Consider the following 49,812-nt stretch of genomic DNA (forward strand, 5'->3'; position numbering starts at 1 on the left):
CGGGTTGTTCCGCCAGCCCACCTCCCCGAAGCCGTGGGTCTCCAGGTCGCATTCGTCGATCACCCAGAGGCCCAGCTCGTCGCAGAGGTCCAGGAAGGCGGGGTGCGGCGGATAGTGGCTGGTGCGTACGGCGTTGACGTTGTGCCGCTTCATCAGGACCAGGTCGCGCCGCATGGTCTCCGCGTCGACCGTCCGGCCCGTCCCGGGATGGAACTCGTGCCGGTTCACGCCCCGGAACAGCACCCGCCGGCCGTTGACCGTGAGGACGCCGTCCGCCACGGCGACCGTCCGGAAGCCGAAGCGCAGCGGGACGCGCTCGCCGGGCGTCACCAGCTCCCCGTCGTACAGCCGGGGCGTCTCGGCGGTCCACGGCTCGACCGGCAGCGTCACCGTCTCGCCCGCCGCGATGTCCAGCCCGAGCCCGGGGACCAGGACCCGCCCCTCCACGCCCTCGCACTCCACGCGCAGGGTCCCCGCGCCGGTGCGGTGGTCGTAACCGGCGTGCACGAAGAAGTCGCCGGGCGCCCCCGCCGGGCGGTGCAGCAGCGTCACGTCCCGGAAGATCCCGGGCAGCCACCACTGGTCCTGGTCCTCCAGATAGCTTCCGGACGACCAGGCGTGCACCCGTACCGCGAGGACGTTGGCCCCCGGCCGCAGCAGCTCGCCCACGGCGAACTCGTGCGGCAGCCGCGAGCCCTTGAAGTCGCCCAGCTCCACCCCGTTCAGCCACACCCGGGCGGCCGACTCCACCCCGTCGAACCGCAGCACGCTCCCGCCCCCGCCCGGCCAGTCGCCGGGCAGCCCGAAGACCCGCAGATGGTCGCCGGTCGGATTTTCCGACGGCACCCTCGGCGGATCGACCGGGAAGGGATAGACGACATTGGTGTACGCGGGCGCCCCGCCCGCACCCTGGAGCACCCAGTGCCCCGGTACGGCCACCGTCGCCCAGTCCGCGGCGTCGAATTCCGGCCGTACGAACGAGGTGTCGGCACTGTCCGCGCGCGGCGAGAGGCGGAAGGCCCAGCGGCCGTTCAGCGACAGCCGCCGGGCGTCGGACTCCGCGTACCAGGAACGCGGCGGCAGACAGCCCGTGCCGGGGGACGGACTCTCGTACCAGGTGAGCGAGTCGGTGTCGGTGCGGCGCATGCGTCTCCTCGGTCGGCGGGACCCTCCGCGATCACGCTAATGAGCGAAGAACCGGTTCACCATGGGGCGTTCGGCGAGATGATCGGGTCCATCCGTCCGAACCCTGACCTTCGCACCCGCCGTTGTGTCACCATGACGCCCCGGAGCCGAGCGCTTGTGGTCAGTGACCGTGCGCGGAGGTGAGCGACGGGCTACGAGGGGAGCCGGGGTGTGGCGAGGGGAACCGGTGCGGTGTGTCCCGTGTGCGCGACACCGGACACGGGCGGCCAGGACTGCGCCGGGTGTTCCTGGCGCATGTGGGACGACCCGGTCCTCGGCGCCCTGACCGACGAGGACACCGAGGCCGCCCGGACCGCGCTGCACAGCGCCCAGCACGCCTGGGACTTACGGGCCGCGACGCTCTCGACGGACGGTGCGGAGGGCTTACGGCGGCTCGCGCCACTGCTCAGGGCCGGACCGGCGGAGCCCGCACCGCCGCCCGTGCCGGAGGGCTCCTTACCGCCGCACGACTCCGCCCGCTGGCAGCAGATCCTCACCGACCTGGTCGCCGGACGCATCCCCGACGTCGTGTTCGCCGAATTCACGCCCGACCGCCTGCACGTGATCCGGGCCGCAGCCGACCGCAGCGGCATACCCCGCCAGACCGACGCCGGAAGCACCGACTGGGCCTCGCTCCTGCCCCTGCTCGACGGCGAAGCCGAACCGCGCCGCTTCCGCCTCGCCGGAGGCATCGGCACCCAGGAGCCCCTGGACCGCGCGGAGTTCGACGCGGCGCTCACCCGGTGGCTGCGCACCCACCCCGCGCTCTCCCGGGCCCGCACGCTCGTGGTCCTCGGCCGCCGCACCGGCTGGGTCCTCCTCGACCGGGCCGCCGGCCTGCTGCGAGCCGTACACCGGCCGAGCGCCGAGATCGGCCCCGGGCCCGGCGAAGCCGCCTCCGGCACCGACACCGCCGACGCGGTGCGCGCGGCGCTGCGGACCGCACCGCTGGCCGTCGACCACTCCCTGCTCCTCGCCCGGGTGGACCGCCGCACCGGTGAGGTGCACGCCCACACCCAGGTCCTCTTCCCGGCCGGCTCGCGGCTGCGGCGCGGCGAGACCGCCACCGCCGAGATCACCGTCTACGGCGGACTCGCCGCCCGCGCCCCGGTGCTGCTTCCCGTACTCGCCGGCACCCCGGGGGCCGACGGCAGCGGGGCGGTGACCCTCTCCGCGCGGCGGACCGCGCTCGCCGCCTTCGCACCGGCGCGCCTCGCGTTCGTCCTGCACGGCCCCGGTGAGGTCACCGCGCACGAGGGCGGCTCGCCCGCCGAGGGCCGGGGCGAGCTGCCCGACATCCCCGCCCTGGTGGGCAGCCTGCCCCGGCGGGTCATCCACCCGCCCGCCCTCGACGTGTTCCTCACCGTCGACATGAGCGGTGCCGACGCGGGCGAGACCGGCGAGCGGCTCGGCTTCGCCCGGGACGTCATCGCCACCCTGGCCCGGCGGCACGGGCCCGGCCTGCGCGTCGGCGTCGTCGGCCACTACGACCACGCGGTCCACGAGAACCGCTACGGCCCCCGCCCCCTGCTCCTGCTGCGCGTCCCGGCCGGGCCCGCCCGGGCCGCCCTCGCCGCGCTGACCGGATGGCGGCCCGCGCGGCGCGAACAGGACACCGCTTCCTCGCTGGAGGACGCCCTCAAGGAGGTGGGCCGGCTCGTCCGGGCCCGGCCCCGCACCGCGCGCGCCCCGGACACCCAGCGCGTCCTGCTCGTCGTCGGCCGCCGCCCGCCCGGACTGCCCGAACAGCACGAGGTGGTGCCCGCCTGCCCCCTCGGCGCCGACTGGCGCGCCGAACTCGACGCCCTGCGCGCCCGAGGCGTCCGGGTCCTCGCCCGCGCGGACCCGGACGGCGGCCCGAAGGGCGCGGTACACCACACCGCTTACGCCTGGGACGCGCTCGGCGCCGGGGGCTCCTTCCGCCCCGGCGCCGACACGGCGGACGACGTGGCCGACGCCCTCGCCCCTCCCTGGCGGTGGGACGGCCTGCCCTGCCCCCTGGCCCTCGCGACCCCGCTGCTGTGACCGACCGCTCCGGTACGAGGAGAGACACATGACCGATCCCTACTACGACCCCAACGAGCCCCCCGAGGACGCGGTGGGGCGCTCCGAACCGCCGGGTCACACCGCCTCGTCCTCCGATCCCGACGCCACGACCGCCCCCTGGAACAGCCTGCCGCCGCAGCCCGGCACCCCCGCGTACGGGCCGGAGCCGTCCTCGTACCCCTCCGTCGACGGGCATCTCGAACCCCTGCCGATCCCGGTCGCCCCCACCGGTGTGGAGAACCCGGCAGCCGACCGCGTCCGCATCGGGCTGTGGGGGGCGCCCCGCTCCGGCAAGACGACCTACCTCGCGTCGATGGCCATCGCGGCGATGCAGCAGCAGCGCCACAGCCGCTCCAACTGGGTCATCGGCGGGATGAACCCCGAGTCCATCGAGTTCCTCAACGACGGCGTCACCCAGCTGGCGATCCAGCGCCGGTTCCCGGACGCGACCGTGGGCCTCCAGCCCCTCTCCTGGTCCTTCCAGGGCGACCAGCAGGCCGCCGGACCGTTCCGGAGGAACAGGGAGACCGGCTTCATCCTGGAGGTCCAGGACGTCACCGGCGAGGCGTACCGGGGCGACGAGGCCAACGCCCTGCGGCCCCGGGTCCTCGACCAGCTGGCCCGCTCCCAGGGGCTGATCTACCTCTTCGACCCGCTGCTCGACAGCCAGCGGGCCGGGGAGGGGCTCAACTTCCTCTACTCGATGCTCACCGAGCTCAACGCCCGGGTCCGGGACGCCGGGAAGCTCCACCGCAACCGGCTGCCCCACCACGTCTCGGTCTGCATCACCAAGTTCGACGACCCCGAGGTGTTCCGCCCGGCCGTGGAGGCGGGCTGGGTGACGCAGAGCCTGGAGGGCAACCGGCTGCCGCGCGTCCCCGACGAGCAGGCGGCCCGCTTCTTCCAGTGGATGTGCGACGACGTGCGCGGCGCCAGCGCCCGGCTGGTGCGCGACGGCCTGTCCAACTTCTTCCACCCGTCGCGCATCTCGTACTACGCGACCTCCGCCATCGGCTTCCGGCTCAACCCGCAGAACATCTTCGACTACCGCAACTACCTGAACGTCGAGGTCGTGGACGGCACCCCGCGCATCTGCACCTCTCCCGTGCCCATCAACGTGCTGGAACCGCTGATCGACCTCGAAAAGCGCATCCGGTCCGGCGGCTCGAAGCTGTGGCAGCGGTGAACGAGGGCCCGGGCGCGGTCCCGCTGCCCGCCGACTGGGCCGTCCTCGGCAAGCGGGCGGGCCGCTCCATGGGATACGAGGTGCTGGACGGCAGCCTCCCCGGGGACCGGGCCCAGCGCTATCTGTGGACCGCCACCACCGGCACCCCGGACGGCCGCGACCCGGACGGCGAACTGCCCTGGCGGGTCTTCCTCAGCACCGCCGACGGCGAGGACCGGCCGGTCTGCGCGGTGGTCGACACCACCTGGGACGGCTCCAAGGACGGCACCGGCACGCCCAGTTACACCTGGCGGCTACTGCTCACCGAATGGCGTCCGGCCGCCCGGGCCGGGCTGACCTGGACCTCCCTCGACCGGGCCGCCGCCCGCACCGAGACCCCGCCCGGCGCGGAAGTCGTCCTGCACGCCGAGCGCACCCCCGCCACCGAACTCGCCGACACCATCGACCGCCTGGGCTTCGACTGGGTCGCCGGAACGGCGGCCCTCCTCCTCGACGGCCGGCACCTCGTCCTCACCGCCCCGCGCGGCTCCGCCCTCCCCGGCATCGACGAGCGGGTCCGGGTCCTGGACGCGGTCTGCGCCCTGCTGCCGTACGGCTGCCGCACCTGGCTCAGCGGCGCCACCTGGGCCGGGAAGACCGAGCACGCGCTGCGGCTGGTGTTCGCCGGGTCCGCGCGCAGCGGGCAGCTGGAGATCCCGCTCGCCACCGGCCGGGCCCCGTCCCCGGGCGGCGACACCGCCCGCGCCTACCTCGCCGAGCTCTCCCGGGTACGCGCCAAGCGGGAGTCCACCGCCGACGTCGTCGCCCACCTCCTCGCCGCCACCACCCCCCTCCCGCTGCGCGAAGGCGCCGACGCCGTCCGCGTCCTGCGCGAACTGGACCTCCTCGACTCCGTCCTCGAAGCCGTCCGGCAGGGCAGGGGCCAGACCGAGGAGGTGGGGCGGCTGCTCGCCCTGCACACCCTGGACACCCTGGACGAGCGATGGCAGCGGGAGCTGGTCTCCTTCCTCGCCCGCACCGCCGTGCGCCCCGACGACGGAGCCGCCTCCGCGCTCCTGGCCCGGCACTGGACCCCGCGGGTCCCGGACCTGCTCGCCGCCGACGTCCTCGCGCAGCCGGCGTCCAAGGAGACCTTCGCCCTGGCCAGGAAGTACCTGAGCCTCACGCACTCCCTGGAAGGGAGCAGCCGCCCCGGCGCGTTCGGCCGCCTCTTCACCGCGCTGGCGACCGCCCCCGGCTACGACCCCGTCTGGGCCGGACAGCTCGCCTACATGGTGGAACGGGAGTACGGCTACGCCACCGAGGCCACCGACCAGGTCCTGCTGGCCGCACCGGAGGCCGGACTCGCCTGGGTGCGCGGCCTGTTCACCAACCACGCCCGCGATCTGCGTCCCCTGGACCGGCTGCTGACCCTCGCCGCCGCCCCCGGCACGGGACCGGTCCCCGGCTGGCTGCGCTTCGCCGGCGCGCTCACCGGCCACCACGCGGGCGGCGGCGCGACCGAGGCCGACGCCACCGCGTTCGTCGGGGACAACGAGGAAGCCTGGCGCATCGCCCTGGAGACCGCCCGCGACCACGGGCAGCCGGGTGTCATCGGCCCGCTCTGGCCCGTCCTGCGGGGAGTCCTGCGCGCCGGGCGGCAGGCCGAACTCCTCGCGCTCCTCGACGACCTGGCCCGCCCCGGAGCGCCGGGGCTGCCGCCGGGCGCCGCCGCCGACGCGGACCTGCTCCGGCTCACCGGCCGGGCGGCGGACCCCGGCTTCCGCCCGGAGGGCGGCCTGCCCCGGCTGCGCGGCATCACCGACGGGCCCCCCGCCCTCGAACGGTACGCCGACACGCTCGTCGCCCGCACCGACGGCGACCCCGCGCTGCGCGACGACGTCATCGCGGCCCTCCTCGGGGACCGGCCGGACCCCGTGCACGGCTGGCCCGTCCTCACCCGGTGGATGAGACAGCGGCCCAGCATCGAAACCACCGTGGGCGAGGGCCTGGCCCGGCGGCTGATGGCCGCGGACTACGCCCACTGGCTCGACCTCGACCTCCCCACCGAGCTCGTCGAGGGCCTGGAACGCTCCGGGCTCGGCTGGCTCCGGGCGGTCCGGCGGCTCCGGCTGGCCGTCAACGCCCAGGTGGAGCTGGACGAACTGGCCGGGATCATCATCAGCGGCTGCCCGCACCGGTCGGTCACCGGCCGCCTGCTGGACGAGATCGCCCACCTCATCGGGGACCGCGGCTCCGCCTTCGGATACGCGCTCACCACGGAACTCGACCGGCGGCAGCCCGGCATCGGCCTCGCCGTGTACGAGGCACTGGGCCGCGACGCCCGCTACGGCGAACTGTGCGCCCGGCTCGTCCGCTACAGCAACCACGAGGAGGTGCGCCACCGCAGGATCATCGGCGCCCTCACCGCCCCCGCGCGCACCGCCCAGCCCCCCGGCCCCTACCACCACCGCCCCTTCCCGCCCACGGCCCCGCCCTCGGCCGCCCCGCCGCAGGCCCCGGTCCCCGGCGGCCACCAGGGTGCCCCGCCCCGGACCCCCGACGGCCACCCCGCCTACCCGCCCGCCTCCTCGTACGAGGAGGAGCGCTCACCCCGGTGGGGGTTCCGGTTCAAGAAACGGGGGGACGGATGACGGCACTCGCGATCGACGCCGGATCGCGGTACGCCCGCCTCGCCCGCGTCGCACCCGGCGGCGGCCCCGAACCGGTCGACCTGCCGGGCGCGGTGCCCGGCGAGGGCCTGCCCGTGCCCGAGGCGGCGCGCGGCGACCGGGCCGCCGCCCTGCGCGCCGCTTACGACGCCTACCTCCGGCACCACGACGCCCCGGCCCGGCTGCTCGTCGTCGTCCCGCAGCACGACCGGGCCGGTCACGCGCGCCGCGCCGCCGACGCCCTCACGATTCCGCACACCCGGGGACCGGCCCCCGACGTACGCACCCTCGCCACCCCGCACGCGGTGCTCGCGCTGCTCCGGCACACCGGCCCCCTCACGCCCGGCCGGTACGCGGTGTGCGACCTCGGCGCGGCGGCCGCCGAGGTGTCCGTGTGCACCGTGACCCCCGGCGCGGTGGCCGTCGTCGCCGCCGCCCGGCACGCCCCCGACGACGGCTACGGCGCGGCCTTCGACGCGGCCCTCCTCACCCGGTCCGGGCTCACCCCCGACGACGACACCCGCCGCGCCCTGGCCGCGGTCAGGGCCGAGCCGGGCGCCGGCCGCCGCCTCGCCCTCGTCCTGGACCGGGCCGACCGCGACCCCGCACGCTACGAGACCACCGCCGTCCACCACGTCGCGGGCCGCCCCGTCACCGCCCACACCGTCCGCGCCGCGCTGCCGCTGCTCACCGACGGCCTGGACCGGGCGCTCGCCGAGGCGCTGGGCGGCCCGGGCCGGACCGCCCAGCTCGCCCCGACCGGCGGCGTCGCCCGCTTCGGCCCCCTGCGGACGCGCCTGGACGCCGCCGGCCACCCGCTCACCGCACTCCCGGACGGCACCGACCCGGCCCACGCGGCGGTCCTCGGCGCCGCCCTCGTCGCCGCCGGCCGCGTCGACCCGGCCGACCGCTACCCGTACGAGCTGTGGATCGGTGCCCACCGCACCGAGGCCGGCCGGCCCACGGCCCGGGAGCTGCTGATCAGCGCCGCCGGGACGCTCGAACCCGGCGGACCGCCCGTCTACGCCGAGGCCGACGGGCGGCGCGTCGGAGTCCGCACCGCGCCGGGCCGCCCGGTGCGGGTGCGGGTCACCGACCCCGCGAGCGGCGCCGGGGCACCGCTCGGCCCCCTCACCCTGCCCGGCGGCGGCGAGACGGACCGCTTCCACGTGGGCGTCCGGCTCGCCGTCGACGGGACCGCGGCGCTGGTCCTGCACCCCCTCGGCGCCGGACCGCCCGGAGCGTTCCCGCTGGGCACCCTGCCGGCCGACATCGGCACCGACACCAAGGAAGTGGGCCCGTGAACCACACCGCCCCCGCGCGCTCGCTCCGGCGCTGCGCCGCGCTGCTCACCGCCGCGCTCCTCGCCGCGCTCCCGGCCGCCGCCGAGGCCGCCCCCGCCGCCCCGGACCCCACCCGCGCCGGGATATACCGGGCACTCGAACTGGACCGGGAACCGGCCGACTACGCGATCCTCGTGGACACCTCCGGCTCCATGGCCAAGGAGGGCCGGTACGACACCGTCCGCGCGACGCTGCGCCCCTTCCTGGACGGGCTCACCCGCGAGGACCACGTCGCGCTCTTCACGTTCGACTCCCGCACCGAGGCGCGGTACGTCGGCCCGGCCGGCGACACCTCGAAGATCATCGCCTCGCTCCCGGGCGCGCCCACCAAGGACGGCGACACCGACATCGGTGCCGCACTGGACGCCGCCCTGAAGGAGGTGGCCCGCGACGACGCGTCCCCGGTGGCCTCGGTCGTCCTGCTCACCGACGGCGAGCACCGCCCCGCCGCACACTCCCGCTACCCCAAGGCGTCCGGCCCCGCCTGGGACGCCCTCGCGAAGCGGGCGAAGGGAGTCGCCGGACGCACCGAACTCGCCGGATACGCCATCCCCCTCGGCGGCGGCGCGACCGGCGCCGGCCTCCTCGCGAACGTCGTCCCCGACACCACCGTCCTGCGCCCGGACGGCATCCAGGACCTCGGCGCCTACCTGGCCCGGGCCGGCGACCGCACCCGGGCCCGCAAGGCCGCGCGCCTCCTCGCCCCCGACACCGGCAAGGGCGTCACCGCCACCTGGCAGGACGGCGACGCGCTCGACCTCGGCGACGGCTCCGCCACCAAGAAGCTCACCCTGCGCTCGGCCACCACCCACGTCCCCCTGACCGTCACCGGGCTGCGCGCCTCCGTCACCGGCCCGGGCCTGGCCGTCGGCGGACTGCCCGCCCGGCTCACCCTGGAACCGGGCGAGTCGAAGACGTACACCCTCCGGCTGCGCGGCCGGCTCTCCGGCGGCGCCCTGCCCTACCGCCACACCGAGAACGCCCGCGCCACCTTCCACCTGGCGGGCAAGGTCACCTCCACCTGGCAGCGGCCCCTCGCCCCCGACATCCAGCTCAGGACCCCGACGGCGATACGCCTCCCGCGCACGGACCTGCCGCTGCGGGCCGACGTCGGCTCCACCGCGTTCCTGCCCGCCCTGGCCGCCGGGCTCGTCGTCCTCGTCCTCGCCGGATGGCTGGGCTGGCGGCGCGTCAACCGGCCACCGCTGCGGGGCGTGCTCCTGCTGGCCACCCCCTTCGGCGGGCCGCTGCCCGAGCGCATCGAACTGCGCGGCCGCCGGATGACGCTGCGCCCCGCCTCCGCCGGCGGCCGGGGCACCGTGCACGGCAGGCGCAGATCCACCCGCGAGGGCCCCCGCACCGATCTGCGCATCCGGTTCTCGCCCGACGGCACCGCCGCCCGCGAGAGCGGCGCGGTCTGCGCGCCCGGCGCCGAAGTCGTCGTCAGCGGGGTCTCCTTCACCTACCTGGAAGCGCCCGGCCACGCCCCCGCCCCCGGATGGCCCGGATGACCGGCCCCCGCCTCAACGTGGCCGCCACGCGCGTCGGCACCGAGGCGCTCGGGCCCGGCGTGCGCTCCGCGCTCTGGGTCCAGGGCTGCCCGTTCAGCTGCGCCGGCTGCATGGCCCCCGACTGGATCCCCTTCCGGCCCGCCCGGCAGGCCGCACCGGCGGAGCTGGCCGGGGAACTGCTGGCCGACGCCCGGGTGACCGGACTGACCTTCTCCGGCGGCGAGCCCATGGCCCAGGCGGCCGGCCTCGCCGAAGTGGCCCGGCTCGCCCGGGAGATCCGCGACGTGACGCTGATCTGCTTCACCGGACACCGGCTCGAACGGCTCCGCGCCCGGCCGCCCGGCCCCGGCGTCGCCGCGCTCCTGGCCGAGGTGGACGTCCTGGTCGACGGCGTGTACGTGGCCGCCCTCGACGACGGACGCGGTCTGCGCGGCAGCACCAACCAGCGCGTCCACCACCTCACCGGACGCCTCGCGGACACGGGTTACGACTTCGAGCACCGCACCCGGTCCGCCGAGATCGCCGTCAACGGCCCGGAGGCCCTGCTCATCGGCGTACCGCCGCCCGGCCTGCTCGACGCCTTCGACCTCGCGGTCGACGCGGTCCGCACCCGCACCACGACCCCCGTGAGAGGACAGGAACACGATGAGCGGTAGGAAGCGCATCCAGGTCGACGAGTCCGAGTGGTACCGCATCCAGCGCAAGGCCCAGCAGCTCAAGGACGTCCAGCGCAACATCCCCGACCTCATCGAGGAGGTCCGCCGGAAGACCGGCGAGGATCTGGACCGGGTCTTCGCGCGCGTCGAGGAACGCCGGGAGCGCCACGAAGCGGTCGTCCAGGGCCTCAGCGAGCAGACCCGCCGCCTGGAGGCCGACACCGCGCGCCGGCTCCGCGACCAGGCCGCAGAGGTGCGCGGGGCGCTCGCCGCCTCCGCGGGGCAGATCCGCGAGGAGACCCGCCAGCGTCTCGCCGAACAGCAGGAACGGACCCGCCGGGCCATCGCCGAGGAACGCGCCGAACGCCGCGCCGAGACCGCCCGGCTGGCCCAGGAGATCGGCGAACTCACCGAGGACCGCACCCGCGCGGCCCGTACCGTACGCAGCTGGCTCGCCGACGCCCGCGCCCTGGCCGCCGACCTCACCGAGGCCGGGCTCCACGAGCGCTACGCACCCGGCGAGCTGGACCGCCTCACCGGCCGGCTCGCCACCGCCGAACAGAACGCCGCCGAGGGCAGGTTCGACGCCGCCCTCGCCCTCGTCCAGGAGACCTGCCACTCCCTGAGCGAGCTGCGCGCCGACACCGAACAGCGCGAACTGGAGCGCTGCACCGCCCAGATGGCGGCCATCGACGCCCTGGCCACCGTGGCCGGAGCGATCGAGGGCTGCCGCGAACAACCCGTCACCGGACCCGACGGGGCGGTCCTGCCGGACTACACCGTGGACGTCGACTACTGGTCGGAGGGCGACTGGGACCGGCTGCGCACCGAGGCGGCCGAGACCCTGGCCCGCGCCCGCGACGACGCCACGGGCACCGACGAACTCCTCGGCCTGCGCGACCGCGAGGCACCCCGCCTGGAGGACGAGCTCGGCGACACCGTGGGCCGCGCGACCATGCGCCACCTCGCCTCGCAGCTCCGGGTGAACCTGGCCGACACCGTGGCCCACAGCCTGAGCCGGCTCGCCTACTACGACTTCGTGGACGGCGAGTACGAGAACGCCGACCCCCGCGGCTCGTACTACGCCAAGCTGCGCCACGAGAACGGCAACGAGATCGTCCTCGACATCTCCCAGGCCGCCCCCGACTCCGGCGAACAGGTCGTCCGGGTCCTCTCCTACGACTACGACACCACCTCCGAGGACCAGCTGCGCGACCGCGCCGAGGCCGTCCGCCAGGCCCTCGCCGCGGACGGCCGGGCCGCCCCGGCCGCCCCCGAGGCCGAACCCGGCACCCCCGACCGCGCCTTCCTGGACATCGAGGGCCACCGGCAGCGCGGGGAGCAGACCCGGCGGAGGGGGACGGGGAGCGGCGGATGAGCCGGTTGAACAAACCGCCCCGGCCCGCCGCGGCGCCGGTCGTCGAACGCCTCGACCCCGCGGCCCTGCGCGGCGGCGAACCGTTCACCATCCTCTACGGCCCGGGCGCCGGCGACGTCTTCGTGGACACCGCCCACCAGGTCTGCCGGCTGGAGGAGGCGCTGTGGCGGCTGCTGCGGGCCGAGGGCTACGAGCGCATCGTCTTCAGCTCCACCGACCACCCCGTCTACTTCCGGGACACCGCGTCGCGCGACCTGTCCCGCCCCGGCGCCCGCGCGCCCGGCCCCCGCACGGGGCTCCCCGTCATGCGTACGCCGGGCATGCGCGGGCCGATGGGCAGCCTCCGGGTCACCGGCCGCGCTCCTGTCCCCGCGCCCCGCGAGGACAGCACGCCGCTGCCCGCGCCCGCCCCCGCTCCCGGGGTCAGCGACCCGTTCGCCGTGATGACCCTGAAGCGCTACCTGACGCAGAGCCAACACCGTACGGCCGTCGTCTTCGCGCACGCCGAGGGCACCCTGCTCCACTACCGCGCCCAGCGCGAACTGGCCGGCGCCATGGACGCCTGGACCGACGACCACGGCAACGGCAACCTGTGGCTGATGGTCTTCCGCCGGTCCGGCCTGGACGAGGTGGCGCGGTTCGTGGAGTCCTGCCACGCCTACCCGGTCCTGGAAGCCCTGACCCGGCAGCAGGCCGCCGCCCCGGGCCGCCCCGGCACCGCCAGGATCGGCCACCCGCCCGCCGCCGAGGTCGAACGCCTCATCCATGCCGTACGGCTGCGCACCGGACTGCGCGTCGGGGACTGGCGGGAACTGGACGCCGTCGTCAAGGCCATGGGCAGCCACCCCCGCACCGCACGCGCCTGGCAGGCGTGGCTGGAACAGCTGGCCGGCACCCCGGGCGCCGTACTCGGCCCGGCGGCCGTGCGCGACTCCTTCCCCGGGGCCGCGCCGGCCGACCCCCGCAGCCCCTGGGACCGGCTGGCGGCCATGCCGGGGCTCGACGTGGTGCGGGACCGCTTCGAGCAGCTGCGGGCCGAGGTCGAGACGGCGGAGGCGCTGCGCGCGGGCGGCCGGGCCGGTGTCTTCGAACCGCCCTCCCTGCACCTCGCGTTCACCGGCAACCCGGGCACCGGCAAGACCACGGTGGCCCGGCTCGTCGGCGAGATCTACCGCGACCTCGGACTCCTGGAGCGGGGCCATCTGGTCGAGGCGAAGATGAGCGACCTGGTCTCCGGCTACATCGGCCAGACGGCCGGGCTCACCGACGCCACCGTCGACCGGGCCCTGGACGGGGTGCTGTTCATCGACGAGGCGTACGGACTGAGCGACCAGCGCGACGGATTCGGCAACGAGGCCATCCAGACCCTCCTCACCCGCATGGAGAACGACCGCGGCCGGCTGGTCCTGATCGTCGCCGGATACCCGGACAAGATGACCGAGTTCCTGGAGGCCAACCCCGGCCTGCGGAGCAGGGTCGCCGAGGACAACATCCTGCGCTTCCCCGACTACCCGCCGACCGCGCTGCACGCCATCGCCCTCGGCAGGCTCCGCGAGCGCGGGGCGCGGCCGTCCCCCGAGACGGAGTCCCGGATCCTGCGGATCGTCACCGAGATGCACCGCACCCGCGACGAGTCCTTCGGCAACGCCCGCGAGATGCGCACCCTCGCCGACGCCGTCTTCACCCGCTGGTCCCACCGGGTCCGCAGCCGGGTGGAGGAACCCGTCGTCCCCGACGACCTCCCCGAGCGCTACCGGGACTACCTGCAACGCCCCGCGCCCGATCCCGCGCGGCTCCTCGCCGAGCTGGACTCGTACGTGGGACTGGGCCCGGTCCGCGAGGTGCTGACCGGCCTCGCCAACCGGCAGCGACTGCGCCAGGCCCACGGCACCGGCGAGCTGACACCCCCGCACCTGGTGTTCACCGGGCCGCCCGGGACCGGGAAGACCTCCGTCGCCCGGCTCGTCGGCACCCTCTTCCGCGACCTCGGCCTGCTGCGCAAGGGGCACGTGGTGCAGGCGAGCCGGGCCACCCTGGTCGGCGCCTACCTCGGCGAGACCGCCCGGCTGGTCCGCCAGGCCGTGCAGGACGCCCTGGACGGGGTGCTGTTCATCGACGAGGCGTACAGCCTGGCCCACGACGTGCGCGGCGGCTACGGGCAGGAGGCGATCGACACCCTGGTCCTGGAGATGGAGCAGTGGCGCGGCCGCCTCTCCGTGATCGTCGCCGGCTACCCCCGCGAGATGGACACCTTCCTCAACGCCAACTCCGGCCTGCCGTCCCGCTTCACCGAGCGCGTCCCCTTCCCGCACTACGGCCCGGACGACCTTCTGGAGATCCTGCGCCGGATGGCCGCGGCCGAGGGCTACACCCTGCACCCCGAGGTGCCCCGCCACGCGGGGGAGTGGCTGGCCGCGACCCGCCGCGCCGACCCGGCGGGCTTCGGCAACGCGCGTACGGTCCGCAAGCTCCTGGAACTCATGGAATCCCGCCTGGCCGCCCGCTTCGCCCGGGCCGGCGAGGGCTCCGAGCCCGGGGCCTTCACCCAGTTCCTGCCGCAGGACGTACCGGCTGCGCCGTTGTGAGGAGGGCGGGCCTCCCTCACGGCGTCCGGTGCACCACCGACTTCCCGCCCCGGTCCCGGGCGTCCCGCTCCGCCAGGACGCGGCCCAGCGCCTCGTCCGCCGCGCCCAGCCGCCGCTCCATCTCCTCCGTCGCCGCGGCCACCTCGGCCAGCGTCACCCGGTGCTCCGGCGCCACCACGCCCTCCGGCGCGCCGCCGGGCGCCGCCAGCGCGCCCGCCAGGTCGCGGTCGACCGCCGCGTACCGCCGCAGCGAGGCGACCCGGTCGCCCTGCGCCTCGCGGATGCGCTCAAGACGGGCCTGCCGCTCCGCCAGGTCGGCCGCCGCGTCGCCGTGCACCCGCTCCTCCTCGGCCAGCGCGCGCTGCGCCGCCTCGGCCCGCTCCAGGACCTCACGGGTGCGCGGGGCCAGGGCCGCGAGCCGGTCCTCCGAGAGCCGGACCAGCGCGTCGCTGCTGGTGCGCAGCGTCCCCTCGACCCCCGCGTCCCGCCCGCGCAACGCGGCCAGCCGCTCCGCGATGACCTCCTGCTGCTCCTGGAGCGCGTCCAGGGCGAGCACCAGCCGCTCCAGCCTGCGCAGCTCGTCCACCTGGCGGCGCAGCGCCTCGTGCTCGGCGAGCCGGTCCCGCAGCGCCTCCTCGGCGGCCGCCAGCTTCTCCAGCGCGGCGTGCGCGAGGTCGGTCCGCTCCCGCTCCTCCCGGACCCGTTCGCGTACGGCGGCGAGCCGCCGCATCAGCTCCTCCGTACCGCCGCCGAACGCCTCGCCCGGCATCGCCGCCTCCAGCAGCCCCGGAAGCGCACCGGCCAGCGCCCCGGACTCCACGAGCGCGTCCTCCAGCGCGAACAGCGCCGAGAGGGCCGGCGTACCGCTCTCACCGCCGTCGACCCGGCCCAGCGCCGCCCCCGCCCACCGGAACGCCAGGCCGAGGACGCGCAGCGCCACCTCGGCCTCCGGCTCGTCCGCCCCGGCACCCGACAGCGCGGCGGTGATCTCCTCCGTGGCCTCGTACACGACCCTCTCCGTCCCCCGGGTGCACATCCGCACCATCATCACATCACCCGAAACCCCCGCGCGGGGCCCGTCCCGGCCGATACGATCGCCCCACAACCCACCCGAAAGCAGGGGGACTTCATGCCGGAAGTGGTGTCCTTCGAGGGGCCGGACGGCGCCTCGCTCCAGGTCGAGGTACCCGACGACGCCCCCGGACTCGAACGCATCTCGCGCGACTCCGGCGAGGTCGTGCGCGCCGGCCGGCGGCTGGAGGACGCCCTCGCCCAGACCCGCCCCGCGCTCCGCTCCGTGATGGAGTCCGTGCGGGCGCTCGGCCCCGACGCGTACGAGATCGAGTTCGGCATGAAGTTCAACGCCGAGTCCGGCGTGGTGATCGCCAAGACCGCGATCGAGGGGCACTTCGCGGTCAAGGTCTCCTGGAACCGCCCCCAGGCGGACTGACACCCGGTGGCGCCGGACTGGGAACGCCCGCCCTGGCTGGTCAGCGTGCGCAGGACCGAGCACGGCGACCCGGTGGGCGCCGGATTCCTCGTCACCCCGCGCCACATCGTGACCTGCGCCCACGTCGTGGGCCCGGGACGCGCCCCCGAGCCGCCCGCCCGGCCCGTCCACGTGAAGTTCCAGCACGCCGCCCCGCACGACCCCCTGCCCGCGACGGTCGTCCCCGGCGGCTGGCACCCGGACACCGGCGACGGCACGGGCGACGTCGCCGTCCTCGAACTCGCCGCCCCCGCACCCCCCGAGGCCCTGCCCGCCCCGCTGCGCACCACCGACCCCGGCACATGGGACCACCGCTTCCGCGCCTACGGCTACCCCGAGGAGCACAAGCGCCGGGGCGTCCCGGTCCGCGGCGAGATCATCGGCCACGCCGGGACCGAGTGGATCCAGGTGGAGGCGGGCCCGCACACCGGCTGGGGCCTGGAGAAGGGGTTCTCGGGCGGCCCCGTCTGGGACGTCGACCGCCAGGGCGTCGTCGGCATGCTCGTCGCCCGCGACTCCGTGACCTCCGTCGACCGGCGCACCGCCTACGCGATCAAGGCGGAGGCCCTGGCCCGCTACTGGCCCGGACTCGGCCCCCTCGTCCGCGACATGACGACGACCGAGGTGCGCGACCGCCTTGAGGCCCTGCTCTGGACCCCGCTCACCGAGGACGGCCGCATCCCGAGGGTGGACGAGGTGGACCCGTACGACATCGGCGTCTGCCGCTCCAAGTACAGCGACCCGGACCGGGGCGGCTCAGCCCGCGCCCCCTACGTCCGGCGCAGCCCCCAGGACGACCGGCTCGCCGGACTCCTCACCACCCGCCGGTTCGTGCTGCTCGCCGGGCGCTCCAAGGCGGGCAAGTCCCGCACCCTGTACGAGGCGCTGGTCCGGGCCGTGCCGGACGCCCGGCTCGTGGTGCCGCGCCCCGGCGACTCGGCCCGCCGGACGCTGGACGACCTCAGCCGGCTCAGCCTGCCCACCGGCTCCGACCGTGTGGTGCTCTGGCTCGACGACCTGCACCGCTACCTCCACCCCGGCGGCCTCGACCTCCAGATCCTGGACCGGCTGGCCCGCAGGCGGCCCGCCGTGACGATCGTCGCGACCATCCCCGCCAAGCAGCGGGCCGCGCTGACCGCCATGGAGAACGACGTCGGCCGCATCGCCCGCACCGTCATCGACAAGGCGAGCACCGTCGAACTGCCCACCCTGCTCGGCCCCCAGGACGCCGAGGCGGCCCGCGCGATGTACCCGGGCGAGGACTTCGCGGCCCGGGGCATCGGCGAACTCATGGTCGCCGCCCCCAGCCTGGAACGCCGCTACACCGACGGGGCCGAGAGCTGCCCGGCCGGCTGGGCCCTCGCCAGGGCCGCCGCCGACTGGATGCGCATGGGCGTCACCGACCCGGTCCCGGACGCCGTCCTGCGCGAGCTCTTCGCCGGCTACCTCGCCGAGCACCACCCCGCGCTCGACCCCGACGACACCACGTTCCGCACCGCCCTGGCCTGGGCCCGCGAACCGGTGGCGGGCACGATCGCACTCGTCCACCGCGCCCCCGGACCCGGCGGCTACACCGGCACGCCGTACCTGTCGGAGTACCTCGACAGCCGCGACGACGACCCGTCCGCCCCGGTCCCGTGGTTCGCCTGGCAATACCTCGCCGACCGCCGCCCCGCCGCCGCACTCCTCCCCAGCGCCTACACCGCGCTCGTCCGGGGCGAGGCCGCGATCGCCGAACGGCTCCTGGAACGCATCGCGGACGGCACCGACGACCGCGACAGCGCCGCCTGGGCCGCGCTCATGCTCGGCGAGATGCACCTCTACCTCGCCGACTTCGACGCGGCCGCCCGGCTCCTGGAACGCGCCGCGGAATCCGCCGTGGACAGCGTCGTCCCGCTCGCCCAGACCGTCCTGGCCGAACTGCTCATGATGTACGGGGACCGCGACCGCTCACGCGGGCTCCTGGAGAGCGCCGTCGCCGCCCGGGACCCGCAGCTCTCCCAGGTCGCCCAGGTCGGCCTGGCCACCCTGCTCTTCGCGGACGGCGAGGAGGACCGCGCCGAACGCATGCTGGAGGCGATCGTCGCGGCGGGCGACACCGAGGCCGCCCCGCTTGCCCAGGCCCGCCTGGTGAGCGTCCTCAGCGGCTCCGACGGCGACGCCGCCGGAGCGCGTACGGGACAGCGCCCCGGCAGCGGCCAGGGCAAGGGCACCATGCGGGCCGGCGGAGCCCCGGCCGGGCGGACCGAACCCGTCGAGCAGCCCTGGTCGCTCTCCCGCGCGGTCGGCGAGTCCATGGCGGGCCAGGTCGCCTCGGTCGCCCAGGCCAGCCTCGGCTCCCTGCTGGTCAGCCAGGGCGACGTCGACCGCGCCGAGGAACTGCTGCGCTCCGCGCTGGCCGGCGGACGCGTCCACGCCGTGCCCCGGGCGCAGGTGGGCCTCGGCGAGCTGCTGATCGTCCGGGGACGCAACGAGGAGGCGGGAGAGGTCCTGCGGGCCCTGATCGCCTCGGGCAACCCGCTCCTCATCCCGTACGCCAAGATCCTGCTCGCCGTGTCCCTGCGCCCGCGCGGGCTCATCGAGCAGGGGATGGACCTGCTCCGCGAGGCCGCCGCGTCCGGCCACCCGGCCCAGGGCCCGCGCGCGCTCTGCGGCCTCGCCGAGTGGTACGCGAACGACGGCGACCTGATCTCCGCCGAGGAGTTCTTCGAGCGGGCCATCGCCACCGGCCACCCGGAGTGGGGCGGCATGGCCCGGGTCGAGCTGGCCCTGATGCTCGCCGGGAGCGGTGAGGGCCTGGACCGGCCCGCCGGGCTGCTCGACACCGTCATCGAGGCCCGCCACCCCGGCCTCTCCCCGCTCGCCGCCGCCGCGCTCGGCGACCTCCTCGTCCGGGAGGGCCGCATCGAGGAGGCCGAGCAGGCGTACGGCCTCGCGGTCGCCTCCGGACACCGCGACTGGGCCCAGGTCGTCCGGATCGAACTCGCCCTGCTCCAGGCGGCCCGGGGCGACGGCGACAGCGCGGAGGCGGCCGCGGAACTCCTCACCGAGGTCATCGCGTCCGGCCACCCCCACCAGGGGCCCCGCGCGGCCGACCTCCTCGGCGACCTCTTCGTGCGCGAGGGCCGCTTCGAGGAGGCCGAGCACTTCTACCGCCTCGCCATCGGCACCGGCCACGCCCAGTGGTCGCTGATCGCCCGCATGGACCTGGCCGTCATGCTCGCCGACCACGGCGACTTCGAGGAGGCCGAACGGCTCCTTCTGGTGGTCGCCGCCTCGGACGACCCGGGCGCCGAGGCATGGGCCCGCGGCGTCCTCGGCGTGGTCCACCTCGGCAACGACCGCCCGGAGGAGGGCCGCGAGCAGCTGCGCGCCGCCGCCGACGCCGACGTGGGCGCCGCCTCCCAGTTCGCCCGCTTCCACCTCGCCAAGTGCCTGGCCGCCGACGGCGAGGACGAGGCCGCCGAGGCCCTGGTGCGCACGGTGGTCGACGGCGAACCCTCCCAGGTCACCGAGGTCGCCCGGGCCTGGCTCGCGGTCCGGCTGCTGCACCGCGACCCGGACGCCGCGCAGGCGCTCCTGGTCAGGGTGGAGGACTCCGGCGACGCGGAGGCCATCGTCGCGGGCTACCTCGGCGCCGGCGAATACCTGCTGGAGACCGGCGAGGTCCAGACGGCGGGCGAACTGCTCGAAGCGGCCCTGGAGCTGGCCGGCCCGGACACCGCGCCCCGCATCGGCGCCCTCCTCGGCGTCGTCCGGCGCTCGGTCAACGACCTGGACCGGGCCCGCGAACTCCTGACGGACGCCCTCGCCGCGGGCGACCCGGAGACCGAACCGCTCGCCCGCCGCTACCTCGGCAGCACCCTCTTCCGCCTGGGCCTGCTCCCCGAGGCCGAGGAGGTCCTGCTGCCGCTGGCCCGCTCCGACGACACCGAGCACCGCCCCCAGGCCCTGCTGCTGCTCGGCCGGGTGCTGGCGGCGGACAACCGTCCGGAGGAGGCGTACCCCTGGCTGGAAGCGGCCATCGAGTGCGCCGAGGGCGACGTCGACACGGAGACCGGCGCCCGCCAGACGTACGCGGAACTGCTGCTCAGCGCGGGACGACGGGAGCGCGCCCTGGAGATCTACCGGCCCCTGGTGGACGACGCCCTCGAAGACGGGGCCCCGGACGAGGAGACGGCCATGGACGACGACACCCCGCCCCCGGGCCACGACCGCCCGACGCTCACCCTGCCCGCCCCGGCCGCCCCGCACCCGCTCCCGCCCGCCCCGCACCCGCTCCCGCCCGCGCTGCTCGCGCTGCTGGGCGACGTGGCGGACGCGGAGGGCGCCCACGAGGAGGCCGCGTTCTGGTACGGCCTGGCCGGCCGCACGGAAGGCGCCCGCACAACGACACAGGCCCGCGATTCCTGAGGAATCGCGGGCCTGTGGCTGGTGTCCGAGGGGGGACTTGAACCCCCACGCCCGATAAAGGGCACTAGCACCTCAAGCTAGCGCGTCTGCCATTCCGCCACCCGGACAAGGTGTCTGTCTCGCGGGCCTCGCCCGTTCCGACGTGGAAAACCATAGCAAACATTGGAGGGTGCTCGATCACGCCCGGGGCCGTGGGGGCCTTGGGCGCGCGGGCCCGGCGCGGGAGGATGGGAGGGAGCACCACAGCGACAGGGAAGGAACCAGCGTGAGCGAGAGCAATGCGGCCCGGAGCGGCTCGGGCGAGACCGCCGAGAACGAGGTCGTGGACCTCTGTCGTGACCTGATCCGGATCGACACCAGCAACTACGGCGACCACTCCGGGCCCGGCGAGCGGGCGGCCGCCGAGTACGTGGCCGAGAAGCTGGCCGAGGTCGGGCTCGAACCGAAGATCTTCGAGTCCCACAAGGGCCGCGCCTCCACCGTGGCGCGCATCGAGGGCGAGGACCCGTCCCGCCCGGCGCTGCTGATCCACGGCCACACCGACGTCGTCCCGGCCAACGCGCACGACTGGACGCACCACCCGTTCTCCGGCGAGATCGCGGACGGCTGCGTGTGGGGCCGGGGCGCGGTCGACATGAAGGACATGGACGCGATGACGCTGGCGGTGGTGCGCGAGCGCATGCGCAGCGGCCGCAAGCCCCCGCGCGACATCGTGCTCGCCTTCCTCGCGGACGAGGAGGCGGGCGGTACGTACGGGGCCCGCTACCTCGTGGACAAGCACCCCGGCCTGTTCGAGGGCGTCAGCGAGGCGATCGGCGAGGTCGGCGGCTTCTCGTTCACCGTCAACGAGAACCTGCGGCTCTACCTCGTGGAGACGGCCCAGAAGGGCATGCACTGGATGCGCCTGACCGTCGACGGCACGGCGGGCCACGGCTCCATGACCAACGACGACAACGCGATCACCGAGCTGTGCGAGGCGGTCGGCCGGCTCGGACGGCACACCTGGCCGGTGCGGGTGACCAAAACCGTGCGGTCGTTCCTGGACGAGCTGTCGGACGCGCTCGGCACCCCGCTGGACCCGGAGGACATGGAAGCCACCCTCGCCAAGCTGGGCGGCATCGCCAAGATGGTCGGCGCCACCCTGCGCAACTCCGCCGCCCCGACCATGCTCGGCGCCGGCTACAAGGTCAACGTCATCCCCGGACAGGCCACCGCCCACGTCGACGGACGCTTCCTGCCGGGCTACGAGGAGGAGTTCCTGGCCGACCTCGACCGCATCCTGGGCCCGCGCGTCCGTCGTGAGGACGTGCACGGCGACAAGGCGCTGGAGACCGACTTCGACGGCGCCCTCGTGGACGCCATGCAGACGGCCCTGAAGGCCGAGGACCCGATCGCCCGTGCCGTTCCTTACATGCTCTCCGGCGGCACGGACGCCAAGTCCTTCGACGACCTGGGCATCCGCTGCTTCGGCTTCGCCCCGCTCAAGCTCCCGCCGGAGCTCGACTTCGCGGGCATGTTCCACGGCGTGGACGAGCGCGTCCCGGTCGAGGGGCTGAAGTTCGGTGCCCGTGTTCTGGACCGTTTCATCGACCACAGCTGACCCGGGAGAGCGTAAATCGCCAGGGTGTACGCCTCTAACCGGAACGAGTGAATGGGGCGTTTGCCTCGTAGCCCCGCTACCTCCTCCTCGTTACAGGGGGTGCGGTCCGCGGCTGGGACCGCGCTTTGCCAACTAGGAGGAATCATGATCAAGAAGATCGTCGCCGCCGCGGCTGCCACCGGTGGCCTGGTGCTCGCCGGCGCCGGCATGGCCGTCGCCGACTCGGGTGCCCAGGGTGCCGCCATCGGCAGCCCCGGCGTCATCTCGGGCAACGTCATCCAGGTTCCCGTCCACGTTCCCGTGAACGTGTGCGGCAACACGATCAACGTGATCGGGCTGCTGAACCCGGCCTTCGGCAACGTCTGCGTCAACGACTGACGTTGCGCGTCAACCCGTAAGGGTTTGAGCCCGCTCGGCCCCGGACCGCACTCCACGCGCTCCGGGGCCGTCGGGTCCTTTGCCTCCGCACGGTAGTCCGGGGGTACTCCGGAAGGTAGAAGGCAGGAAACACCTATGCGACAGGTCACGCGAAACGGCCTGATCACCATGGCGGCCGCGGGTGGCGTTCTCGCCCTCGGCGGCGGCTACGCGCACGCCGACGCGGGAGCGGTCGGCGGCGCTTCGAATTCCCCGGGGGTGGTTTCAGGGAATTCGGTGCAGATCCCGGTCAGCGTGCCGGTGAACGTCTGCGGAAACTCCGTGAGCGTCGTCGGACTGCTCAACCCGGCCGCCGGAAACGCCTGCGGAAACGGTTCGGACGGCGCGACCGCCGGCCGGTCCGGCGCCGCCTCCGGCAACCACGCCGGCAACCGGGCCTCCGACGACCACACGCGGGGGACGAACTCGGGCACCGGCAAGCACCGGGCCGTCCGCGGCGGCAACGGCGGCGGAGCCACCGCGCAGGGATCCACGCACGGATCGCCCGGTCTGCTCTCGGGCAACCAGATCCAGGCACCCATCGACATCCCGGTGAACGTCTGCGGCAACAGCATCGACGTCGTCGGACTGCTGAACCCGGCGATCGGCAACACGTGCGAGAACGAGAGCACGCCGCCGGTCGACGTTCCCGAACCCCCGGTGCGCCACATCACGCCGCCGACGCCGGAGAAGCCGACTCCGAACACGCCGGAGCCGCAGACCGTGCCGGAGGCGCCGCAGCTGGCCCACACCGGAGCGGGCGGGCTCGACCTGCTCATCCCGGCGAGCGCGGGCCTGCTGCTGGCCGGCGCGGGCACGGTGCTCTACCGCCGCGCGAAGGCCGCCGCCTGACGGCAGCGCCGCACCGGCGAGCACGCGCAGAAGAAACGGGCCCCGCGGATCGCGGGGCCCGTTTCGCGTGGTCGGACGGTCTGTGGCCGGGCCTTCGGGCTCACCACGTGGCCCGTAGCTGACGGATGATCCGGCGGCGCAGCCGCACGCGGCGGCTGCCGTCCCGGCGCAGCGTCAGACGGTCCAGCTCCCAGTGCCCGTACTCGGCATGGTCGGTCAACAGGCGGGCGGTGTCCTTCCGGGACACCCCGCGTGGCACGTACACATCGACAAATTCGTATTCCGGCATCGAATCCATTGTGCGGGCAAGGGCCCGGTACGGATAGCGTCTGCCCCATGTCTGATGCTGCGCAGCCCACCGCTGCCGAGGTACGCGCCGCCGCCGATGCGGTCAAAGCCGCGATCGACCACCACCTCGCGGCGGTCGAACGCCGGTCGGGGGACGATGATCCCGCTGTCTACGACGCGTTCAACGCACTGGCCGCCGCCGCCGAGGTCTACGACGAACTCCTCTACGACCGCCACGACGAGGTCACCCCGTTCGAGATCCCGGGGGAGCAGGACGCCCTTCCGCCCTACAACGGACCCGACGAGCCGCACGCGCTCAGCGTGCTGATCCGCCGCGACTACGCGGTGGTGGAACCCCAGCGGCTGCTGGCCCAGGCCCAGCGCCTCGCCGACGCCGACCCGGACGAGCGGGAGGACGCCGGGGCGGCGGTCGTCGGCACCAGCGTGCACGCGGCCCTCGGGGTGCTCTTCGGGGAGTACGAGGCCGACGAAATCGCCTCCCGGCACACGGAGTTCGGCCTGGAGGAGGGCGACTCCACGCTCTGGGTCGCGGCGGCGGAGGAACTCCCCGAACCGGGGGAGTGGCTGGCCGCCCCGTTCGACGACGCCGACCCCCAGCTGGTGGTCTGCCGCTTCGACGTCAGCGCGGTCTTCGACGACGACGACCTCGATGACGACGCGGAGGGCCCGGGGCACCCCGCCGGCTGACCGGCACCCCACCGAAGGCCCGGAGGCCCTCACGGACGCGCCAGGCGTACGTGGGGGCCCTCCGGCATCTCACTGCTCCGCCGAGGGCTCCTGGGCCTCCTGGGACGCCTCCAGCAGGGCCCGCAGGCGCGTGCTGCGCTCCTGGGCGGGCACCTCGGCCACCGCGCGCGGCAGCGCCTGGTCGACGCCGTGCACCACGGACAGGTGGCGCTCGCCCCGGCCGAACGCGGTGTAGACCCACGGCCGGCTCAGCCCGCGCGCGGCGTCGCCGGGCAGCACCACGACGGCCGCGGGCCACCGCATCCCGGCCGCCTGGTGGGCACTGAGCGCCCACGCGTGGCGCACGGAATCGGCCACCCGCTCCTGCGGTACGACGACAGGCGTACCCGCACAGTCCAAGTGCAGCCCCTCCGCGTCCGCCGACACGACCACGCCGGGCACCGTCCGCCCCGGCGCCGGGACATGGGCGACCCGATCGCCCGGGTCGAACCCGCCGAAGCGGCCGGGGCCCGGGTTGAGCCGCTGCTTCAGGGCCTCGTTCAGCGCCCGGGTGCCCGCGGCGCCGCCATGGCCCACCGTGATGACCTGGGTGTCCTCGGACGGCACTCCGATGGCGCGCGGCACCGAGTCGGCGACGAGCTGCACCGTGCGGTGGACCGCCTCGCCCGCGTCCCGGACCGGGACGATGACGACCTCCTTGCCCGGCGCCGCCACCTCGTTCAGCTCGCCGATGCCGATGCCCGAGACCAGCTCGCCGACCGGGCCCGGGTCCGGGGTGCGGGAGGCGACGCGGGGGCAGGCGCGGGCGGCCAGCACATCGGCGAACACCTGCCCGGCGCCCGCCGAGCCCAGCACGCCCGGGTCGCCGCTGAGGACCAGGCGGACCCCGTCGGCCAGGGACTCCACCAGCATCGCGCCGGTCTCCACGTCCAGCTGGGGTGCGTCCAGCACGACGAGCAGGTCGAGCGCGAGTGCCCCCTCCTCGTCCCGCCCCGGCCCCTCGGAGCCCGCCAGCAGCCCGGCGAGCGTGACGGCCGTCTCCGGGGCACCGGTGTCCTCGGCGAGCCGTCGGCGGCCGTCCACGCTGTGCGCGGCGCCCAGGGCGCGCAGGCCGAGCCCCCGGGCGGCGGTGATCAGGGCGGCCGGCTCGGCCCGGGCCGCCTCGCCGCCCGTGTGCGCGACGAGGCCGTGGGCGGCGGCCGCGCGGATCAGCTCGGCGGCCGACGGGGTTGGCGCGGTGGCGGCCGCCTCCGACCAGTCCGCGTCCTGGTCGCCGCCGTTGACCAGCCGGGCCAGCCCGTCGGCCAGGCTCTCCTCCGCCAGGGCGTACCGGTCGAGGCCGAGGAGCACGGGGCCCGGCGCGGCGGCCTCGGCCCCCTCGGCGTCCTGGGCGGCTTCCTCCGCTTCCCCGGCTTCCTGGGCGTCCTCCTCCGGGCCGTCCTGGAAGACCAGCACGACACCTTCGGCGACGGCATGCCGCACGGCCGCCGCGGGGTCGCTCACGCCCCGGCCCGCCAGCGCCTCGCGCACCCGGTCCGCGTCCAGCGCGGTGTGGCCCCGGAGCGCGGCCTGCTCCAGGATCCAGCCGGTCAGGGCGGCGGTGCGGCGCTCGTCGTCGGGCCCGCAGGCCGCGCCGAGCAGCGCCCGGGCGAAGCCGTCCGCCTGATCGGGGCCGACGCCGGGCAGGCCCAGCAGCTGCCAGGGGTCCTCGCGCAGGATCTCGGCGGCCCGGTCCCCGAGCAGCGCTGCGGCGGACCGGCCCAGGGCGGCGGGGGCCCCGCCGGCGGACAGCACCTCCGTCACGGCGGCGACGCTCTCGGGCGGGGCGGCCCGGGGCGCGGGGGCGGGCTCCGGGGCCCGTGCCCGTACCGGAGCCGGGGCGGGGGCGGCCCGGCGGGCGGGAGCCGGTGCGGGCGAGTCGTAGAACGCCGTGGCGGGCTTCTGGCCGTTCTCCACGGCCCGGACGGCCGCCAGCAGATCCGCCGCGGTGCCGCTCAGCTTCCCGCCGGCCTCGACGGGCCCGTCCTTCTCGGCCTTCCGCTTCTCGATCCGCTCGCGCAACTCCCGCTGAGCGGCGATCTCGGCCTCGGCCTCGGAGACCGCGGGGGTGCCGTCGGCACCGGTTCCGGCGTCCTCGCTCGCCGCGTCGGCGGCACCGGCAGGGCCCGGATCGCCCGGGACGGCGGCGGTGTCGTCCTCGGTGGTGTCGGCGCCGGGGGATTCGCCCCGGGGTAGCGCGGTCACAGCGTGCTCCAGTCCTGATCGGGATAGCGGTGCACGGGCGCCGACACATCGTCCAGCGCCTGGCAGATCTCGTCAGGAAGACTAAGCGTCTCCACTGACAACGCCTCCGTCAGCTGCTGCGCGTTGCGCGCGCCGACGATCGGGGCCGCGACGCCGGGCCGGTCCCGCACCCAGGCCAGGGCGACCTGCGCGGGCGTGGTGGCGAGCCCGTCGGCGGCGGTCGCCACCGCGTCCACGATGCGGCCCGCCGCCTCGTCCAGATACGGCTCCACGAAGGGGGCCAGCAGCTCGGACGCGCCGCGCGAGTCGGCCGGGGTACCCGTGCGGTACTTGCCGGTCAGCACGCCCCGGCCCAGCGGCGACGAGGGCAGCAGCCCGACGCCGAGGTCCAGCGCGGCGGGCAGCACCTCGCGTTCCACGCCGCGCTGGAGCAGCGAGTACTCCATCTGCGTCGCGGCGAGCCGGGTCCGCGTCCCGGGCGCGGCGAGCTGCCAGGTCGCCGCCTTCGCGAGCTGCCAGCCGCAGAAACCGGCCACCCCGGCATAGCGGGCGCGCCCGGAGGACACCGCGAGGTCCAGCGCCTGGAGCGTCTCCTCCAGCGGGGTCTCCGGGTCGAACGCGTGGAGCTGCCACAGGTCCACGTGATCCGTGCCGAGCCGGCTCAGCGAGGCGTCGAGGGCCGCCAGCAGGTGCCCCCGCGAGGCGTCGACCCTGCGGTACGGGTCGGCGACGCTGCCCGCCTTGGTCGCGATGACCAGATCGCGCCGGGGCACCAGGCCGTCCACGAGCCGCCCGAGCAGATACTCGGCCTCGCCGCCCCCGTACACATCGGCCGTGTCGACCAGCGTGCCGCCCGCCTCCCAGAACACCTTCAGCTGCTCGGCAGCGTCGTGCTCGTCGGTGTCCCGGCCCCAGGTGAGGGTGCCGAGCCCGATCCTGGACACACGAAGGCCGGTGCGGCCCAGATGCCTCTGCTCCATGGGCGCTGAGATTACAACCGGCGTGGGGCGGCCCCCTGCCGGATCGACACCCCGCGCGCTAGAGTCCGGAACTCAGGGACGTTACTGATCGGTAAGGGGTTCGGCTATGCGGCTCGGCATCAATCTCGGCTACTGGGGCGCGGGGATGGACGGCGACAACCTCGCCGTCGCGCAGGAGGCCGACCGGCTCGGCTACGACGTCTGCTGGGCGGCCGAGGCGTACGGCTCCGACGCGCCGACCGTACTGGCCTGGGTGGCCGCGCAGACGGAGTCCATCGACGTCGGCTCCGCCATCCTCCAGGTCCCGGCGCGCCAGCCCGCGATGACGGCCATGACCGCGGCCACGCTCGACTCCCTGTCCGGCGGCCGCTTCCGGCTCGGCCTCGGTGTTTCGGGCCCGCAGGTCTCCGAGGGCTGGTACGGCGTCAAGTTCGACAAGCCGCTGGCCCGCACCCGGGAGTACGTGGACATCGTCCGCAAGGCGATGACCCGCGAGCGCCTTTCGTACGAGGGGGAGCACTGGACGCTCCCGCTGCCGGACGGCCCCGGCAAGCCGCTCAAGCTGACCGTGCACCCGCAGCGCGAGCACATCCCGCTCTACATCGCCGCGATCGGCCCGAAGAACCTGGAGCAGACCGGCGAGATCGCCGACGGCGCCCTGCTGATCTTCCCCTCGGCCGAGCACCTGGAGGAGACCGCGGTCAGCCATCTGCGGGCCGGCCGGGAGAAGGCCGGGAAGACGATGGAGGGCTTCGACGTCTGCCCGACCGTGCCGCTCGCCGTCGGCGACGACATCCCCGGCCTCGCGGACATGTTCCGCCCCTACACCGCGCTGTACGTCGGCGGCATGGGCAGCGCCAAGCAGAACTTCTACAACCGGCTGGCGCAGCGCATGGGGTACGAGAAGGAGGCCGCCGAGATCCAGGAGAAGTACCTCTCCGGCGACAAGAGCGGCGCGGCGGCCGCCGTGCCGCACCAGCTGATCGACCAGACCACGCTGCTCGGGTCCGTGGACCGGATCGCCGAGCGCATGCAGGCGTACGCGGAGGTGGGGGTCACGACCCTGACCCTGGCGCCCGCCGGCTTCACCCTGGACGAGCGGATCGCCGCGCTCCGGGCCGGTACCGACGCGCTGGAGCGGGCCGGGCTCGCATAACCGGAAGAGGCTCTGCGGCCGTGGTGGGGGCTCGGGGGTCCTCCCCGCCACGGCCGTCATGGGGAACAACGCGGGTGGCCCGGCGGGGTTACGGGGGTACGCAAAAACGGTTCGCCCGGGACGGGTCCGCCGCCCCCCGTTCGGACCAGCCGCCGCCCCCTCCTGTTGCCCGCCCCGGCCCGGCGCATTTGACTGGCGCTCGGCGACGCCGGCACGGAGGTGGCAGTGATGCTCTCGGCAAAGAACCTGTTCCAGGAGATCCTCGACAACGACGACTCGTTCCGGCTGTTCTGCTCCATCGCGGCCAGCGGCGAGTCGCAGGGCGGCTGGGAGAACGGCCGGATCGCGGCCCTCGTCCCCGCGAGCCAGCGCCCGCTGGCCCCCAAGATCGCCCGGCACGGCGCCGACGAGGACAAGCACGGCAGGATCTTCAACGCCCTGCTCAAGAAGCGTGGCCTGGCCCCCGGACCCGTCCCCCCGGACACCGACTACACGATGCTCCTGGAGCGCCACGGCATCGGACTCGCCCACGAGCAGCTGGGCCGCGACGAGCCGCTGACCGAACGCGACATCATCACGTATCTCGCCCACAGCCGGGTCACCGAGCAGCGCGCGTCCGAGCAGATGCGGCTGCTGAACAAGCACTTCGCGGACCACCCCGAGCTCGGCCGCGCGGTCCGGATGATCTCCAACGACGAGGACAACCACCTCGCGTACTGCCACGAGGAACTGCTGCGCTTCGCGCGGGCCGGGCACGGCCGCACCATCCAGCGCATCCTGCGCGAGTGCGCGCTCGCCGAGATCCGGGTCTACCGGGACGTCAGCCTCGCCGTCATGGACCACATGGGCCGGGTGCTCGGCTGGTCCCGCGCGAAGGCCGCCGTGCTCGCCGCGGGCATCCACGCCATGTACGCCTACGAACGCCTCGGCGGCTGGCGGCGCATGGTCAGCCTGGCACCGCCCGCCCGGCGCGACGCCCTCGGCGGACCCGCGACGCCCGCGCCCGAGTACGCCTGAGCCGTGCGGCGGCCCGTCAGAGCCAGCCGCGCCGCTTGAACTGGCGGTACAGGCCCACGACCGCGCCCGCCATCAGCAGCAGCACCAGCGGGTAGGAGCCGACCCACCGCAGCTCCGGCATGTGCTCGAAGTTCATCCCGTAGATCCCCGCGACCATCGTCGGCACCGCGGCCATCGCCGCCCAGGCGGAGATCTTGCGCATGTCGTCGTTCTGTCGCACCCCCATCTGCGCGAGATGCGCGGACAGGATGTCGGACAGCAGCCGGTCCAGGCCCTCCACCTGCTCGTTGGCCCGGGTCAGATGGTCCTGGACGTCCCGGAAGAACGGCTGCGCGTGCTCCTGCACGAACGGCACCCCGGCGCCCGCCAGCCGGGCCATCGGCCCGGACAGCGGGACGGTCGCCCGGCGGAACTCCAGCACCTGGCGCTTGAAGGTGTAGATGCGCGCCGCGGTGTTCTTGGAGTCGTCCGTACCGCTCGGCGCGAAGACCTGTGTCTCCAGCTCCTCCAGGTCGACCTGGAGCTCACCCGCCACGTCTATGTAGTGGTCCACGATGGCGTCGCTCACCGCGTACAGGACCGCCGTCGGCCCGTGCTTCAGCACCTCCGGATCGGCCTCCAGGCGGCGGCGTACGGCCGCGAGCGGCGCGCCCTCGCCGTGCCGCACGGTCACGACGAACGAGTCGCCCATGAACACCATCAGCTCGTGCGTGGTGACCGTGTCGCTGTCGTGGTCGTACAGGACCGGTTTGATCACCGCGAACAGCGAGTCGTCGTACACCTCCAGCTTCGGCCGCTGGTGGGCGGAGAGGGCGTCCTCCACGGCCAGCGGATGCAGCCCGAACTCGTTGCTGACGAGGTCGAACTCCTTCTCCGTCGGTTCGTGCAGGCCGATCCAGAGGAACGCGTCGCCGGACTCCCGCGCCTCGGCGAGCGCGTCGGAGAAGTCGGCGGGGCCCTCGGTCCGGCGTCCGTCGCGATAGATGGCGCAGTCGACAATCACGGCGCGCATTCTTCCCTGCCCCGGGCCCGGTATGCACCTTTGGCCCCGCCGGGAATCCGGGCCGCGCCCGTAGGCTGGACCGCATGCCCACCCTGATCCTCGTACGCCACGGACGCTCGACCGCCAACACGGCCGGGGTACTCGCGGGCCGGACCCCCGGCGTCGCCCTCGACGAGCGCGGCACCGCTCAGGCCGCCGCACTGCCCGGACGGCTGGCCACGCTGCCCCTCGCCGCCGCCGTCAGCAGCCCCCTGCAACGCTGCCGGGAGACCCTGGAACCGCTGCTGGCCGCCCGCCCGGACCTGCCGCTGCACGTCGAGGACCGGATCAGTGAGTGCGACTACGGCGACTGGTCGGGCCGCAAGCTCGCCGAACTCAGCGACGAACCGCTGATGACCGTGGTCCAGCAGCACCCCTCCGCCGCCGCCTTCCCCGGCGGCGAGTCGATGCGCGCGATGCAGGCCCGCGCCGTCGACGCCGTACGGGAGTGGAACGCGCGGATCGAGGCGGAGCACGGCGAGAACGCCGCGTACGTCATGTGCTCGCACGGCGACATCATCAAGTCCCTGGTCGCCGACGCGCTCGGGATGCACCTCGACCTCTTCCAGCGCGTCCACGCCGACCCGTGCTCGGTCACCGCGATCCGCTACACGAGGCTCCGCCCCTATCTGGTGCGCCTCGGCGACACCGGCGACCTCGCCGGACTCGCGCCCCGCGAACCGGGCCCGGACGCCGGGGCCGCCGGGGACGCGGCGGTAGGGGGCGGCGCTGGGGCGCCGTGATCGCCGCGCGCAGTAGGGTGGACGCGCCGTAGAACGCTTTCCGAGGCTCCGGCCCACCCCATCTGCCCGTCGACTCTCAAGGGAGACAGGACGTGTCCCGTCAGGTGTTCCTCTACGACCCCCCGGACCGCTTCGTGGCCGGCACGGTCGGGCTGCCTGGACGCCGTACGTTCTTCCTGCAGGCATCCTCAGGCGGACGTGTCACCAGCGTGGCCCTGGAGAAGACCCAGGTCGCCGCGCTCGCCGAGCGCGTGGACGAACTGCTGGACGAGGTCGTACGCCGCACCGGCGGGAACTCCCCGGTGCCCGCCGTCGCCCCGATGGACGTCACGGACACCGCGCCGCTCGACGTCCCCGTCGAGGAGGAGTTCCGCGTCGGCACCATGGCGCTCGCCTGGGACGGCGAGGAGCAGCGCATGATCGTCGAGGCGCAGGCCCTGGTCGAGCTGGACGCCGACTCCGTCGAGGACCTGGCCGAGGCCGAGGAGCGGCTGCTCCAGGACGAGGAGAACGGCCCGCCGATGCTCCGCGTCCGGCTCACCGGCGCCCAGGCCCGCGCCTTCGCCAAGCGTGCCCTGGACGTGGTGAACGCCGGCCGCCCGCCCTGTCCGCTGTGCAGCCTGCCGCTCGACCCGGAAGGACACGTATGCCCGCGCCAGAACGGATACCGCCGGGGCGCCTGACCGACGCCGAGCAGGCCGCCCTGCTGGCCGAGGGCGCGCTGACCGTCCTCGGGCAGGTCCGCGGCGCGTCCAACGCGGTGCTCTACTGCTCCGTCGCCCACGAGGGCGAGGAGGCGTACTGCGTGTACAAGCCCGTGGCCGGCGAGCAGCCGCTCTGGGACTTCCCCGACGGCACCCTCGCCCAGCGCGAGGTGGCCGCCTACGAGGTCTCCGAGGCCATGGGCTGGGGCCTGATCCCGCCGACCGTGCTGCGGGACGGGCCGTACGGCCAGGGCATGTGCCAGCTCTGGATCGAGGCCGAGGAGCCGGGCGAGGACGAGCCGGGGCTGCTCGCGCTGGTCGAGGACGAGGAGCCCGGCGAGGGCTGGAAGGCCGTCGCGTTCGCCGAGGTGGGGGAGGGGCGGACCGCGCTGCTCGTGCACGCGGACGACCCCCGGCTGCGGCGGCTCGCCGTCCTGGACGCCGTCATCAACAACGGCGACCGCAAGGGCGGCCACCTGCTGCCCGCGCCCGGCGGCCGGCTCTACGGCATCGACCACGGGGTGACCTTCAACGCCGACGACAAGCTGCGCACCCTGCTCTGGGGCTGGGCGGGCGAACCCCTGACCCCCGAGGCGGTCGAGGTGCTGGACCGACTGGCCGCCGACCTGGAGCCCGGGGCTCCGCTGCTCACCCGGCTGGCCGAACTCATCACGGCGGCCGAGATCGAGGCCCTGCGGGCCCGCGTGGCCGGACTGCGGACGACCGGGCTGCACCGGGAGCCCAGCGGTGAATGGCCCGCCATCCCCTGGCCGCCGGTCTGACGGCCGTCCGCCCCGATGCACGCCGGGCGCGGCGGCGCAAGAGTGCCTCTTCGGTCAGGATCACCCCTCCGGTTCGTATCCGGAAGCCGCATCCGGTTACGCTCGTGGCATGCATGCCTGGCCCGCTTCTGAGGTCCCCGCCCTGCCCGGCAAGGGCCGCGACCTTCGGATCCACGACACCGCGACCGGCGGACGGATCACCCTTGACCCCGGTCCCGTCGCCCGCATCTATGTCTGCGGCATCACGCCGTACGACGCGACCCACATGGGTCATGCGGCGACCTACAACGCGTTCGACCTCGTCCAACGCGTGTGGCTCGACACCAAGCGGCAGGTTCACTACGTCCAGAACGTGACGGACGTGGACGACCCGCTGCTGGAGCGGGCCGTGCGCGACGGACAGGACTGGACCGAGCTCGCGGAGCGCGAGACGGCTCTGTTCCGCGAGGACATGACCGCGCTCCGCATGCTCCCGCCCCGCCACTACATCGGGGCCGTCGAGGCGATACCCGGCATCGTGCCGCTCGTGGAACGGCTCCGCGACGCGGGCGCCGCCTACGAGCTCGACGGCGACATCTACTTCTCCGTCGACACCGACCCGCACTTCGGCGAGGTGTCGAACCTCGACGCCGAGGCCATGCGCCTGCTCTCCGCCGAACGCGGCGGCGACCCGGAGCGCCCCGGCAAGAAGAACCCGCTCGACCCCATGCTCTGGATGGCCGCCCGTGAGGGCGAGCCCAGCTGGGACGGCGGCTCCCTCGGCGCCGGGCGTCCCGGCTGGCACATCGAGTGCGTGGCCATCGCCCTGGACCACCTGGGCATGGGCTTCGACGTCCAGGGCGGCGGCTCCGACCTCGCCTTCCCGCACCACGAGATGGGCGCCTCGCACGCCCAGGTGCTCACCGGCGAGCACCCCTTCGCCCAGGCGTACGTGCACGCCGGCATGGTCGCTCTGGACGGCGAGAAGATGTCCAAGTCCAAGGGCAACCTCGTCTTCGTCTCCGCGCTCCGCCGCGAGGGTGTCGACCCGGCCGCGATCCGGCTGGCCCTGCTCGCCCACCACTACCGCTCCGACTGGGAGTGGACCGACCAGGTGCTCGCCGACGCCGTGGCCCGGCTCGGCCGCTGGCGCGCCGCCGTCTCCCGCCCCGACGGGGTGTCCGCGGACGCCCTGGTCGAGGAGGTCCGCGCGGCTCTCGCCGACGACCTGGACGCCCCGGCCGCGCTGGCCGCCGTCGACCGCTGGGCCGAGCGGCAGACCGCCGAGGGCGGTACGGACGAGGGGGCACCCGGCCTCGTCTCCCGTACCGTGGACGCCCTTCTCGGCGTGGCCCTGTAGCTCCTTCCCGTAACTCTCCGTCGTAGCAGCCGACTTCACCGGCCCCGGACTTCTTCATGAAGTTCGGGGCCGGTTCCGTTTTGTCCATGGTCAAATGCTCGGTGCTGCGCTAAAAGCGCTCTATGCAATCATCAACGCGCATCAGATCGGCGGTAGTTGCAGCGCTGCTGGGGCTCCTCGCCGTACTCACCGGACCGGGTGCCGCCCGCGCCGACGACGCGGCGGAGCCCGCCGGCACGACGGTCGGCGATCTCACCGGCTTCAAGGCCGACGGGGCCGTGTACCGCCTGACGGCGGGGGCGGCCCAGGCACGGGTCAGCTTCGTCTCCGAGGAGACCTTCCGCATCGAACTCGCCCCCGACGGCACCTTCGAGGACCCGGCCGGCGACGCCATCGTGCTTCCGCAGGGCACCCCGCCCCGCACCCGCTGGAAGGAGCGCGGCGACCGCTACGAGCTGTCCACCCGGAGCGTCACCCTCCGTGTCTACAAGTCGCCTTTGCGGTTCGCCCTGTACCGGGCCGACGGCAGCCGGGTCTGGTCCGAGGCGAAGGGGCTGAGCTGGGATGCCGAGCAGACCACCCAGACCCTCGCCCGGGGCGCCGACGAGCAGTTCTACGGCGCCGGCATGCAGAACGGGCGGGGCAACACCTCGCACCGGGGCAAGACCGTCGAGGTCGGCGTCGACTACAACTGGGACGACGGCGGCCACCCCAACTCGGTGCCGTTCTACCTCTCCTCGGCGGGCTACGGCGTCTTCCGCAACACCTTCGCGCCCGGCACCTACGCCTTCAACGACCCGGTGACCACCAGCGAGAAGGAGCGGCGCTTCGACGCGTACTACTTCGCCGGTGACAGCGCCAAGGACGTCATCGGCCAGTACACGCAGCTCACCGGCAAGCCGTTCCTGCCGCCCGTCTACGGCCTGGAGATGGGCGACTCCGACTGCTACCTGCACAACGCGAACCGAGGCGAGCGCCGGACCCTGGACGCCCTGAAGGTCGCCGACGGCTATGTCGACAACGACATGCCCAACGGCTGGATGCTGGTCAACGACGGCTACGGCTGCGGCTACGAGGACCTCGCCGAGACGGCGAAGGGCCTCAAGGACCGCGGCATGGAGCTCGGCCTGTGGACCGAGGACGGCATCGACGGTCTCGCGGACCAGGTGAAGGCCGGGCAGCGCGTCGCGAAGCTGGACGTCGCCTGGGTCGGCCCCGGCTACAAGTTCGCCCTGGACGGCTGCAAGGACGCCTACGCGGGCATCGAGGCCAACAGTGACGCGCGCGGCTTCACGTACGCCCCCGAGAGCTGGTCCGGCGCGCAGCGCTGCGGGGTCCAGTGGTCCGGCGACCAGTACGGCACCTGGGACTACATCCGCTGGCAGATCCCGACCTACGCGGGCGCCACGATGTCCGGCCTCGCCTACACCACGGGCGACGTGGACGGCATCTTCGGCGGCAGCGCCAAGACGTACACCCGTGATCTCCAGTGGAAGATGTTCCTGGGGACCACGATGACCATGGACGGCTGGGCGGCCAGCGACAAGCAGCCCTTCCGCTACGGCGAGCCCTACACCTCCGTCAACCGCGACTACCTCAAGCTCAAGGAGTCGCTGCTGCCCTACCAGTACTCCTACGCCCACGAGGCGACCGAGACCGGCGTCGGTATGGTCCGCCCGCTGGTCCTGGAGTACCCGGACGACCCGAAGGCCGCGACCGACGCCGCGAAGTACGAGTTCCTGTCGGGCGAGGACTTCCTCGTCGCCCCGGTCTACGAGGACAGCACCGAGCGCGACGGCATCTACCTGCCGAAGGGCACCTGGACCGACTACTGGACCGGGCGCACCTACCAGGGCCCCGTCACCCTCGACGACTACAGCGCCCCGCTGGACACCCTGCCGCTGTTCGTGAAGGGCGGGGCGAGCGTACCGATGTGGCCGGGCATCCGCTCGTACACCGACCGCACCGCCGACTCCCCGCTGGCCTGGGACATCTACCCGCAGGGCCGCTCCTCGTTCACGCTGTACGAGGACGACGGCGTGACCCGCGAGCACCGCGACGGCGCCTACGCCACGCAGACCGCCGACGTCCGCGCGCCCTCCCAGGGCCCGGGCGACGTGACCGTGGACATCGGCGCGAGCAAGGGCACGTACAAGGGCAAGCGGAGCAGCCGCCCGTACGAGTTCACCGTGCACACCGGCTCCGAGCCGAGCGCGGTCCAGCTGGGCGGCAAGCTGATCCGGCTCACCTCGGCCGCCGCGTACGCGAAGGCGGAGCAGGGCTGGTTCTACGACCGGGACGACCGGGGTGGCGTGGTGAAGATCAAGACCGCACCGCTGCCCACGGACCGCGCGTTCTCCGTGAAGCTGAAGAACGCCAGTGCGGTCGGCGGCCGGGACGCCGCCGCCACGGCCTCCGTCGCCGCCCCGCGCGGCCAGGAGGCCGGCGCGGGCGCCCCGAGCACCGTCGCCGTCGACGTGACGGCGGGCCGGGCGGACGTCACGGACGCGTCCGTCACGCTCGACGTCCCCGAGGACTGGCAGGCTGCCCCCGCCGCGCCCGTGCAGCGGATACCGGCGGGCACCACCCGCCGCGTCGAGATCCGGGTCACCCCGGCGAAGGACGCGAAGGCGGGGGAGGCGCGGCTGACCGCCCTCACCCGCTACCGGTCGGCGGGCGAGTCCCGCACCGCCGCCGGGCGGCTCGCGGTCTCCGTCATGCCGGCGCCGCCCACCGGCGAGACCTGGGCGAGCGACATGGAGTGGCTGACCGCGGTCAACGGCTACGGGCCCCCCGAACGCGACCGCAGCAACGGCGAGTCGGGCGCGGCCGACGGACACCCGCTCACGCTGGCCGGGAAGACGTACGAGAAGGGGATCGGCACCCACGCCGACTCCGACATCGAGGTCTACCTCGGCGGGCAGTGCTCCCGCTTCACCGCGGACGCCGGCATCGACGACGAGATCAACGGGTACGGCGAAGTCGCGTTCTCCGTCGAGGCGGACGGCAAGGTGCTGTGGACCTCGCCGAAGGTGACCGGGGCGTCGGAGACCGTACCGGTCGATGTGGCGCTCGACGGGGCACGGCACGTGCGCCTGAAGGTCACGGACACCAACGGGTCCAAGACCGGCGACCACGGCGACTGGGGCGCGGCGCGCTTCAGCTGCTCCTGAGTGGCGGTCACCCAGCACAGGAGCCGGGCGGGTTCGCACCCGCCCGGCTCCGTGCCGCGCTCAGTCCTGCGACGGGGGGCCGTCGGACCCGCCGCCGTCCGGGCCGTCACTGTCCGGCTCGTCGTCGTGCGCCCCGGCCGGGCCGCCGTCCGCGTCCGAGGCCGGGTCGCCCGGCCCGTCGGCAGGTGGCCGGCCCGCCCCCGGACGGCCCGGTCGGCCAGGCCCCTCCGGTTGGGCCGGACCGCCCGGCTGGCCGGGCCCCGGCTTGGGCGGTCTCGTCCGGCCGCTCGACGTGTCCCGGAGGTACGTCGCGTCGCCGCTCTCCGTGGCGTGGCCGCCGGGCGGCTGTCCGGAGCCCGGTTCGCGGCGCCGCAGATAGCGCTCGAACTCGCGGGCGATGGCTTCGCCGCTCGCCTCGGGCAGCTCGGCGGTGTCCCGCGCCTCCTCAAGGGTCTGCACGTACTCGGCCACCTCGGTGTCCTCGGCGGCCAGTTGGTCGACCCCGAGCTGCCAGGCGCGCGCGTCCTCCGGCAGTTCGCCGAGCGGGATGCGCAGCCCGAGCAGGTCCTCCAGGCGGTTCAGCAGGGCCAGCGTCGCCTTGGGGTTGGGCGGCTGCGACACGTAGTGCGGCACCGCCGCCCACAGGCTCACCGCGGGCACCCCGGCATGCGTGCACGCTTCCTGCAGGATGCCGACGATGCCGGTCGGGCCCTCGTACCTGGTCTCCTCCAGGTCCATGGTGCGGGCCAGGTCCGGGTCGGACGTCACCCCGCTGACCGGGACCGGGCGGGTGTGCGGGGTGTCGCCGAGCAGCGCACCGAGCACCACCACCATCTCGACGCCCAGTTCGTGCGCGAAGCCCAGGAGTTCGTTGCAGAACGAACGCCAGCGCATGGACGGTTCGATGCCCCGGACCAGCACGAGATCGCGCGGCTTGTCCCCGCCGACGCGGACCACGGAGAGCCGGGTCGTCGGCCAGGTGATCTTGCGTACCCCGTTGTCCAGCCACACCGTCGGGCGGTTGACCTGGAAGTCGTAGTAGTCCTCGGCGTCCAGCGCCGCGAACACCTCGCCCTTCCACTCCCGGTCCAGATGCGCGACCGCTGTGGAGGCGGCGTCACCGGCGTCGTTCCACCCCTCGAACGCGGCCACCATGACCGGGTCGATCAGCTCGGGCACGCCCTCGAGCTCGATCACCCCAGCCTCCTTCCGAAGTTCCCTTGCGTACGGACCAACCTTACGGCCTGCGGCCTCCCGGACCGCAGCCCCCGTGTACGACCGGGCGGCCGCCCGAAGCGGCAGCGCACCCCGGATACATCCGAGCTGTCAGTGGAAATTCACGCTTCTCTCTGGACTTGCGCCCTCAGAGGCGGCTATACATCGGATGACCGGAACAGAGGTCCGATGTTATTTCCCCGGGGGGCGCGCATGAGTCAGACCGTCACGGATTTCGAGGTCCACGACATCCGTTTTCCGACCTCGGAGCAACTGGACGGCTCGGACGCCATGAACCCCGACCCCGACTACTCGGCCGCCTACGTCGTCCTGCGCACCGACGCCGCCGACGCGGACGGCGAGCCCGTCGAGGGCCATGGCTTCTGCTTCACCATCGGCCGCGGCAACGAGATCATGGCCGCCGCGATCGAGGCACTGCGCCCCTATCTGACCGGGCGCCCCGTGCCCCGGACGGCGGACGCGCTCGGCGCCCTGTACCGGGACCTCACGCACGACTCGCAGCTCCGCTGGCTGGGCCCCGAGAAGGGCGTGATGCACATGGCGGCCGGGGCGGTGGTCAACGCCGCCTGGGACCTGGCGGCCAAGCTGGCGGGCAGACCCGTCTGGCAGTTCCTGGCCGGGATGACCCCGGAGGAGCTGGTCTCCCTCGTGGACTTCCGCTACCTCACCGACGCCCTCACCCCCGACGAGGCGCTGGCCATCCTGCGCGCCGCCGAACCGGGGCGCGCCGAACGCGCCGCCCGGCTGCGCGCCGAGGGCTACCCCGCGTACACCACCTCGCCCGGCTGGCTCGGCTACTCCGACGACAAGCTGGTCCGGCTCGCCAAACAGGCCGTCGCCGACGGCTTCACCCAGATCAAGCTCAAGGTCGGCGGCCGGGTCGAGGACGACGTCCGCCGCATGGCGCTCGCCCGTGAGGCCGTCGGACCCGGCGTCCGGATCGCCGTGGACGCCAACCAGCGCTGGGACGTCGCCGACGCCGTCGCCTGGATGACCGCGCTCGCCCCGTACGACCCGCACTGGATCGAGGAGCCCACCAGCCCCGACGACGTACTCGGCCACGCCGCCGTCCGCGCCGGACAGCCGGTCAAGGTCGCCACCGGCGAACACGTCGCCAACCGGGTCGTGTTCAAGCAGCTCCTCCAGGCCGGGGCCGTCGACTTCGTCCAGATCGACGCCGCACGCGTCGCCGGTGTCAACGAGAACCTGGCGATCCTGCTGCTCGCCGCCAAGTACGGCGTCCCGGTCTGCCCGCACGCGGGCGGCGTCGGGCTCTGCGAACTCGTCCAGCACCTCTCGATGTTCGACTACGTGGCCGTCTCCGGCACCCGCGAGGACCGGGTGATCGAGTACGTCGACCACCTCCACGAGCACTTCACCGACCCCACCGTCATCCAGAACGGCCGCTACACCGCCCCGGAGGCCCCCGGCTTCTCGGCCAGGATGCGCCCCGAGTCCATCGCCGCACACCGCTACCCGCAGGGCCCCGTCTGGCAGGCCCGGCGCCACGACAAGGAGGAGAGCCGATGACCGGCACACGCGACTTCGAGGGGATGAACGCCCTGGTGACCGGCGGCGCCTCCGGTATCGGGGCCGCCGTCACCACCCTGCTCCTGGAGCGCGGAGCCCAGGTCGCCGTCCTCGACCGCGACACCTCCGGAGCGCCCCGGGGTGCCCTCGCCGTCGAGGCCGACGTCACCGACGACGCCGCCGTGCGTGCCGGGGTGGACCGGGCAGCCGCCGCCATGGGCTCCCTGCACACCCTCGTGTCCAACGCGGGCATCGGCGCCATCGGCACCGTCACGGACAACGACGACGCCGAGTGGGCCCGGGTCCTCGACATCAACGTCCTCGGCATGGTCCGCGCCGCCCGGCACGCCCTGCCGCACCTGCGCCGCGCGACTGCCGAGCGCCCCGGAGCCGTATCCATCACGCACACCTGTTCCATCGCCGCGACCGCCGGGCTGCCCCAGCGCGCCCTGTACAGCGCGAGCAAGGGCGCCGTCCTCGCGCTCACCCTCGCCATGGCCGCCGACCACGTCCGTGAGGGCGTCCGCGTCAACTGCGTCAACCCCGGCACCGCCGACACGCCGTGGGTCGGCCGCCTCCTCGACCAGGCGGAGGACCCGGTCGCCGAACGCGCCGCGCTGAACGCCCGGCAGCCGCTGGGCCGGCTGGTCTCCGCCGACGAGGTGGCCGCCGCGATCGTCTACCTCGCGAGCCCCGCCGCGGCTTCCGTGACGGGCGCGGCCCTGGCCGTCGACGGCGGGATGCAGGGCCTGCGCCTGCGCCCCGCCGGCAGCTGAACCCGCACCTTCGCCACGCCCACCCGGGTCCGAGCCGCGACCCCACACAGGAACGGGACACCAATGAGAGTGCGTACGACGAGTGCGGCAGCCTGTGCCGTACTGCTGGCCGTCACCGCCCTCGCGGGCTGCAACCGCGAATCGTCGGACGGCGGCGCGGGCAGCGGCAAGGTCGGCATCGACCTGCCGCGCAGCGACAGCGACTTCTGGAACTCGTACCAGAACTACATCAAGAAGGGCGTCAAGGCCGGCGAGGTCTCCGCGCTCCCGCTGACCAACTCGCAGAACGACATCGGCAAGCTCGTCGCCAACGTCCAGACCTTCACCGACCAGGGCGCCAAGGCCGTCGTGATGGCCCCGCAGGACACCGGTGCGATAGCCGAATCGCTCAACACGCTCAACGAGAAGAAGATCCCCGTCGTCAGCGTCGACACCCGCCCGGACAAGGGCGACATCTACATGGTGGTGCGCGCCGACAACAAGGCGTACGGCACCAACGCCTGCAAGTACCTCGGGGAGCAGCTGAAGGGCAAGGGCAAGGTGGCCGAGTTCCAGGGCGACCTGTCCTCCATCAACGGCCGCGACCGCTCCGAGGCGTTCAAGGCGTGCATGGACAAGGACTACCCGGGCATCGAGGTGTTCGAGCTGGCCACCGACTGGAAGGGCGACGTCGCCTCCGCGAAGCTCCAGTCCACGCTGGCCGCCCACCCCGACATCAACGGCATCTACATGCAGGCCGGCGGCGTCTTCCTGCAGCCCACCCTGGCGCTCCTGGAGCAGAAGAAACTGCTCAAGCCCGCCGGTACGGAGGGCCACATCACCATCATCTCCAACGACGGCATCCCGGAGGAGTTCGACGCCATCCGGGCCGGGAAGATCGACGCCACCATCTCGCAGCCCGCCGACCTGTACGCGAAGTACGCGCTGTACTACGCGAAGGCGGCCCTCGACGGCAAGACCTTCAAGGAGGGCCCCACCGACCACGACTCCACGATCATCAAGATCCCCAACGGCTACGAGGACCAGCTCCCCGCGCCCCTGGTGACCAAGGAGAACGTGGACGACCCGAAGCTGTGGGCCAACCAGCTGGAGAAGAAGTAGCCATGCACCAGGCCGCACCACCACCCGCCGTACAGGCGGAAGGCGTCGTCAAGCGCTTCGGGCCGACCGTGGCGCTCGACGGCGTGAAGCTGACCGTGCGGCCCGGCGAGTCCCACGCGCTCGTCGGCCGCAACGGCGCCGGCAAATCGACGCTGGTCGGCGTCCTCACCGGCCTCCACAAGGCGGACGCCGGCACCGTCACCTTCGGCGGCGAGCCCGCCCCCGCCTTCGGGGACACCACGGCCTGGCAGTCCAGGGTCGCCTGCGTCTACCAGAAGTCCATGGTCGTCCCCGACCTCACCGTCGCCGAGAACCTCTTCCTCAACCGGTTCGAGGAGAACGCCCGCTGGATCAGCTGGGGCAGGCTGCGCAAGCGGGCCGAACGGCTGCTCGCCGCGTACGGCGTCGAGGTCGACCCGGACACCAGGGCGCGCGATCTCGCGGTCGAGCAGCGGCAGTTCGTGGAGATCGCCCGCGCCCTGTCCTTCGGCGCCCGGCTCATCGTCCTGGACGAGCCGACCGCCCAGCTCGACGCCCGGGGCATCGCGCGGCTCTTCGCCAAGCTCCGCGAACTCCAGGCCCAGGGCGTGGCGTTCCTCTTCATCTCGCACCACCTCCAGGAGGTGTACGAGCTGTGCACCGCGGTCACCGTCTACCGCGACGCCCGCCACGTCCTGACCGCGCCCGTCGCCGAGGTCGGCAAGGAGGACCTGGTCGCCGCCATGACCGGCGAGCGGGCGGCCGGTGCCACCGCCTGGCACGCGGCCGGTGACACGGCGCCCGACCCCTCCGCGGAACCCGTCCTGAGCACCGAACGGCTGAGCCTCGCGGGCCGGTTCGAGCCCCTCGACCTCCAGGTGCGCCCCGGCGAGGTGCTGGGCCTGGCGGGCGCCGCCGCCAGCGGCAACACCGCCGTCGGCGAGGTGCTGGCCGGCATGCGCAGGGCGGGCGGCGGCACGGTCCGGGTGCGGGGCAGGGCCGTACGGGCGGGCAGCGTGCCGGACGCGCTGGCCGCCGGGATCGGCTACATCCCGGAGGACCGGCACGACCAGGGCCTCGTCCCGGAGCGCAGCGTCGCGGAGAACGCCACGCTGACGGTCGCCGACCAGCTCGGCCCCTGGGGGACCGTGCTGCCCTCCCGCACCAGGCAGTTCGCCCGGTCCATGATCGACTCGCTGGACATCAAGACCCAGGGCCCCGAGCAGCCCGTCTCCGGGCTCTCCGGCGGCAACCAGCAGAAGGTCGTCGTCGCCCGCGCGCTGGCCCGCGACCCCAGCGTGCTCGTGGCGGTCCGGCCCACGGCGGGCGTGGACGTCAAGTCGAAGGACGCGCTCCTCGGAGTCGTACGCCGGGTCGCCGACGCGGGCAACGCGGCCGTCGTCGTCTCGGACGAACTGGACGACCTGCGGGTCTGCGACCGGGTTCTCGCCCTCTTCCACGGGCGGGTCGTCGCAACGTTCGACAGCGGGTGGACCGACGGGGAGCTCGTCGCCGCCATGGAAGGTGTGGGGGAGAGGGAATGACCGGCACGGTACGGCCGTCCGCGGCCGAGGACGTCGACACGGCGCTGAAGGTGAAGGGCTCCCCGGCCGGGGACACCCCGCTGAGCAGGCTCAAGCTGATCCGGTGGAGCGACTTCTCGCTGGTGCCGGTGATCCTGGTGCTGATGCTGATCGGCTTCATCGTCTCGCCGGTCTTCCTGACCTCCGACAACCTGATCAGCGTCGTCCAGCAGTCCTCCGAGCTGAGCCTGCTCGTCCTCGGCCAGGCGCTGATCCTCATCTGCGGCCGGATGGACCTCTCGCTTGAGTCCACGATCGGCATCGCGCCGGTCGTCGCCATGTGGCTGGTGCTGCCCCCGGACGGCGGCCGCTTCGCCGGCCTCGGGGTGCTCCCCTCCTGGTCCGCGATCCCGCTCTGCCTGCTGGTCGGGCTGGCGGTCGGCGCCGTGAACGGCTTCCTGATGCTGAAGCTCCGGGTCAACGGCTTCATCGCCACGCTCGGCATGCTCACGATGCTGCGCGGCCTCCACATCGGCATCACCGAGGGCAAGTCCATCACCGATGTGCCGGAGTCCTTCCGCTACCTCGGCAAGAGCGAGTGGTTCGGGGTCCCGGCCGCCGTCTGGATCTGCCTGGTCCTCTTCGCGGCCGGCGGCGCGGCGCTCGCCTGGCTGCGCCACGGACGCGCGCTGTACGCGATCGGCGGCAACCCGGAAGCGGCCCGCGCGGCCGGCATCCGCGTCGACCGCGTCACCTGGACCGTCCTCGCCATCGGCGGCCTGCTCGCGGCCTTCGCCGGCATCCTCTACACCGGCCACTACGGTGCGGTCGCGGCCACCCAGGGCGACGGCTGGATCTTCCAGGTGTTCGCCGCCGCGGTGATCGGCGGCATCAGCCTCAAGGGCGGCCGCGGCACGCTCTTCGGCGCCCTCACCGGCGTACTGACGCTCCAACTCGTCGTCAACGTCATGACCCTGGGCGGCGTCCCGGCCCTCTGGAACCAGTTCCTGAACGGCGCGATCATCATCGTCGCCCTGGTCATCTCCCGCTTCGCGAGCGGCGAGAAGCAGGACTGAACCCTTTGGTCCTCAAGCGCCGGACGGGCTTCTTCGGCCCGTCCGGCGTCTTTCAAGCCCCTCCGGCGTTTGAGGAGCGGGGTCCGGGGCAGAGCCCCGAAGCGGTCACAACGTAGACCGCAGCCACTGCTCCACACTCGCCACATGCACCGTGGCCCACGCCCGCGCAGCCTCCGCGTCCCGGTCCCGCAGCGCCCCCAGAATCGCCCGGTGCTCATGCAGCGTCCGGCTCACCGCGTCCTCCTGCGTCAGCCCACGCCATACCCGCGCCCGCGTCGTCGGCCCCGAGAGCCCGTCCAGCAGCGAGCAGAGCACCGAGTTCCCGGACGCCTGGACGATGCCCCGGTGGAAGTCCAGGTCACAGGCGACCAGCTCCTCCACCGACGGATGTTCGCCCAGCGCGTCGAGCTGCGCGCTCAGCGCGTCCAGCTCCTCCTCGCCGATCCGGCCCGCCGCCATCGCGGTCGCGGCGGGCTCCAGGATCCGGCGCACCGCCAGGAACTCCAGCACGGTGTCGTCCCGGTGGAAGTCCACGACGAAGCTCAGCGCTTCGAGCAGCAGCTGGGGGTCCAGGCTCGTCACGTACGTGCCGTCGCCCTGGCGGACGTCGAGAATGCGGATCAGCGACAGGGCGCGCACCGCCTCCCGCAGCGAGTTGCGGGAAAGCCCCAGCTCCGAGGCGAGTTCGCTCTCCTTGGGGAGACGATCGCCGGGCCGTAGCGCACCCGAGACGATCATTCCCTTGATCTTCTCGATGGCCTCGTCGGTGACAGCCATGGGCGACCTCCAGACATCCGATGTATCGCCCCTATTATGCGGCCACGACGAAGGCCGGTACGACCGTCGGACCGCCTCGCGGTCCGCCGGCCGCCCGGCCCGTCCGCGCTCAGCCCCGCCGCTCGCCGAGCACCTTCTCCACCCCGGCCCGCACCTCGTCGGTCGCCAGGCCCCGGATCGTCAGCGTCGTCCGCCGCCGCAGCACGTCGTCCGCCGTCTCGGCCCACTCGTGGTCCCGGGCGTAGGCGACCTGCGCCCAGACCTCCGGCGCGTCCGGGTGGATCCGCTCGGCCAGCGCCGGGTCCTCGTTGGCCATCCGCGCGATGTCGAAGGCCAGCGAACCGTAGTGCGTGGCCAGATGGCGTGCGGTGTCGGCGGCCATCCGGGGACCGGGCGTCCCGCCGTCAACCAGCAGCCGGTGCGCCACCGCGTTCGGGCTGGCGATCCCGGGCAGCGGCAGCTTCCTGGGCAGCCGGGACATCGGTTCCATGTCCTCCGCCAGCGGGTGCCCGGGCAGCGCGGCGAGCTTGTTCATCACCGTACGGCCGATGTGGCGGAAGGTCGTCCACTTGCCGCCGGCCACCGACAGCATCCCGCCCCGGCCCTCCGTCACGACCGTCTCGCGCTTGGCCTTCGAGGTGTCGCCGGGCCCGCCGGGCAGCACCCGCAGACCGGCGAAGGAGTACGTGATCAGGTCCCGGGAGAGCTGCTGGTCGCGTACCGAGAACGCGGCCTCGTCCAGGATCTGCGCGGTGTCCTTCTCGGTCACCGCGACATCCGCCGGGTCGCCCTCGTACTCCTCGTCCGTCGTGCCCAGCAGCAGCATGTCCTCCCAGGGCAGGGCGAACGTGATGCGGTACTTGTCGATCGGCGTGGCCAGCGCGGCCTTCCACGGCCGGGTCCGCTTCAGCACCAGGTGGGCGCCCTTGGACAGGCGTATGGAGGGCGCCGCGTTCGGGTCCTCCATCTTCCGCAGGTGGTCCACCCACGGCCCGGTCGCGTTCAGCACCAGCCGGGCGGTCACCCCGAACTCCGTACCGTCCATGGAGTCCCGCAGCTCCGCGCCCGTCACCCGGCCCCGGGTGAACCGCAGCCCGGTCACCGCCGCGTGGTTGAGGACCACCGCGCCCGCGTCCACGGCCGCGCGCACCGTCATCAGCGCCATCCGCGCGTCGTTCATCTGGTCGTCGCCGTAGACCGCGACCGCCCGCAGGTTCTCGGTACGCAGCTCCGGCACATCGCGCGCCGCCCGCGCCGGGCTGATCACATGGCCGACACCGTCGCCGAAGGCGGACAGCGCCGAGTAGGCGAAGACACCCGCGCCGAGCTTCGCCGCGCCGTGCGGCCCGCCCTTGTAGACCGGCAGGTAGAAGGTGAGCGGGTTGGCCAGGTGCGGGGCGACCTGGCGGGAGACCGCACGGCGCTCGAAGTGGTTCTCCGCCACCAGCTTCACCGCACCGGTCTGGAGGTAGCGCAGACCGCCGTGCAGCAGCTTGGAGGAGGCGGAGGAGGTGGCGCCGGCGAAGTCGCCGGCGTCCACCAGGGCCACCCGCAGTCCGGACTGCGCGGCGTGCCAGGCGGTGGAGATGCCCAGGATGCCGCCGCCGATCACCAGGAGGTCGTACGTCGCCTTGGAGAGCTGCTCCCGGGTCTCGGCACGGCTCGGAAGTGAGCCGGAGGCCGGACGCGTCCCGAGTGCGGGGACGCTCTGCAGGGTGGTCATGTTCTCTACTCCTCGTCGTCCAGCCAGCCCATGGTGCGTTCCACGGCCTTGAGCCAGCTCTTGTACTCGCGGGCGCGGGTGTCCGCGTCCATGCGGGGGGTCCACTCGGCGGCGCGGCGCCAGTTGGCGCGCAGCGCGTCGGTGTCCGGCCAGAAGCCGACGGCCAGGCCGGCGGCGTAGGCGGCGCCGAGGCAGGTGGTCTCGGCGACCATCGGCCGCACCACGGGCGCGTCCAGGAAGTCGGCGAGCGTCTGCATCAGCAGGTTGTTGGAGGTCATGCCGCCGTCGACCTTCAGCGCGGTCAGCTCGACGCCGGAGTCCTTGGTCATGGCGTCGCTGATCTCACGCGTCTGCCAGGCGGTGGCCTCAAGCACGGCACGGGCGATGTGCGCCTTGGTGACGTAGCGGGTGAGACCGGCGATGACACCGCGTGCGTCGGGGCGCCAGTACGGGGCGAAGAGGCCGGAGAACGCGGGCACGAAGTACGCGCCGCCGTTGTCCTCCACCGAGGAGGCCAGGGTCTCGATCTCGGCGGCGGACTGGATCAGCCCCATCTGGTCGCGCATCCACTGGACCAGCGAACCGGTGACGGCGATCGACCCCTCCAGGGCGTACACCGCCTTCTGGTCGCCGATCCGGTAACCGACGGTCGTCAGCAGCCCGTTGTAGGAGTTGACGGGCGTGTCGCCGGTGTTGATCAGCATGAAGGTGCCGGTGCCGTACGTGGACTTGGCCTCGCCCTCGGAGAAGCAGGTCTGGCCGAACAGCGCCGCCTGCTGGTCGCCCAGCGCGGAGGCCACCGGCACCCCGTCGAGCACGCCGCCCTTGGTGGTGCCGTAGACCTCGGAGGAGGACCGGATCTCGGGCAGCACGGCCATGGGCACGCCGATGGACGAACAGATCTTCTCGTCCCACTGCATGGTGTGCAGGTTCATCAGGAGGGTCCGCGAGGCGTTGGTGACGTCGGTGACGTGGACGCCGCCGTCGGTGCCGCCGGTCAGGTTCCAGATGACCCAGGAGTCCATCGTGCCGAAGAGGATGTCGCCGCGCTCGGCCCGCTCGCGCAGCCCCTCGACGTGGTCGAGCAGCCAGCGCGCCTTGGGCCCGGCGAAGTACGAGGAGAGCGGCAGCCCGGTCTCGCGGCGGAAGCGGTCCGGGCCGACGTTGCGCCCGAGCTCCTTGCAGAGCGCGTCCGTACGGGTGTCCTGCCAGACGATGGCGTTGTGGACGGGCTCACCGGTGTTCTTGTCCCACAGCAGGGTCGTCTCGCGCTGGTTGGTGATGCCGATCGCCTTGACGTCGGCGGCGGTGATGCCCGCCTTGGAGATCGCCCCGGCGACGACTTCCTGGACGTTCGCCCAGATTTCGGCCGCGTCGTGTTCGACCCAGCCGGGCTTGGGAAAGATCTGCTCGTGCTCCTTCTGGTCGACGGAGACGATCCGCCCGTCCTTGTCGAAGACGATGCAGCGGCTGGAGGTCGTGCCTTGGTCGATGGCCGCGATGAACGGCCCGGCGCCGTGGCTGCCGGTGGTGTGTGCGTCGGTCACGGTGTGCTCCCGGAGGTCTGTGCGGTGTGGTGTGAGGGCGGACACGGCCTAGGCGAACGCGAGGTTGTAGAGGCCGCCCGCGAGTGCGCCGCCGATCAGCGGGCCGACGACGGGGACCCATGCGTAGCCCCAGTCGGAGCCGCCCTTGTTCGGCAGCGGAAGCAGCGCGTGCACGATACGCGGACCGAGGTCGCGGACCGGGTTGATCGCGTAGCCCGTCGGCCCGCCGAGCGACAGGCCGATGCCGACGACGACCAGGGCGGTGATCAGCGCGCCCAGCGTGCCGAGCCCGTTGCCGTCGGCGTTGAGGCCCTGGGTGAGGATGGCCAGGACCAGCACGACCGTGGCGATGACCTCGGTGAGGACGTTCTGCACCGCGTTCCGGATCTCGGGGCCCGTCGAGAAGACGCCGAGGACCGGTCCCGCCTCGGGGGCCGCGGCCTGGTCGACCATGCCCTCCTCACCCGAATGGGCGCGCAGGATCTCCGGGTCGGTCAGATGCGCCCGGAACTGCCCGTAGTAGGTGAGCCAGACCAGCACCGCGCCGATCATCGCGCCGAGCAGTTCGGAGGCGAGGTAGAGCGGTACGTCGCTCCACTCGGTGCCGCCCTCGATGGCCAGGCCGATGGTGACGGCCGGGTTGAGATGAGCCCCCGACACGCCGCCGGCGAGATACGCGCCGGTCAGTACCGCGAAGCCCCACCCGAAGGTGATGGCGACCCAGCCGGCGTTCTGCGCCTTCGAGTGCTTGAGCGTGACGGCGGCACAGACACCGCCGCCGAGCAGGATGAGCACGGCGGTACCGATGGTCTCGCCGATGAAGATGTCGGAGCTGGACACCCGCGACTCCTTTGTCCTTCGTCCAGGAAGCCGAACCCCGGGTCCCACCGGTGGTCCGCGCCCTCGTGTGAGGGCTTGGCCGGCCCCTGGGGGGTGTCTTGCCGACCACGGCCCAGGCCGTGGTCGGGGCCGGGACCCCCCCCCCACCGCAAACCCACACAGCCTAAAACATTGTGTTTGGTGACATGGCCGCCGGGTGAAGGGCGGGTTAGTCCC

At 73.8% G+C, this 49,812-nt stretch carries 37 protein-coding genes and 1 tRNA gene (1 of these 38 only partly in view); 26 read left to right on the top strand and 12 right to left on the bottom strand.

Annotated features, from left to right (window positions below):
- Positions 1 to 1,146, bottom strand: the 5' end (the start) of a protein-coding gene (locus tag ACZ6C6_RS22885) for a glycoside hydrolase family 2 TIM barrel-domain containing protein (RefSeq protein WP_469205125.1). It extends 1,743 nt beyond the left edge of the window; the window shows 1,146 of its 2,889 coding nt (coding positions 1–1,146); it begins with the start codon at positions 1,144 to 1,146; its stop codon lies off the left edge, out of view.
- A 240-nt stretch (positions 1,147 to 1,386) separates the two neighbouring features.
- On the opposite strand from ACZ6C6_RS22885, the gene ACZ6C6_RS22890 reads away from it, so the two are divergent.
- From ACZ6C6_RS22890 to ACZ6C6_RS22925, 8 genes are read left to right on the top strand one after another with little or no spacing between them, the layout of a single operon-like run.
- Complete coding sequence (locus ACZ6C6_RS22890) at positions 1,387 to 3,210, top strand: hypothetical protein (RefSeq protein WP_469205126.1); 1,824 nt, start codon at positions 1,387 to 1,389, stop codon at positions 3,208 to 3,210.
- Positions 3,211 to 3,238: 28 nt separating this feature from the next.
- Entirely contained in the window at positions 3,239 to 4,417 is a 1,179-nt protein-coding gene (locus ACZ6C6_RS22895; protein WP_469205127.1) for a hypothetical protein, read from the top strand.
- Positions 4,405 to 7,050: a hypothetical protein gene (locus ACZ6C6_RS22900; protein WP_469205128.1), complete on the top strand. Its 2,646-nt coding sequence runs from the start codon at positions 4,405 to 4,407 to the stop codon at positions 7,048 to 7,050. The genes ACZ6C6_RS22895 and ACZ6C6_RS22900 overlap by 13 nt, the downstream gene beginning before the upstream one ends.
- Positions 7,047 to 8,372, top strand: coding sequence for a hypothetical protein (locus tag ACZ6C6_RS22905; RefSeq protein ID WP_469205129.1), 1,326 nt, complete (start codon positions 7,047 to 7,049; stop codon positions 8,370 to 8,372). Before ACZ6C6_RS22900 ends, ACZ6C6_RS22905 begins: the two co-directional genes overlap by 4 nt.
- A complete protein-coding gene (locus tag ACZ6C6_RS22910) occupies positions 8,369 to 9,922 on the top strand; it encodes a vWA domain-containing protein (RefSeq protein WP_469205130.1) in 1,554 nt (517 codons plus the stop codon). Before ACZ6C6_RS22905 ends, ACZ6C6_RS22910 begins: the two co-directional genes overlap by 4 nt.
- On the top strand, positions 9,919 to 10,578 hold the full coding sequence (locus ACZ6C6_RS22915; RefSeq protein WP_469205131.1) for a 4Fe-4S single cluster domain-containing protein: 660 nt from the start codon (positions 9,919 to 9,921) through the stop codon (positions 10,576 to 10,578). The genes ACZ6C6_RS22910 and ACZ6C6_RS22915 overlap by 4 nt, the downstream gene beginning before the upstream one ends.
- Positions 10,568 to 11,956 carry a hypothetical protein gene (locus tag ACZ6C6_RS22920; protein WP_469205132.1) on the top strand — a complete coding sequence of 463 codons (1,389 nt, stop codon included), beginning with the start codon at positions 10,568 to 10,570 and terminating at the stop codon, positions 11,954 to 11,956. Before ACZ6C6_RS22915 ends, ACZ6C6_RS22920 begins: the two co-directional genes overlap by 11 nt.
- Positions 11,953 to 14,541, top strand: coding sequence for an AAA family ATPase (locus ACZ6C6_RS22925; protein ID WP_469205133.1), 2,589 nt, complete (start codon positions 11,953 to 11,955; stop codon positions 14,539 to 14,541). Before ACZ6C6_RS22920 ends, ACZ6C6_RS22925 begins: the two co-directional genes overlap by 4 nt.
- A 16-nt stretch (positions 14,542 to 14,557) precedes the next feature.
- Here the strand turns inward: ACZ6C6_RS22925 and ACZ6C6_RS22930 are convergent, their stop codons facing one another.
- Positions 14,558 to 15,550, bottom strand: a complete 993-nt coding sequence (locus ACZ6C6_RS22930; RefSeq protein WP_469205134.1) for a hypothetical protein — start codon at positions 15,548 to 15,550, stop codon at positions 14,558 to 14,560.
- Between the two features lie 120 nt (positions 15,551 to 15,670).
- Between ACZ6C6_RS22930 and ACZ6C6_RS22935 the strand changes: the two genes are divergently transcribed.
- Positions 15,671 to 15,991 carry a CU044_2847 family protein gene (locus ACZ6C6_RS22935; RefSeq protein WP_018103703.1) on the top strand — a complete coding sequence of 107 codons (321 nt, stop codon included), beginning with the start codon at positions 15,671 to 15,673 and terminating at the stop codon, positions 15,989 to 15,991.
- 6 nt (positions 15,992 to 15,997) lie between these two features.
- Positions 15,998 to 20,443, top strand: a complete 4,446-nt coding sequence (locus ACZ6C6_RS22940) for a tetratricopeptide repeat protein (protein WP_469205135.1) — start codon at positions 15,998 to 16,000, stop codon at positions 20,441 to 20,443.
- 19 nt (positions 20,444 to 20,462) lie between these two features.
- Here ACZ6C6_RS22940 and ACZ6C6_RS22945 read toward each other — a convergent pair.
- Positions 20,463 to 20,550 (bottom strand) — tRNA-Leu (locus ACZ6C6_RS22945).
- A gap of 158 nt (positions 20,551 to 20,708) precedes the next feature.
- Here ACZ6C6_RS22945 and ACZ6C6_RS22950 point away from each other — a divergent pair.
- The 3 genes from ACZ6C6_RS22950 (at position 20,709) to ACZ6C6_RS22960 (ending at position 23,312) form a co-directional block, all read left to right on the top strand.
- Entirely contained in the window at positions 20,709 to 22,043 is a 1,335-nt protein-coding gene (locus tag ACZ6C6_RS22950) for a M20/M25/M40 family metallo-hydrolase (protein ID WP_469205136.1), read from the top strand.
- A gap of 144 nt (positions 22,044 to 22,187) precedes the next feature.
- Positions 22,188 to 22,421 (top strand): chaplin ChpH, encoded by a 234-nt coding sequence (chpH, locus tag ACZ6C6_RS22955; RefSeq protein ID WP_239226107.1) that lies wholly within the window; start codon positions 22,188 to 22,190, stop codon positions 22,419 to 22,421.
- A 135-nt stretch (positions 22,422 to 22,556) separates the two neighbouring features.
- Positions 22,557 to 23,312, top strand: coding sequence for a chaplin (locus ACZ6C6_RS22960; RefSeq protein WP_469205137.1), 756 nt, complete (start codon positions 22,557 to 22,559; stop codon positions 23,310 to 23,312).
- Between the two features lie 100 nt (positions 23,313 to 23,412).
- Here ACZ6C6_RS22960 and ACZ6C6_RS22965 read toward each other — a convergent pair whose 3' ends face one another.
- Complete coding sequence (locus tag ACZ6C6_RS22965; protein WP_018103708.1) at positions 23,413 to 23,601, bottom strand: DUF5703 family protein; 189 nt, start codon at positions 23,599 to 23,601, stop codon at positions 23,413 to 23,415.
- Between the two features lie 47 nt (positions 23,602 to 23,648).
- Between ACZ6C6_RS22965 and ACZ6C6_RS22970 the strand changes: the two genes are divergently transcribed.
- Entirely contained in the window at positions 23,649 to 24,308 is a 660-nt protein-coding gene (locus tag ACZ6C6_RS22970; RefSeq protein ID WP_469205138.1) for a hypothetical protein, read from the top strand.
- A 69-nt stretch (positions 24,309 to 24,377) separates the two neighbouring features.
- Here ACZ6C6_RS22970 and ACZ6C6_RS22975 read toward each other — a convergent pair whose 3' ends face one another.
- Together ACZ6C6_RS22975 and ACZ6C6_RS22980 are read right to left on the bottom strand one after the other, a co-directional pair.
- Positions 24,378 to 26,552, bottom strand: coding sequence for a helix-hairpin-helix domain-containing protein (locus tag ACZ6C6_RS22975; RefSeq protein WP_469205139.1), 2,175 nt, complete (start codon positions 26,550 to 26,552; stop codon positions 24,378 to 24,380).
- Positions 26,549 to 27,532: an aldo/keto reductase gene (locus ACZ6C6_RS22980; protein ID WP_469205140.1), complete on the bottom strand. Its 984-nt coding sequence runs from the start codon at positions 27,530 to 27,532 to the stop codon at positions 26,549 to 26,551. Before ACZ6C6_RS22980 ends, ACZ6C6_RS22975 begins: the two co-directional genes overlap by 4 nt.
- A gap of 106 nt (positions 27,533 to 27,638) precedes the next feature.
- On the opposite strand from ACZ6C6_RS22980, the gene ACZ6C6_RS22985 reads away from it, so the two are divergent.
- Together ACZ6C6_RS22985 and ACZ6C6_RS22990 are read left to right on the top strand one after the other, a co-directional pair.
- Positions 27,639 to 28,688, top strand: a complete 1,050-nt coding sequence (locus ACZ6C6_RS22985; RefSeq protein WP_469205141.1) for an LLM class F420-dependent oxidoreductase — start codon at positions 27,639 to 27,641, stop codon at positions 28,686 to 28,688.
- 228 nt (positions 28,689 to 28,916) lie between these two features.
- Positions 28,917 to 29,705 (top strand): ferritin family protein, encoded by a 789-nt coding sequence (locus ACZ6C6_RS22990; RefSeq protein ID WP_469205142.1) that lies wholly within the window; start codon positions 28,917 to 28,919, stop codon positions 29,703 to 29,705.
- Positions 29,706 to 29,721: 16 nt separating this feature from the next.
- Here the strand turns inward: ACZ6C6_RS22990 and ACZ6C6_RS22995 are convergent, their stop codons facing one another.
- Positions 29,722 to 30,717, bottom strand: coding sequence for a magnesium and cobalt transport protein CorA (locus tag ACZ6C6_RS22995; protein WP_469205143.1), 996 nt, complete (start codon positions 30,715 to 30,717; stop codon positions 29,722 to 29,724).
- 74 nt (positions 30,718 to 30,791) lie between these two features.
- Between ACZ6C6_RS22995 and ACZ6C6_RS23000 the strand changes: the two genes are divergently transcribed.
- The 5 genes from ACZ6C6_RS23000 to ACZ6C6_RS23020 all read left to right on the top strand — a co-directional run bounded on the left by ACZ6C6_RS23000 (position 30,792) and on the right by ACZ6C6_RS23020 (position 37,488).
- Entirely contained in the window at positions 30,792 to 31,490 is a 699-nt protein-coding gene (locus ACZ6C6_RS23000) for a histidine phosphatase family protein (protein ID WP_469205144.1), read from the top strand.
- A gap of 92 nt (positions 31,491 to 31,582) precedes the next feature.
- A complete protein-coding gene (locus ACZ6C6_RS23005) occupies positions 31,583 to 32,173 on the top strand; it encodes a DUF3090 domain-containing protein (RefSeq protein WP_143623319.1) in 591 nt (196 codons plus the stop codon).
- Entirely contained in the window at positions 32,137 to 32,976 is an 840-nt protein-coding gene (locus ACZ6C6_RS23010) for an SCO1664 family protein (protein WP_469205145.1), read from the top strand. Before ACZ6C6_RS23005 ends, ACZ6C6_RS23010 begins: the two co-directional genes overlap by 37 nt.
- A gap of 109 nt (positions 32,977 to 33,085) precedes the next feature.
- Entirely contained in the window at positions 33,086 to 34,315 is a 1,230-nt protein-coding gene (gene mshC / locus ACZ6C6_RS23015; RefSeq protein WP_469205146.1) for a cysteine--1-D-myo-inosityl 2-amino-2-deoxy-alpha-D-glucopyranoside ligase, read from the top strand.
- 122 nt (positions 34,316 to 34,437) lie between these two features.
- Entirely contained in the window at positions 34,438 to 37,488 is a 3,051-nt protein-coding gene (locus ACZ6C6_RS23020) for an NPCBM/NEW2 domain-containing protein (protein WP_469205147.1), read from the top strand.
- A gap of 60 nt (positions 37,489 to 37,548) precedes the next feature.
- Here the strand turns inward: ACZ6C6_RS23020 and ACZ6C6_RS23025 are convergent, their stop codons facing one another.
- Positions 37,549 to 38,685: a PAC2 family protein gene (locus ACZ6C6_RS23025; protein WP_469205148.1), complete on the bottom strand. Its 1,137-nt coding sequence runs from the start codon at positions 38,683 to 38,685 to the stop codon at positions 37,549 to 37,551.
- A gap of 231 nt (positions 38,686 to 38,916) precedes the next feature.
- On the opposite strand from ACZ6C6_RS23025, the gene ACZ6C6_RS23030 reads away from it, so the two are divergent.
- The 5 genes from ACZ6C6_RS23030 (at position 38,917) to ACZ6C6_RS23050 (ending at position 44,709) form a co-directional block, all read left to right on the top strand.
- Positions 38,917 to 40,254: an enolase C-terminal domain-like protein gene (locus tag ACZ6C6_RS23030; protein WP_469205149.1), complete on the top strand. Its 1,338-nt coding sequence runs from the start codon at positions 38,917 to 38,919 to the stop codon at positions 40,252 to 40,254.
- Positions 40,251 to 41,030 (top strand): SDR family NAD(P)-dependent oxidoreductase, encoded by a 780-nt coding sequence (locus ACZ6C6_RS23035; RefSeq protein WP_469205150.1) that lies wholly within the window; start codon positions 40,251 to 40,253, stop codon positions 41,028 to 41,030. Before ACZ6C6_RS23030 ends, ACZ6C6_RS23035 begins: the two co-directional genes overlap by 4 nt.
- Before the next feature lie 63 nt (positions 41,031 to 41,093).
- Positions 41,094 to 42,131 (top strand): sugar ABC transporter substrate-binding protein, encoded by a 1,038-nt coding sequence (locus ACZ6C6_RS23040; protein ID WP_469205151.1) that lies wholly within the window; start codon positions 41,094 to 41,096, stop codon positions 42,129 to 42,131.
- Between the two features lie 2 nt (positions 42,132 to 42,133).
- Positions 42,134 to 43,654 carry a sugar ABC transporter ATP-binding protein gene (locus ACZ6C6_RS23045; protein WP_469205152.1) on the top strand — a complete coding sequence of 507 codons (1,521 nt, stop codon included), beginning with the start codon at positions 42,134 to 42,136 and terminating at the stop codon, positions 43,652 to 43,654.
- Positions 43,651 to 44,709 (top strand): ABC transporter permease, encoded by a 1,059-nt coding sequence (locus ACZ6C6_RS23050; protein ID WP_469205153.1) that lies wholly within the window; start codon positions 43,651 to 43,653, stop codon positions 44,707 to 44,709. The genes ACZ6C6_RS23045 and ACZ6C6_RS23050 overlap by 4 nt, the downstream gene beginning before the upstream one ends.
- A 105-nt stretch (positions 44,710 to 44,814) precedes the next feature.
- Here ACZ6C6_RS23050 and ACZ6C6_RS23055 read toward each other — a convergent pair whose 3' ends face one another.
- The 4 genes from ACZ6C6_RS23055 to ACZ6C6_RS23070 form a co-directional block, all read right to left on the bottom strand.
- Positions 44,815 to 45,486 (bottom strand): FadR/GntR family transcriptional regulator, encoded by a 672-nt coding sequence (locus ACZ6C6_RS23055; protein ID WP_469205154.1) that lies wholly within the window; start codon positions 45,484 to 45,486, stop codon positions 44,815 to 44,817.
- A 109-nt stretch (positions 45,487 to 45,595) separates the two neighbouring features.
- On the bottom strand, positions 45,596 to 47,209 hold the full coding sequence (locus ACZ6C6_RS23060) for a glycerol-3-phosphate dehydrogenase/oxidase (RefSeq protein WP_469205155.1): 1,614 nt from the start codon (positions 47,207 to 47,209) through the stop codon (positions 45,596 to 45,598).
- A 5-nt stretch (positions 47,210 to 47,214) separates the two neighbouring features.
- The gene (glpK, locus tag ACZ6C6_RS23065) at positions 47,215 to 48,756 is read right to left on the bottom strand and encodes a glycerol kinase GlpK (RefSeq protein WP_469205156.1); all 1,542 of its coding nucleotides are present in this window, start codon (positions 48,754 to 48,756) and stop codon (positions 47,215 to 47,217) included.
- A gap of 48 nt (positions 48,757 to 48,804) precedes the next feature.
- Entirely contained in the window at positions 48,805 to 49,596 is a 792-nt protein-coding gene (locus ACZ6C6_RS23070; protein WP_469205157.1) for an MIP/aquaporin family protein, read from the bottom strand.
- Positions 49,597 to 49,812 lie beyond the last annotated feature (216 nt).

This window comes from Streptomyces sp. NPDC041814 (assembly GCF_055590565.1).

Coding starts and splice junctions, on each gene's coding strand:
- ACZ6C6_RS22895 (WP_469205127.1), top strand. CDS start 3,239: ATGACCGATCCCTACTACGACCCCAACGAGCCCCCCGAGGACGCGGTG.
- ACZ6C6_RS22905 (WP_469205129.1), top strand. CDS start 7,047: ATGACGGCACTCGCGATCGACGCCGGATCGCGGTACGCCCGCCTCGCC.
- ACZ6C6_RS22915 (WP_469205131.1), top strand. CDS start 9,919: ATGACCGGCCCCCGCCTCAACGTGGCCGCCACGCGCGTCGGCACCGAG.
- ACZ6C6_RS22920 (WP_469205132.1), top strand. CDS start 10,568: ATGAGCGGTAGGAAGCGCATCCAGGTCGACGAGTCCGAGTGGTACCGC.
- ACZ6C6_RS22925 (WP_469205133.1), top strand. CDS start 11,953: ATGAGCCGGTTGAACAAACCGCCCCGGCCCGCCGCGGCGCCGGTCGTC.
- ACZ6C6_RS22935 (WP_018103703.1), top strand. CDS start 15,671: ATGCCGGAAGTGGTGTCCTTCGAGGGGCCGGACGGCGCCTCGCTCCAG.
- chpH (WP_239226107.1), top strand. CDS start 22,188: ATGATCAAGAAGATCGTCGCCGCCGCGGCTGCCACCGGTGGCCTGGTG.
- ACZ6C6_RS22960 (WP_469205137.1), top strand. CDS start 22,557: ATGCGACAGGTCACGCGAAACGGCCTGATCACCATGGCGGCCGCGGGT.
- ACZ6C6_RS22965 (WP_018103708.1), bottom strand. CDS start 23,601: ATGCCGGAATACGAATTTGTCGATGTGTACGTGCCACGCGGGGTGTCC.
- ACZ6C6_RS22970 (WP_469205138.1), top strand. CDS start 23,649: ATGTCTGATGCTGCGCAGCCCACCGCTGCCGAGGTACGCGCCGCCGCC.
- ACZ6C6_RS22980 (WP_469205140.1), bottom strand. CDS start 27,532: ATGGAGCAGAGGCATCTGGGCCGCACCGGCCTTCGTGTGTCCAGGATC.
- ACZ6C6_RS22985 (WP_469205141.1), top strand. CDS start 27,639: ATGCGGCTCGGCATCAATCTCGGCTACTGGGGCGCGGGGATGGACGGC.
- ACZ6C6_RS22990 (WP_469205142.1), top strand. CDS start 28,917: ATGCTCTCGGCAAAGAACCTGTTCCAGGAGATCCTCGACAACGACGAC.
- ACZ6C6_RS22995 (WP_469205143.1), bottom strand. CDS start 30,717: ATGCGCGCCGTGATTGTCGACTGCGCCATCTATCGCGACGGACGCCGG.
- ACZ6C6_RS23000 (WP_469205144.1), top strand. CDS start 30,792: ATGCCCACCCTGATCCTCGTACGCCACGGACGCTCGACCGCCAACACG.
- ACZ6C6_RS23010 (WP_469205145.1), top strand. CDS start 32,137: ATGCCCGCGCCAGAACGGATACCGCCGGGGCGCCTGACCGACGCCGAG.
- mshC (WP_469205146.1), top strand. CDS start 33,086: ATGCATGCCTGGCCCGCTTCTGAGGTCCCCGCCCTGCCCGGCAAGGGC.
- ACZ6C6_RS23020 (WP_469205147.1), top strand. CDS start 34,438: ATGCAATCATCAACGCGCATCAGATCGGCGGTAGTTGCAGCGCTGCTG.
- ACZ6C6_RS23030 (WP_469205149.1), top strand. CDS start 38,917: ATGAGTCAGACCGTCACGGATTTCGAGGTCCACGACATCCGTTTTCCG.
- ACZ6C6_RS23035 (WP_469205150.1), top strand. CDS start 40,251: ATGACCGGCACACGCGACTTCGAGGGGATGAACGCCCTGGTGACCGGC.
- ACZ6C6_RS23040 (WP_469205151.1), top strand. CDS start 41,094: ATGAGAGTGCGTACGACGAGTGCGGCAGCCTGTGCCGTACTGCTGGCC.
- ACZ6C6_RS23045 (WP_469205152.1), top strand. CDS start 42,134: ATGCACCAGGCCGCACCACCACCCGCCGTACAGGCGGAAGGCGTCGTC.
- ACZ6C6_RS23050 (WP_469205153.1), top strand. CDS start 43,651: ATGACCGGCACGGTACGGCCGTCCGCGGCCGAGGACGTCGACACGGCG.
- ACZ6C6_RS23055 (WP_469205154.1), bottom strand. CDS start 45,486: ATGGCTGTCACCGACGAGGCCATCGAGAAGATCAAGGGAATGATCGTC.
- ACZ6C6_RS23060 (WP_469205155.1), bottom strand. CDS start 47,209: ATGACCACCCTGCAGAGCGTCCCCGCACTCGGGACGCGTCCGGCCTCC.